We start from the raw sequence: 54,609 nt of genomic DNA, 5'->3' as shown, positions 1-54,609 counted from the left end.
TGGCGATGGCGTGCTCGAACACCTCGCCCGTCCGCTTGTGCCGGTTGTTCAGGACGCCGACGCCGAGCGGTTTGGACAGGCTCAGCGGCTGCCCCGGGCGGCCGGTGGAGTTCCGCATGAGCTGGTCCGGATGGGCGATCCCGGTCACCGCGAGACCGTACGTCGGCTCGGGGGAGTCGATCGAGTGGCCGCCGGCGAGGTGGCACCCGGCCAGCCGGGCGACGTCCGCGCCGCCGCGCAGCACCTGGGCCGCGAGGCCCATCGTCAGCACGTCCCGTGGCCACCCCAGCAGGTTCAGCGCGAGCACCGGACGCCCGCCCATGGCGTAGATGTCGGACAGCGCGTTCGCCGCGGCGATCCGTCCCCAGTCGTAGGCGTCATCGACCACGGGCGTGAAGAAGTCCGTCGTGGAGAGCACCGCCAGCCCGTCGCGCAGCTCGACCGCGGCGGCGTCGTCCCCGGACTCCAGGCCGACCAGCAGCGGCAGTCCGTGCCCTGCGTCCAGGCCCGGGAGCCCGGCGACCACCTGCTCGAGCTCGCCCGGTGGGATCTTGCAGGCGCAGCCGCCACCGTGGCCGTACTGGGTGAGCCGCACGGACGTCGTCGCGTCGCTGGTCATGGGGTCGAGCCTAGGACCGGGTGCGTCTAGCGTGGCCTGGTGACTGGATTGCGGGTGCTGGTTGCGCCGGACTCGTTCAAGGGGACGATGAGCGCTCAGGTCGTCGCCGACGCCCTGGCGGCCGGACTGGCTGGAGCGGGCGCAGACGCCGTCACCTGCCCGCTCGCCGACGGTGGCGAGGGGACCACAGCGGTGCTGCACGCCGCGTGGGGTGGCGAGCTGGTGCGGCACACCGTGTCCGGGCCGTCGGGCGAGCCGGTCGTGGGTGAGCTCCTGCTGGCCGGTGACGGCCGGGCGGCGCTCGACACCGCCAGCGCGAGCGGCTTGCACCTGGTGCCCGCCGAGCGGCGGGACCCGTTGCGCGCCAGCACCTTCGGCACCGGTCAGCTGATCGCCGCGGCGGTGGCTGCGGGCGCGCGCGAGGTGCTGGTCGGCGTAGGCGGTAGCGCGACGACGGACGGCGGAGCGGGGGCCCTCGAGGCGCTTGCCCGGGCGGGCGGGATCGGCGACGCCGTGCTGCGGGTGCTCTGCGACGTCTGGACACCGTTCGAGCAGGCCGCGGAGGTCTTCGGTCCGCAGAAGGGGGCGACGGCGGACCAGGTGGCTGCGTTGACGGCACGGCTGCACGAGGTCGCCGGCCGGCTGCCGCGCGACCCCCGTGGCCGGCCGCGGACCGGTGCGGCGGGTGGCCTGTCCGGTGCGCTGTGGGCGGTCTACGGTGCGGACCTGGTGTCCGGCGCGGACGCGGTGCTCGACGCGGTGCGCTTCGACGAGCTGCTGGCCCGCACGGACCTCGTGGTCACCGGTGAGGGATGCCTGGATGCGCAGACCGGGCAGGGCAAGCTCGTCGCCGTCGTGGCGGCCCGGTCCGCGCGGCGCAGGGTGCCGGTGGTCGCGGTCGTCGGCCGACGGGCGCTCGATGACGCGGGCGTGGCGCGACTTGGGCTGCGCGCAGTGATCGAGGCAGGCGATCTCGGTGCGCTCGAGTCCGCGGGGGCCGCGCTGGCCCGAGACCTCGCCGGCTAGACGTGCGTGCTGCGGCTACCGAACAGCCAGCACGTCGAGAGCACGAAGAACGTGAGCATCAGCAGTGCCATCGGCAGCAGCGAGTCGTAGCCGAGGATGCCGGTCAGGGGCGTCACCAGTGCCCCGACCAGGAACGTCAGCCCGCCCTGCAGTGCGGCCGCCGTGCCGCCCGACCGCCGACCGGCCTGCTGCGCCAACGCCGTCGTGCCGGGGATCGACCAGCCCATGCTCGCCACCACCACGCTGAGCAGCACCCAGGGGACGGCGAGGGGTGAGTCCGGCCCCGGGTCGCCGAGAGCGACGACCACCAGGGCGGCGCTGGCGACGCACGCGGTCAGCACGCCGACGGTGCGCAGGCGCGCCGCCCCCAGCCGGACGACCAGCAGCCGGAACGCCAGGCTGGACAGTGCCATGGCTGCCGCGTTCGTCGCGAACAGCAACGCGTACTGGCTCTGGGTGATCCCGTACGTCGTCTCGAGCACGAACGACGAGCCACCGATGTAGACGAAGAAGCCACCGGTCGCCAGGGCCTGCACCACGACGTGCCGCATGAAGTGCCAGTCCCGAGCGAGGTCGGCCATACGCGCCAGGCTGTGCTGGATGCCGTGGCCCTGCCGGCGCTCAGGAGGCAGTGACTCAGGGATCGCCAGCACCACTGCGGCCACCATGGCCAGCCCGAGCAGCGTGAGGAACGCGAAGATGGTGCGCCAGCTGCCGACGGCGAGGATCACACCGCCGATGGCTGGTGCGACCACCGGCCCCAGGAACACGATCGCGGACAGGGTGCCGTATCGGGCGGCGGCGGCGTCCCCCTCGTAGTGGTCGCTGATCACTGCTCGCCCGACCGCCACCCCGCAACCCGCCACGATGCCCTGCACCAGCCGGAACGCCACCAGCGTCGGGCCGGTCGGTGCCAGCGCACAGGCGATGGAGGCGACGGTGAAGACCACGGTGCCGAGGATCAGCAGCGGACGGCGACCGTGCCCGTCGCTGAAGGGTCCGAGCACGATCTGGCCGATGCCGATGCCGATGATGAACGCCGTCAGGCTGAGCTGGGCGATCGTGGCCGAGGTGCTCAGCGAGCGCTGCAGCTCGGGGAGTCCGGCCACGTAGGTGTCCACCGCGAGGGGGCCGATTCCGGTGACCAGGACGAGTGCGGCCATCGACGGGTGGGCGCTGGGGTTGCGCCTGGCGTGCAGCATCGTCGTCCTTCGTGGCCTCGGGGTTCGTGACCAAGCCTAGGCGCCGCTCCAGTCCCGGCGACGTGTCGTCTCGCCAGACGATCCCGGAGCGCACTCTCACACCGAGATGAGTGCGTCCGTCGAATGCAGAGAACTGGGGCACTTGAGGTCGGCGCCACGCCCCACTTCCCTGATCTCGCTACCCTCGTGCCGATGATCGGAGTGACTCAGCGAACGCCAAGCTTCGCCTGTGCGCCTGAGGCGTCCTCACCGGTGAAGATCCACTGCGCGCTGTGATCGGGAAGTCGGTACACGAAGGCGGCGGCCGCCTGCTTGAACCCACTGATAGGGATCGGGGTGATGCGCACCGGTGGGTGGCCGGGCCTGGTGGCCACCACCGCAGCCACCGATGCGGAGACCGGACCGTAGGCGAACTCGTCATCCCCCGGCCCTCCGAAGACGCCGTACGTCTCGGACCTCGGGGAGGAGTCTGTGAAGCCACACCCGCCGCTGAACTCTCGCCGACCGTCCCGGCTCCTGAGTTCAAGGCACAGCTGGTCCTGGTAGCCGTGGCTCACGTCGAGCAGCCAGTCCGCACCACTCGCGACATGCTGAGCCTGCCTCGGTCCCGGGTCCGGGTCCGAACAACCGGCCACGAGCCCCGCACTGTTCGCTGCAACGGCGAGGCATCCGAGCAATAGCCATGATGACGACCTCATGCGACCTCAGCCGTCGCTGTCGTTGTCGGACAAGACAGGCGCACGCACTGCCCGAGCCGTCGGGTCATAGGCGAACCATCGGTTTGCCACCAGGCAGCCAGGTTCAGAGCCGGAACGCGAAGCCGTCCACGGCCATCCGCTTGCGTGAGCCGGCGCCGAGGTTGGTGACGAAGACCGTGTAGTCGGCGCGGGGAACGGTGATCTTGGCGAGCACGCGGCGAAACGTCGACGTGGACCCGTACGTGTCAACGGTGATGTAGCGCGTGCGACCACCACCATTGAGTTGGATGCGGACCTTGCCGCAGCTACGGCAACGCGCGCCGAGCACATAGACCACGCGGCCGTTGCCGCTGGTGTAGAGGTTGGCCCCCACCCGTGTCGTGACCGAGTAGGTGCCGTTGTACGCCGAGGTGGCCCGAGGGTGAGACCAGCCGCCTCTGTAGGAGACCTCGGCTGAGCGGTCGTCCAACGCGACCGCGGAGGACAGCCACGGGCTCCAGGTGCCCACGTGCCCGAGGTTGTCACGCGACCGGGCCGTGTACTGCTCCGTCATGGCCGGGTTGGCCAGTGACCAGATCTGCCACGACAGCACAGAGGTGCGTGTCGTCCATTGCATGGTCTCGTGGTGGTCGGCGACCGGTGACACGTTGCTGACCTGAATTCGGCCGTGGGGGTCGGTCGTCAGCTGCCGATAGCGCACGTCGTACTCGACACGGTAGCCCGCGGGAAGAGACGATTTCGGCGACCAGCGCAGGGGTACGTGCCCGCCCACCGCCGTGGCTGTGGCGTTGACGGCTGGGCCGACGAGCATGACCGCAGGCGCGCTGCGGCGGACCACAACGGTGCCGGTCAGGGACGACCCGCCGGTAGGACCCGTCATCGGCTGCCCCAGGTCGTCCTCGCCGGTCAGCCTCCACGAGTAGGTCGCGTCCGGGACGGCGTGGCCGGCACCGTCCCTGCCATCCCACGTGATGACAGCGCCGCCGGCTGACATGACGATGAGCTTGCGGACCAGGCTCCCGGAGCGGTCGATGGACAGCGTCAGGGTCGATCCGGCCGGCACCTGGCCCGTTGACAGGGCCCACGCCTCATATCGGCCGTCACCGTCGGGTGAAAACCCGAAGGGGGCCGTCACGACAGGCAGCGGGGTCGCGGCGTCCGCAGAGGCCAAGCTCGCCGGCAAGGCGCTCGTCACCAACGCGGCCGCGAGTGCGGCGCCCACCACTGCCCGGCGCATCCAGTCTCCTTCAGTCAAAACGCACACCCCACCCCTGACCGGGCCTCACCTTAAAGGAGCCCTGACCGTGGCGGCCACGAAACAGACCCAAGGGAGCCTTCGACATCACCTGCCATTCGCTTGACACTGGCACCGCTACTCGGCGGACTGGAATCGCCTTGCCAGCGACCTGCGTCACTACGCCGCGTTCCGGACGGCCGGTGAGTTACCGGATCTGCCGATGATCGGATGCACCGCGTCATCCCTTGAGGTCGTGGCACGTGGGACCGGACGCGATGGCCGAACTCATTCCGACCGGTGTGCTTCGGCCTCGGCTGCGTATCGTCGGTCACCCGCACGGGTGAGGCGTCATTTAGGGTGGAAGCAGTCTGCGACGGGTGCCGTCGCCTCGTGAGGGGGTTCGCGATGAGCTCAGTGCAGGTGGATGCGCGACGGGTGCCGGTGGAGCACCGCTGGCTTGGATTGGATCGGCGGTCGATTCCATACGCCGTGGTTGCGTTCGCCGTGATCGCTTTGTGGGCGTGGGTGATGCCGTGGGGCGACGCAAGGGTTGCGTGGGACGACACGACCCGCGCCGGTGAGGCGTTTCAGGTCACCGAGGACGTAACCATGACGGTCCCGCCGGGTTGGGGGGTGGTCGCTGGCCTGCGGACCACGGACGACCCCCGGATGGGCGACCAGGCTGCCGAGCAGACCGTGCTGGTGAAGGACGGCGTCGCGTTCTCGATCCTGCAAGGCCCGTTCGATGAGAGCGCGACTCGTCTCCTCGACCAGGCCGAGCGGATCACCGGTGCACAGAACGATGGGTACCACGTCTCAGGCGAGGCCCGGGACATCACCTCGGCGGCTGGCCTGCGCGGACTGACCCAGCCCTTCACCACCCCGGTCGGTGCCGGCGCCACGACGGTCTTCGTCGTCAACGGTCGAGGCATCGAGATCCAGGTCGCCGGCCAAGAGGGCCAGCTGACCCAGTTGCAACCGGAGATCGATGACATGATCGATTCCCTCGCTCAGGACGAAGGCGGGTCCTGATGAGCACCACGACGGCTGTGTCGGGCAATGCCGCCGCTTCCGACGGCCAGGAGCTCCTCGCGCGTCGCGAGGCCGCGATCCAGGAGTCGGGGTGGGGCGCCCGATTCCACCTGTTCCAGCCTCGCAACCTGTGCCTGTGGGTCTACCTCCTGTTGCTCGCGATGGGAGCTCGCCAGCTCTACGAGGTCGCGGCACCCACGGCGGCGGTGTTCGCCGACGCGAACCTCGCCGCGGTCGCCTCGACCGGCTCCTTCTGCCTGGTGTTCTTGCTGTGTCTCAACCACTTCGATCGGTACGAGCGCACGCCGGCCCTGTTGGCCGTGACTGCGTTCGTCGGCGGCGGCGTTGGAGCCCCGTGGGCGATGGCGCTACCCGGCAACGCTGCGCTGATGGACCTGTACGCGAAGTTCTTCGGGCAAGCGTGGGCGACAGACTGGAAGGCAGGTCTGACCGCGCCGTTCGTGGAGGAGAGCGCCAAGGGCGCGGTGTTCCTGCTGATGCTCGGCCTCGCGCCGTTCGTGATCCGCACCGTCTACGACGGCCTCATCGTGGGCGCCTACATCGGGCTGGGGTTCCAAGTCCTCGAAGACATGCTCTACGGCCAGAACGCCGCCTACGAGAACTTCGGGGTCAACCAGGTCGGCGCCGTGCTGGAGACCTTCGTCATTCGTTCGATCTCCGGGATCGCGTCACACGCCATGTACACCGCGATCTTCGCCGCCGGCATCATCTACCTCGTCGGCACCCCGGCCCAGCCACGTCGAGTAGGCCGTGGTCTCCTGCTGATGCTCTCGGCCATGCTCATCCACGGTCTCTGGGACTCGATGCTCGCCCTCGCCAACGCCAACAGCTTCGGCGTGAGCGCCCTGATGATCGGCATCACCGCGGCCAGCGTTGCCGTGCTCATTGCAGCGCTGCGGTGGGGTGCGCACCGCGAGCGCGACTGGCTGCACGACGTCCTGGCCCCGGAGGTCGCCAACGGCACCATCACCGAGCTCGAGCTCACAGCAATGGCCGGCGAGCGCTCTCGGCGGCGCAAGGACCGCAAGGCGGCTCTGAGAGGGCGTCCCGACGCTGTGAGCAAACGGCAGGAAAAGCACGTCCTCGCCGCATGCCTCGACCTCGCTCACGACTTGAGCGAGAGCAACGGGGTAGACACCGCAGCTGTGCAGCACTCTCGCGCTGAGATCCAACGACTCCGAAGCCACTGAGACGCGCCGCACGAGCGGGCGGAGAGTGTGCGCCTCGGAAGTCATAGCACGCGCCCGGATCTGCCGCGGTGAGGGCGGCTACGCTCGCCCGGATCTGCCGCGGTGAGGGCGTCACGTGACGAGGGGATGGGCCGGGTCAGGCTGGTACTCCTGCCAGCACTGGTCGCCGCCGTCCCAGATGTACCTGCGGGCCCTGAAGCTGAGGTTCCAGGCATGGACCATCGTCGTCAGTGAAGGCTCGACGACTTGATCCCAGCCGGTGCCGTGAGGGAACGCCCGATGCACCCGCGTGGGCTCGCCCACGCGCATGTCCACGACCAGGCTCAGGCTCTCGTTCCCGACCAGCGGCAGCCAGTAGGGCTGGTAGGTGATCGACTCATACGTCTTGCCAGGTCCAGCGAGGTCGAGCAGCTCGTCCCGGACTTCGAGCGCAGCGTGCAGCGGGTAAAGGTGAGTGCCGTTGGGCAACCACGTCTCGGGCCGGGGGCCTCCTGGGAGCGCGAACCACTCTTCGGTCGCGCCGTCGTGCCAGCCGAACCAGGTGACCACCTCCTCGGGGACATGGTCGAACTGGTCACCGAGGTACGCGTGCACTTCGCCGCGCGACAGTGCTGGGCGTAGCAACCCGCCGATCGCTGCGCCGCTGGAGCGAAGGTGCGACTCCAGTTCCTGCAGTTCGCTCGCCAGGTTCACGCCCAGGATCGTGTCACGCCACCTAAAACAGTTCACGAACATGCCGCGTTGAGGGCGGCTACGCTCGCCCGGATCTGCCGCGTTCAGGGCCGGACATCATCGCGCTGCTGGGATGGACAGGCGGCAACCTGGAGCTTCTGTCGCCCGCTGGTCGTGCTCGAACTCGTACGCGCACTCCCCGCACATGCCTCGCCTGTCGTTGCCGGAGCCACGGTGCTCCGACCAAGGGTGCCCACAGCCTGAGCAATCTCCCGGCGGGAGATGCCGGTCGGCCGTTGAGGCCCGGCGACGGCGCGCTTTGCTGGTGATCGACGCTCCGGCAACCACTGCCAGGCCGGCCAACATGACCGGCAATCCGGGCCCTGGAAGCGGCACGAGCAGTATCCCCACGATGATCGCCAGCCAGCCGCCCACGAGTACAGGGTTCCTGCGGAGCCATGCCCGCCGCGCCGCCCGGCGCTCGGACCGCACTTGCGCCCAGGGCAGGAGGCGGCCCGGCCCGACGATCTCAGAGAGCACGGATAGCTGTTCGTCATTGAGTGCAACGTAGGTGACCTCGCCATCGTGCAACCCCACGATCTGACGTCCATCGCCATTCCAGACGTCGCCGTCGTACGACCAGGGCATGAACGTGACCATGGCCTCCCACAGGGCCGGATCCGTGGCGTCCAACCAACCTGAGGTCGCGTAGGCACGGTCCTTCTCGGAGGTCTTGCCCGCCGCGACACGGAGTACCTCGCCGGCGTTCAACATGTCCTCAGGATCGCCGGGCCGCGCCCCAGGGATGTCGATCTGAAATCGAGCAGCGACCGGTGCCATCGCCCCAAGCACCGCTCGCCCGATCGCGTCCTGCTGGTCGTTGTCCAGACCATCGAGGTCGATCAGATACTCCACCAACTCCTGCACCACACCAGTCTGCTGCACCCCACTGGCGGCGCCCTACATCACCACTACCGGTCACTCCGTCGTTTCAGTCGCCGCAGCGTCCGCATCTGCCGCGTTGAGGGTGACCGCTCGCCCGGATCTGCGTGTCGCGCGCTCGTGCTGATGAGCGGGTGGTCCTAGTGCGCCCCAGCGACGAGTTCGACCATGTGGTCCGGAGGCCAGCCCCAATTGAACTGGCCGGCGCTCTCGGATGGGTGCTCGGGTCTTCGTCCCACGAACTTGATCGTTGCGGTGCGCGGAATCACCGCATGGATCCGCAGCGCCTGGTCTCCCGACGCCGTCGTCAGGACTACAACGTCACCAACCTGCAAGTTGTCCGCACGTACCCGAGCCGCCATGGCCCAGCTCCTAGGGACTGACCGCCGGAGCGCTTCCGCTCATGCCGCGTTGAGGGCGACCCGCTCGCCCGGATCTGCCGCTGATCGCGGCAGTGCCGTGGATGCCCTGACGATCCGGCACAATCGGTGCCGTGACCGAGATAACCCGTGCGGAAGTCTTCGATCAGCTCCGCCGTGTCATTGCCTGGGAGATTGAGGCACAGGTTGGAGTACGGCGCGCCGTCGATGAGATGCCGCCCCTAATCGCTGACTCCTTGCTGGACTTCTTCGACATCACCATGAAGCCCGGCGTCGACCTATCAGGGCTCGACTGAACATCCGGATCTGCCGCTGATGGCGCGACAGCATGGGTCGCGCGATGATTGCCTGGTGCCTGACAACACCATCTTCAACTTCTCGATCAGCAACCCATCGGGCGACGGCCAGGGCTTCGTTCCTGCCCTCCTTCGGCGTCTGGCTGATGCGATCGAGGTCGAAGGTGACGTCGACGTTCAAGACATCACGTTTCAGTCAGCAGTGACTGGTGGCGAAGACGACCTCACGATGACTGTCTACTTCCATCGCCAGCCCCGCCGTCGCTAGTCAGCTCGGCCGCAGACATCCGGGTCTGCCGCCTTTAGGGCGGGGCCCGCTCGTCCGGATCTGCCGCGTTGAGGGCGGTCATGCCGATGAGCGGACGTTACGAGGGCCTCGTCAAGTCGCGCACGACGACGTGGGCCGAGGGCGTCAGCGGCGACGGCAGCTCACCGAGGGACCACCACCCTACCGACGAGATCTCGTCGGGCACGTTCGTCGCGAGCTCGCCCCAATACCGGTCACAGACGAAGACGTGCGCGCCGTAGCTGCTGTCGGTTCCGGGGTACACCAGGTCGTAGGTCCGCAGGAACGCCACGGTATCGGCCGTCAACCCGGTCTCCTCGAAGAGCTCACGAACGGCGGCCGCCTGGGGCTCCTCGCCCGCCTCGACTCTTCCGCCCGGCAGGCCGAAGAAGCGATGTCCGTAATCCTGCCGGACGAACAGCAGCTCATCGGCGGCGCTCCGGACCAGGACCACGCTCGTCTCCCATTCCCACATCTGTCCATTCTCACCAAGTCATCCGGATCTGCCGCGTTGAGGGCGGCTACGCTCGCCCGGATCTGCCGCTGATCGAGTGCGGTTGTGCCGATGTTCGGATGCCCGCTCCGGCCGTATCGCGACGTGCGATCCTCTTCGTGTGCAAGTACTGACGGTCGCTATCTACGCCGTGGCAATCGGCTTTGGGATAGCTGCGTGCGTGGCCGCTGCGGCCGGTCGTGAGCTCTTCCCTGAACGGTGGAGCTGGCACGATGCTCCGCTCTTTCTCTTGGTGTTGATCTGGCTCGGCGACGGCTTCGTGGGCGATCCGAGTCGGTCCAAAATGGACCGGCTGCTTCATGGCGCCGTTGGTGTTACCTGGGGACTCGCGATTCTCATAACTCTTCTTTGGCGCCTGGCGCGCAGACGAGGACGAATCGAGCCTGACGCCACGCCCTGAACGCCTGAACAAGTCCAACGGCCGACCCGGCAAGGTTCACCACGTTCGACGCGCCGTGCCGGAAGTGCACGCACCGAATCCGTCTACGTCCGGGTCTGCCGCGGTGAAGGCGGCTTCGCTCGCCCGGATGTGCCGCGATCCGCGCGGTTGTGCCGATCTTCGGACGTCACGCTTGGTCGCGCCTGAATCGCAGCCACGAGCCGAGAGAGGCGAGTCCCCCAGCGACGGCGAGAACTGCAGCAACGCCAGCGCAGGCCGTCAGGACGTAGAAGATGCGCGGCGGTTCAAGCGAGTCACCGGGTCCAGGGTCCCCCATGTTCGACATGCCAGCGGCACTGATCAGGCCGAAAGCAAGGACGCCAAGGCCGACGGCGAGGTATCCAAACGTCGTCGTCAGTCTCGGGTGATGAGTCATACCGTCAGTATCGGCGTGCTGACCCTCATGCGAGGCGTGTACGACCCAGACGTAAGTCAAACCGCCGGTTCGTCCACCGAATCTGCCGTTGTCCGTCGGCCTGCGCCGTGCGGGTTTGGTACGCCTCAGCCCGATCGGCGACGTCGATCAGTCGATGCTCGGATCCTCGCTTCCCTCGAACTCGGAGACGATGATCTGATCCCAGGCACGTACGATACGAGCCGCTTGCTGCTCACTGGTCGCGAGTCCCGTCAGCAAGACGTTGTTCTGGTAGTCGAGCACGGCAAACCGCCATCGGCCCTTTGGCTCTGTGCGCTCGAGCTGCGCCCAATAGTGCCCTGCCAGGTCTTCCGGGAACCCAACCGAGGCGCCGTCATCGGTCATGCCAGCAGGGTAGGGGGATGGATTCGCGAGTGCCTGCCAGGCGTACAACCCCAGGGCAGAGCACGGAGGACGCCCGGCTCTACCGCTGAGCCTTCGCGGTCGTGCCGATGTTCGGATGGCTTGGCACAAACTCTTGCTCGGCAACTGGCATGCTGCCGCCGTGACTCTCGAATGCCAGCGATGCCATCGACCCGTCCGCGAGAGCGCCGCCCAGTATGAGGTGTTCGAGCGGATGCACTATGTCTGCTTTCACTATGAGTTCGAGCATGGCGATACTGACGTCGACACCGAGTGCGGAGCTGGCGGGTGCCCGTCGGCATCTCTGGCCGGCGGGCGGGACAGGGTCATCGCGACCGCACGAGCACTGGCTATCGATGCCGCCGGTGGTGCCCCTTGGACGAATGTTGCCTTGCACGAGTACCTGGAGGCGTTCGCCGCGTGGCTCGCCGATTCGGGGGGCTACTACGACAACCGCGACCGGGTCCCTCCGGGCAACGGATGGGAGGTTGTCAACGACGCCTTACAGGCGGCCACCATCTACGAGTGACCGGATCCGCCGCGTTGAGGGCGGCTACGCTCGCCCGAATCTGCCGCGTTGAGGGCGGTCGTGCTTGTGCGGCCGCGATTGAGTTCATCCCAAGACGTGGCCTGCCCTGGATCGCGCGTCGTAGGTTGCCATCGTGACCAGCGATGCGTTGCAGCGAGAGTGGCGGCTGCTGTCAAACACAGACCCAGCGGCACGGGCAGCGCTTGCCGCAACGGACCCCGAGGCCGCCTACCAGGCAATCACCCGGTCGCGGATGCAAGACCTTCTCGATGATCCCGAACTTCCCCACGCAGGTGAGCTCTACTGCGCCTGGGCCGAGCTCGAAGACCTCTTCGAGATTGGCCGTTCAACCCCTGAGCAGTTCAAGGCTCTAGTTCGGGTCGCAGCGCAGAGCTGGTTGGCACGGCCGGCGACGCAGTCCAGTGAGTGGCTCGAACGATGGACAAGAGAGACGCGCGAAGCCGTGACTTCTTGCTTCAAGACAGACGGAACGATCCTTGACGGGAAGCCCTTCCAATGACCGCACCCGGCAGCGGTGCAGCGCGCGCCGGGGGCCATACTCCTCTGCCGCTGACCGCGCTCAGTCGTGTCGTTGTTGGAAGCATGAACGCTGACGTCGCGCACCGGCAGGATGTGCGCATGGCTGCTCCCCACGACGCTGACCTCAACCGGCTATTCGAGGCTGCCCTTGAGTTCGGCTCGAACTGGCGCCGGCCCGTAGCCGAGCTGGCCGCCGAACTCTTTCCGAGCCAGCCGCAAGATGGTCGGGATGCGCTCGTGGCTGCCGTGGAGCTGGCCCGTTCAACGATCGAGGCCCATATCGAAGAAGTTCACATCCGTCTGGGAGGCCAGTGGCCCAGCGGTGAGGAACAGCAGGCAGAGGCGTGGATCGCCGACCGGTACCCGTGGATGACCAAGAAGAGCCGCCGCCGCGCCCGAAGCCAGGGGCAGTACTACGCCTGGCACGACCACGGCTGAACCGCACTCTCATGCCGCGTTGAGTGCACTGCCGCGCCCATCCTGGCCAGCGTGGCCCGCGGATGACGGCGACCGGGTTAGCCTGCGGGAGTGGACGGACGTGAGGGGTGGCTTGAGGCTGCCCGCCAAGTGACCCAGACAGGGATGGTCGATCTGACTTGTCCCGAGCTTGGCGATGCCGTGTTGCGGGCGGACTGGATCCCCGCCGGCGAGCAAGAGCCCAACCATGGCGAGTACCGCCTCTGGTGCCCAACTTGCGGTGCACAGAACCTTGTCCTCGTCCGGAATCGAGGCACGAGCTGAACATCCGGATCTGCAGCCGACCGCGACCGTAGCGTGCCCGCTGGCTCGGCAGTCACACCTTGGTCTGCCCCGACATCGTGTCCTCGAGGTACCTCAGGATGGACGGCGCGACCCAGGTCCTGCTGTCGTTCTCGTGGTTCCAGACGTAGACCTCCCGGTTGGCTCGCATGGCGACCCCGAACTGGTCCCCGTTGCCGGCGTCTGCGAAGAAGACGAGCGCGTCGAACGGCGTGTACAGATCGGCGAAGTCAGGGCTGGACGTTGTCAGCCGCGATGCGCACTTGGTCGCTTCGGTGGATCGACACGACGACTTAAGCAGCCTCACGACCCTACGCAATCCCGGGTCTCGCGCGGATCTGCCGCGTTGAGGGCGGCTACGCTCGCCCGGATCTACCGCTGATCGCAGGTTCGATTCATGACTGCGGCCGGTCAGCCAGTGGATGGCGCCTCAGCGGTCTTCACCGCTTCGATCACCACCGCGAGCGTGACATCAGCCAAGTGCCAGGCCACCCTGTCCGCGTCCTTCGGGCCAAGCGGATGCGGCCCGTACTCGGCCAGCTCGCGAGCGAGCAACCGCTGAAGTTCTTGTTGCTCGGCCCTGAAGTCTTTGCGCTTGCTCACTTGCGTCACCCTTCCTGACAGACTCGGCGCACACCCCTGTGGCACATCCGATCATGCCGCTGATCGCGCGCGGCCGTGCCGATGAGCGGATTGGCCGGAGCGTGCCTCTCATTCCGTGACGTGCGAGTCAGCCTGCGCTGAGGAAACCGGTGAGCCAGTTGCGAAGGGCGACGGTCTGGTTCGGCCCGAGACTGATGACTGCGGGCTCTTGCCCGGGCTTGGTGAGGTGGAGCTCGACCACGTGCCCGTTGTCCCAGAAGACCAGCAACTCGGGTGGCTCGTGCCCGGCGACCGACTCACCCTCAAGCTTCAGCGGCGATGGCAGCATGCCTGCTCCTCAGGTCAGTAACTGCGGGTATCGAGGCCAACGCTGCCGCACTTCGCTTGAAGGGGGCAATCCCGAGCTCTCGACACCACCGTGCCCGACTGGTGGTCGGAATTTCCGTATCTGCCGCTGACCGTGCGCGGTCCTGCCGATGAGCGCGCTTTGTCGGACGACGATTCGTCTGGCGGGGTGGCTCTGGATGACGGTTGGATCACGACGTCACATCCACCCCATGACGGCCTTTATGGTGCGTCCGGGAGGTGAGCATGTCGCGTCGCGTTCGCGCTGCGCTCGTGGCCGTGGGCTTCTGCGTCATCGTCGTGCCGGTGATGGTCCTAAGCGCCCGACAGGGTTGGCGCCTTGGCATCGGACACGCGCCAGACCTCGGCGGCTGCGGATGTTTCGACCCGGCCCAGGGGCTTGCCACCCTCGTGGCTGGGTCGGTCGGAGCGCTTGCCGGGACAGTACTGGCGGCGAGCCTGCTGAGCCTCGTTGCACTCGGTATTTACGTCCACCATCATGGCTTCGTAACGCGGGGACTGGATGAAGAGGGGAGGAGGCGAGTTCTGCCACCTCTTCCCCGAGATGCTAAAGGTCGTCGGATCAGGCGCTGGCTGATCCCGTGGTAGAACCGAAAGGCCCGGATCTGCCGCTGATCGGGCGCGGTCGTGCCGATGGGCGGATGCCATCCGCGGTGCCCTCAAGCCATCATGCTTGACTGCTGACGTGACGGCGGTGCCCAAGCAAGTGAGTCGCGCATCTACGCCCATGGTCTACGCGGCTCTCGTGGCTGCCATCACCGTTCTTGCCGGGTGCAATCACTCCGGCCAAGCCGCGCCCGTCCAAAGCCGACCCTCAACCACCACGAAGGCGCCGATACCCGGGGGACAGCTGCCCAAGGCCGCGCCGGCCTTCACGGCGCACTTCTCCGACCCCGTTTACGAGGACCCTGCGGGTGAGTTCGCGCCATTCGGGACTGATGAGGGCTCCGACATGCTCTCCGAGTGGGACGAGCGCCGTGAAGAACTCGGTCCTGACACCACAGTCACCGACCTGCTGGAAGACGCTGGACTCTCAGACGTGTCCGCCGACTTGGACAACCCAGAGGACGTCGACGCCGCAACGATCACTGTCGCCGCCGGCTTCACGCTGCTCCGCCTCTCTGGGCGGATCGACGACGCGGGTAAGAAGCTGACCCTCAAGGCCCTCGACGTCTTGATTCGCTACTACGACTCACCGTCCGAGGTGCTACGGCAGCGAGCAGACTTGAAGTCCTGGCGCGGCTGACGGAACTCGAGCAGACTCCCGGATCAGCGCCGACCGGGCCGCGGTGAGGGCGGCTCCGGTCGCCCGAAATTGCCGCTGATCGTGCGCGTCGTGCCGATGTGAGTGCACTTCGATCCGCCTTCGGACACCATGTCCTGCATGGAGGAGATGGCCCTCGACGAAGCGGCACTTGATCGGCTCCTGCGACTGTCCGAGGCGGCAGACCCGCCCCCGTGGACGTCGATCGTCGAGGGGCGCGATCCGTTGTCCGGCGACACCTTCATCCGGGTCGGCGAGGGGTCAGCTCGCCTGGGTGACCTGTACCTCGCCCGTGACAACGGTCCAGCGGACACTTCTACCTGCGACTTGGTTGCCGCGGCACGAAACGCACTGCCCGCCTTGGTGGCGGAGGTCAGGCGTCTTCGATCTCAGGTAAACGAGTAGCGACCGGTCATGCCGCGTTGAGGGCGACTGCTCGCCCGGAACTGCCACGGAGCGCCTGCGGTCGTGCCTGTGGGTCGCTGACGTCGCCGGCGCGACGGTGTGCGCTGGGGTGGACCGCTGACAGCACGCCTCCATTCGGGCGCACCATGCGGGAGCTCGATCCACCGCCTCCTGGAGGGATGTGGTGGGTGCAAGTCCGCGCGCAAGGAGAAGAGTTCATCTGGAAACCGTCGAGCCTCGATCGCTGGCTCGAGGAACTGCGGGTCCTCGCCGATGGACTCGAGGATTGGGGCTGCGAGACTCACTTCGCATGGGGCCAGCAGCGCCGCGCCTTGCTCCCGGCTCGCCCGGATCTGCCGCGGTGAGGGCCCAAGTGTTGGCGGTCAGTTGCCTTCGATTGCTGTTCGATGCTGCGTCGCAATGCGTCGGCCGCCCTCGTCCTTCCAGGTCAGGGTGAGCCGTACTTCGTCGCTCGGCACGGTGATGATCAAATACGTCCCCGAACCCAGTTCCTGCGGCATCGGTTGAGCGGGCAGGGTTGTCTTGGTGCCCTGCATACGGACGCCGAGGTCAGTCGCGCCCATCGGGCCGTCGGCGATGGCGACCCAGCCGGCCGGCGTTGCTGTCGACTCCAGGAAGGCCGGGTTCTCCGACTCGTGCGGGCAGCCACGCGAGCCCCCCTTCGGGTAGCGACTTCGACACACATGGCCATCCCTGACAGATGCGAGGCGCGCAACGAGTACCCGGGGTGAGCCTTGCCGGGCTGCGTCAGGGTCACGTGCTCGACTTCCGGCTCTCCGGCGGGGAACGACATAGCCCCAACGATGGTGGCGCCGACCGCCACTCGCACCTGCCCCTTCCGACGTAGGACGTCTGTCTGCAACGGAGACAGTCAGGTTTCTGGGCAGTTCCCCTGTCCGGTCGGCCGCTGCAGTTGGCGCAAGACCTGGCGGAGCTCGGGCAGCGAATCCGCCAACCCTCTTCGCTTTGCGTACCGCTCAGCTTCGTCCAAGGCGTCAGCCACCAGGTTGACAAGCACCGTTCGTCGGTCGCCGTCGACTGGAGCATGATTGCCCATCGCGACTTGCACCACCAGGACGTGGGTGTGGCGGTCGTACCGGCCAGTCCGGACCCCCGTGAATTCGTTCGGCACGATGCGCCCGTCCACGTGGAGGACAGCGTTCACCAAGATCGGGCTGTTGACCTCGGCACACAGCGCGCTGGCTTCCATCGAAACCTCCCTGATCGCTCGACCCCAGTCCCGGCTCTCCGAGTCCGAGTCGCCCAGCACGGCCCCGATCGCGAGGCAAGGCATGTCGGTCATCGTGCTGTCCCCGCTCGTCGCTCGTGGTGCATCGACTTGGAGTCTTGCCGTCGGTGTTGGCGGCCGTCCAGAACTGACACGCAGCCGCGTGAGGTCAACGCGCCCGCTCGCCTTCGTCTGCGCCGGGTGTCACCAGTCCAGGTCTTCGCCGAGGTACAGGGTGTGGGGCGACAAGGTGCCCGCCCGTTCGATGGCAGCGGGCAGCATGCCGCGTACGCACCTGCACCAATCGGCGGCGTCCGCTTCGCTGCGGAACCGCATCCAGAAGCGCCGGCCCAGTTCGTCCGCTTCGGTGAAGGGCCGGAGGTACTCGTCGCGTAGGGACTCCGGGACGTGAGCCAGGTGCTCTTCAGGTGGCTGTTCGAGCCGCGCTGCCATCGTGTTGCGCATCTGCAGGAACTCCGCCCGGCTGGTTGGCGTCGAGGAGTTGGTCCAGCCGCACCCGGCCAGCGAGCTTCCTCTCGAAGTGCCCGACTGAGGACAGCTCGAACTCGAGGGTGAACGCGCCGCCGCGGTAAGGGTCCCCGGCCTTCGAGTCGACGAGCACGCGTACCTGAAGAGGTGCACGCGTCCAGGCCCGTCCCCCGTCCGCATGAGGCCCAGGTCGACCAACGCCGGCCCAAGCGATTGGCGCGCCGTTGCAGCTGCCAGCACGGCATACCGGGCCATGTTCAATCGCCTGCGATCTGATCGACGGCGATAGGGCACTTGTGTCATCCTGCCCGACCAGGTGGCCCGCGGTGACGTGCCGCACCCGCCGACCATGTCGCCGTTGACAGCCGAAGCTGCGCCCACGGCGCACATGCCAAGGCCCAGCTCGCTCGACCTACCCGGTGGTCGGGCCGGGCAGCTCGGAGGTCACGTCGTAGCTGCTCTTCTCCAACCGGCTTGAGTGGTCGGGGCACCTCCGTTGCAGCAGGACGTGCCCGCCGCCGTCCAGGGCGTCCTGCACGTTCGCCTGATCGGCGCCGTCGGTCGCAAACGACAGGTGGACCACGCGCTGACTGCCCGGGTCGGACTCGAAGGTCACCGCGTCGTCTGCTCGTTGCACCACCTGCTGACCCGGCACCGGGAGTACGTTCAGCAGCTTCCACTCGCCAGCGGGAGCGCCGACCACAACGCGGACCGGGCAGTCGTCGCCGACTCGCAACGGGGCGGTCCAGGTCACGATGATGGTCGCCACGACCGCGTCATCTTGTTGTAGCCCGATGGCAGACCAGGTGTCCTCGCTGAGGCCGAACCCGGTCGCGGGGCGCAGCAGCATGTCCGCGCGGGTGATGCGCTCATGGCTGTACAGCGCCGGACCTGGCCAGATCGCGGCGCCGAGTAGAACCAGCACGAAGACGACCGCGCCGATGACGAACCTCCGCCCGCGCCGCACCGGCGGCGGAGCTGGCTCCACTGCGGTCTGCGCCATCTCAGTCCTCCACCTTGAACCGCCTCGCACTCCCCGTTGTGACGGTGAGGGTATCCGCCTCCGTTCCATCGCAGAGACAGTTCTCAGAAGCAGCCAACGTGACCGCGCGGAGCGTCCAGATCTGCCGCGCTGAGGGCGGCTACCCTCGCCCGGATCTGCCGCGTTGAGGGCGACCGCTCGCCCGGATCTGCCGCGAGTCGTGCGCCGGGTGCGCGGTCATACTTGGGTCATGACCGAGGAGCGCCAACCCATTGAGCAAGTCCTGCCCGGGCAGACCCTTCATCCGCTGGACGAGGGCGAGGTTCCGCTGTTCACGTTCGCCTTGATCAAGTGCCTAGACCGCGACGGGGACGTGACGTGGTCGTTCCGCACGTCTGAGTCGGCCAACCTTGAGGAGCTGCTCGGCGCGATGACAGTCCAAGTGGACTTGTTGCGTCGCCGGCTTACGGCTGAGTGGGGCGACGAATAGTTCCGGTACTTCGTGCGTCCGGTTCGGGACTGGGCGACAACTCTTCGTCGGGATCTGCCGCGTTGAAGGTGGCGCGGTCATGCGAGGTGAATGTGTCTCGAAGGATTGGATGGTGAGGATGCCTGATCGAGAGTTCGAGCAGTTGGCTGCGAACTGGTGGGAGTTCCAGCGACGCACGGTCGGGTCCCGCCAAGAGCGCAGGGCTCTCGAGCAGGGACAGCCGGCAGAGGTGCAAGCAGCCGACGATGCAGTGCGCGCGATGGTCGATGCTGGCGGCGACGCCGGGGTGGCGTTCCTTCGTCGCCTCAACGACGCGTCGCCGCCCCACGACGACGGTGAGACCGTGGGCGCCGGGCCCCTCGAGGATCTTCTGCATGAGCATGGGGACTCGGTCGTAGACGCGATCGAGCTGAACGCGCGTCAATCCCCGTCCTTCGCCCGGGCCCTGTCTCACGCTTGGCTCGAGAAGGGGCACAACACACCCGCTGTCGAGGCTCGCCTCGCACGATGGACGAGGTCGCGAAACCCGGGCTCCTGAACATCCGAGTCTGCCGCGGTGAGGGCAGCTACGCTCGCCCGGATCTGCCACCGAGCGTGCGCGGTCGTGCCGATGTTCGGATGGTGCGTCGGGCCCGTTCCAACTCCTGAGACGATGGTGCAGACAGCGATGCGCTGCGGAGGGGACTTAGCTCGTGATGACCAACAACGAGTTCGTGGCGCGACTTCAGGTTGCCCTTTCCCGGCTTGACGAGATCGTATTAACGGCCGTTCCTAACGCGGCGCTCCCTCCGGGGGCCTCGGAGGACGAAGTGCGCCAACGTGGTGAGGACCTTGGCCTGACTTTCACCGACGAGATCGTCGCCTACTACGGCTGGCACAACGGGTGGGGGAGTTGGTCCCTGGACCTGGAGTTTAGGTCTGGCGGTTTCGAAGAGGACCTCGCGAATACTCAGTTTCGTCGCAGGGAGGCCGCCGACTTGGCCGCCGACTTTGGAGTTACGGCTGACTTCCTGTTCGGACGCACCTGGCACACACCCACGACCAATCGCACGCGTGGCCCAGTTCTTGACTGTTCAGGACCCGCTGCAGCACCAACGCCGGTGCTCAATCTGGAGCTTGAACTGATGATCGACCGCTACTCAGAGCGGGTGTTTGGCAGCCTCGCTGAGTACATGGAGGGGCTGGTTGAACTCTTCGAGGCCGGAGCATTCGCGTTCAACTCATCTGGACGCGCCCGCGAGACGCGGGTGATCGTGCAGCGCCTGTTCGCCAAGGGCGTGTACAACTAACGGCTACGCCGGAGTGGGCGTGCAGATGGAACCCCATCACAGTTGGCGATTCATGGCTGAGCCGGACTGCTGGCCGGCTAGGCGCGCGGCCACGCCGGCGACCTCATCTGCCGCGGAGGGTGGCCTGTCGTCCCGGATGAGCGGATCTTCCATGGCCAGGTCCTCGGCCCATCAGGTCGTGAACCCGGTGGCCGATGGGACGCTAAACGATCCGGGAGAATCGACGCTTACGCCGAGGCACGCACATGGACGATGAATGATCACCGCAGGCCCAGCGCTGTGTGCGCTCATCTCTTGGGGCCTCGCGGTCTGGGCGGCTTGCCATCGTTGGCACGGCCACGAGCGTCGCATCGCTCTGGCAGCGATGTTCGCCTTCGTCCTCGTCTGTTGCAGCGGCCTGGCAGCATCGGCCACCACTGTGAACGAGGCGCTCGCCATCATGGCGGGCGTGGGCCTAGCCGCGATCCTCGTCGTGCGCAGCAGGGTCGAGCTCACGGCGTTTGGCGGCCGGGAGCGCCCTGAAGGTTGGACTGACGGGGATGAGAAGTTCGAGAACTGGTTCGTCCCGCTCTGCGGCGGCATCCTGCTGGCTGTGATCGTCGTGCTATGGACTTGGTAGGTGCTCTCGGGATTTGGATTCCGGATCTGCTGCGGTGAGGGTGGAGATGTCCTGAGGCCCGGCGCTTCCTGGTGCCCGTTACCGGCCGAAGACCCAACCCACGCGGGTACGCCGCTCAGGGCGATCCTGAAGGCAACGGGCACGGGGTGGCATCCGGTCCGATCAACTGCGCTCTTCCGCGATGCTGTTGCCGCCGTCAACGACGAGACACTGACCGGTGACGTAGGAGGCGCCAGGGCTGCACAAGAAGGCGATGGCCGAGGCGACCTCGTCCGGGGTGGCACTTCTCCCGACCGGAGTGTGACGCGCTTGGATCGCCTCGTCGGCGGTCTGGCTACCGGTGCGGACCCAGCCGGGCGCCACGGCATTGGAAGTGACGCCGTCCCGGGCGTAGTCCACTGCGATGGAGCGGGCCAAGCCCACCATGCCGGCCTTGGCGGCGGCGTAGGCCGCCTCCCCCCGCATCGCCATGACCGGCCCGGTCACCGAGGCCACCATGACGACTCGACCCCAGCCCGCTTGCTGCATCCCCGGAAGCACCGCCCGCGTCGTCAGGAACGCCGTGTCAAGGTTGCGAGCGAGCGACCGGCGCCACAGGTCGTAGGTCATACCGGTTGCAGTCCCGGACTCCTCGCCACCAGAGGACGCAACGTCGATCGCAGGTGCGCTGAGGCTCGTCATCCCCGCGCAATTCACCAGGATCGTGGGCCGACCGAGCTCCCGCTCGACTGCAGCGAGTGCCTGCCGCACCTGGTCGTCCTGGGTGAGGTCAGCCACCACCCCCATGGAGTCGACACCCGATACTTGCAGCTCGGCGGCGCGTTCCACCACGCGGTCGGTGGTCGCCGACACTGCCACTCGGGCACCAAGAGCACCCAGCAGTCGGGCCGCCGACAGGCCGATGCCGTCCGGCGCGCCCGCACCAGTGACCAACGCGACGCGATCGGCGAGGCGAAACGCATCAGGAAGCATCCGCAGATGCTTACCTGCCCAGAGGTCGCGGTCAAGCGAGCCCGGCCCCGCAAGATCGGTGCTGAGGCGACCACCACCGAAGACGGTCTCTCAGCGGCCATCACCTCAAAGGTGACCGGCCACTTTTGCGGAGTTGACGGCGCCATTGGAACAGGCCACAGCGAGGACGGTCATGCCTCCCTGTGGTCAAGGCCGATGAGCGGACGGGTGCCTCACAGCCGCAGATGCATCGGAAATCCGGTCCACTGGAGTTCGGTCGGTAGGTGAGCGATGTCGTTGGCGACGACGACCGACGGAGGGCCGTCGACCTCGTACCTGATGACCGTCAGTCCGGCGTGGCATTGGTTCGGGGGGAACCAGCGCCAGGCCGGGGCGTCCAACGCGTGGCGCACCAACCACCCGATAGTGAAAGCGTGGGTAACGACGACATCGACAGGTTCCCGCCCATCCACCGCAGGGCCGGCCAGCAGATCGACGGCCCGGGCACCGAGAGTGGCGCCGTGGGCCACCTCGTCCTGGGAGACGTCTCCCATGAAGGACAGCACGGCGTCCGCCCAGGCATCGGGCAGTTCGTCACGACCCGGCACATGTGGGACGTAGTCGCCTGCGGCGTCGAGTTCAGAGAGTGAGGGCATCTGATCGAACTGCTCCGCCATCACTCGTGCCGTCTCGGCCGCACGGGGGAGCGGCCCATGCGTGATTCGGCCCACCGCCAGAGGTGCGAGTCGCCGGCCCAAGTACTCAGCCTGCCGTGCACCGTTCGACGTCAGTCCCGAGCTGTCGCCGCCTTCTGGCTCGGCGTGACGCGCAAGGTAGAGCAACCGTGTGGTCTCCAAAGCCATGCCCCACATCAAAGCACCACGCTTGTCGTGCACTGTCATGCCGCGTTGGGGGCGATCGCCCGGTCCTGCCGCAGAGCGTGCGCCCCTGCCGATGTTCAGGTGATTGGCCCTGTCAATGTGCCGGCCATACCTTGCGCCGTCGCCAACCACTGCGCGGCATCTCGCCACCGCTTGCAGGACGGCCGTTCCGGAACCACCCGAGCAGGTAGTCCTCGACCAATCCCTGCTCAACGATGGCCGCGATCAGATCCAAGGCAGCGCGCTGATTGTCGAGCAAGTCCTCGGTGCGATCACCCGCCATGACATGGAGGCTGCCCCCATCCTCGACGACCTTGATCGTCGCGCCGGAGCCATCAACGGGGCGCAGTTCAAGAAGTTCCGTCGACAAGGAGGCTGTGGGCTCGCGCATTGACAGCCGCGTCTGCGTCCAGGCCCGCTCCTCAAGGGCAACCTGAAGCTGACGGATCATCCCTGTCACGCGCATCAGACTGGTGGAAAGGCGACCTCCGGGCAACGCCCGGATCTGCCGCGATCCGTACCCGCGTCACTTCGCCGCCTGCCTGCGGCCCGGCGCCGATCGACTCTCAGGCCGAGAGGAGTGCAGGCCGCGGTACTCGTGCGGCACACTGAAGCGCTTGTCGTCACCGTTGAGGGGGCTGCCGTGCTGGCAACCAGCGATGTGGTCGCATTCGCGCCCGCAACCGATTTGGCCCGGGCGCGCACCTTCTACGAGCGAGTCCTCGGGCTTCGCGTCATCGATGAGAACGCCTACGCGGTCGTGTTTGACGCTCACCGCACCATGCTGCGCGTCACTGCCGTGGCGAAGGTAGCCCACCCCGGTTACACCGTTCTCGGCTGGCGCGTGGCTGACCTGAGCAAGTCCGTCAGCGGGCTCGTTTCGCTCGGCGTTGTCTTCGCCCGATACGACGGCATGGAGCAGGACGCGCAAGGTGTGTGGACGACTCCAAACGGCGATCACGTCGCGTGGTTCAGCGATCCTGACGGAAACGTGCTGTCCCTCACCGAGTTCAGATAGACGTCCGCATCTGCCGCGGACAGGGCGTCGCCGAAACTCCTGCACGGACTGAATCCAGACCTTCTCCGCCGGAGGGGTCAACGGCAGGCTGTGGTCCTTGCGGAGCCGTCCGAGGCCCAGCGAGCGCAGGTACCGCGGGACGTCGCCCAGCGCGCAGCGAACGTCTCCTCGGGGATTTCGATCTTGACGGCGTCTCCAGTATCCCCACTCAGTGCCGTCATCTTCGGCCGGTCTGCCGCGTTGAGGGCGGCCGACCGGTCATGCCACGGTGGGAGGGCTAGACGGTGAGCTTTGCGCCGTTGGTCCTGCCAGACTGCGAAGGTGAGCCTGTTCAGGACCCCCCAGGTCGTGTTGTTCAGTAGGGACTTGCCTCGGACGGTGAGCTTCTATGAAGCGCTCGGTTTTGAGGAGGTCTTCAGAACTCCCACGGAGGGTTCCCCCATCCACGTCGACCTGGTGCTCGACGGGTACCGAATCGGTCTGGCCAGCGAGGGGTCCACTCGCGACGACCATGGCCTCGAGCCCGTTGCGCATGGCCAGCGTGCTGCCGTGATTCTGTGGACGGACGACGCCGCGGCTTCATACGCACGCCTCCAAGAGGTCGGGGCCACGCCGGTGAAGGAGCCGCAGCCGTGGCTTGGGCGGCTCCTCATCGCGTGGGTCGAGGATCCGGACGGTCACCTGATCCAGGTCGCGGAAGCCGTCTGAAGACGTGCAGCTCGTGGCGCCCGGATCTGCCGCGTGGAGGGACGAGGAGCTCCGCGCGTCGCCACGCACCAGGCGCGCGGCCTCCGTACCGTGCACGACATGACGGCAAAGGAACTCGCAGAGCAGGCGACGAAGTTGGCGGAGAAGCTGAAGCCCGGTACCTGGGAGGCGGTCCAGGCCCTAGCCCTGGCGTCGATAGCGCAAAGCCTCGCGACGATGAGCGAGCCTCGCGACCACGCATAGGGGCGCGGCCGGGCGTCGAGCCGACGCGTGCGATCATCCAGCGGGCGCCGCCGTCCGGGAACCGAGGGCCGGCATCAGCACGTGCACGGATGGAGAGGAGGCACCCTCGCGTGGCCGTCAGTCGTCGCCACCCGCGTCGGTCATTGCCGCACGTCGACCGAACCGTCGCGAAGCCGCCGCCGGCGGCCTCGGCCAAGGCAAGGCCGGAATGGCGCAGACCGATGCGGATCATTCAACGCTCGTTCTCGATCGTCATGTGCGCTGGCCTGATCGCGTGGGGCGTGTCGCTCTTGGCGGCCGAGCTTGCCGTGTCCCGCGACGGGGTAACGGCTCAGGCGCAGGTAGTCAGCGTCGAGGCGCGCGACCGGTGGCCGGACACCTTCACCGTCCGCTTCACCACCTCATCCGGGCGCGACGTCACCACAACCCTGGAGGACGAGTCCCTTCATACGGGCGACACCGTCACGATCCGCTACGCGGCATCGAACCCCACACAGGCCCACCTGGCGGGGAGCCCGACGCAGATCCTGGCTGGACTCCTGCTTATCGTGCTCGGACTGGTGTTCGCCTACGCCGCGATCGATCCGGCCCGGGCGTTCGCCCGACCTCGCAAGAGGCCGTGAGGAGTCTGCCGGCACGTGCGGTCGCCCCTGATCGAGGTGTGAATCGAGGGAGGCGAACGGACCTTGGGGTGCACTCGTGACCACTGAGGTTTCGCAGCTCGCTCTGCAGGCTGTCGTGTTGCGGCGGACGTTCCACGACGGGAACGTGACGAGGTACCCCGAGTCGCACTTCCTCGACATCGTGGTCGACGGACGGGCCTTGTCGGACTCCCTTCCCGGTAGCCGCGGCCTTGTCACACCACTGAACCGTGCCTGGCTCCCAGGCGTCGAGCGCGCCATCGACGAGCTGCTCGGCGTACGTCCGGCGGACGGGCTCGACATCGGACGGATCTTCCTCTTCGTGTGCGGCGCGTGCGGTGATCTCGCGTGTGGAGCAGTCACGGCCAGGCTTCAGGTAGGCACCGAGCTGACCACCTGGAGTCAGTTCGCCTGGGAGAACGGCTACGAGCCGCCTGAGCCCATCGAGAATGCGCCCGCCTCTCTCGCGTTCGAGACCGCTCAGTACGAGGACGCGCTCGCCGGCGCGATCGGACGCCTGCGCCTCCTCCCCTATGACGAGCTCGCTCACCACGGCAGGAGGTTCCTGTGGCCGTGGCAGTGGGGGTGGCGACTGCCCAAGAACGGCGATTGACCGGATCGGGTGAGCTGCGCCCCTTCGCGGCTGCCGCCGCCCGGTCAGGACGTCGACGTCCGGGCTGGCGGGTGTTCGATCGCGTCGAGGTCACGGAGGGCGAATCGCAGGTGCTCCCAACCCTCGCCGAGGATCACGTGCAGGCAGTGGCGCACCGTCTCGGTCTTCGCCGGGTTGTGCGGGTTGCGGCGCTCTTCGTCGAGCACCTCGTCGGTGACGGTGGCCAGGAAGTCGCGCACCATCGCGGCCCGGTTCGCGCGGGCGGCCACGATGTCGCCATAAGGCACAGCCTCGGAGGCCTTGCTGCCGTACCCGAGACCGAGGGGATGGAAGTCAGCCTCCTCCCGGCCCAGCACGGCCTTGCCCAGCCAGAGGTCGATGCCGTGCACTAGGTGGCGCAGCGTCTCCGCGAAGGACCACTCGTCATCGATCCTTGCGTCGACGGACCCGGCGGGTAGCGTCGTCGCGCGCTCGATCGCCGTGGCCCACGCCTGGTCCACGCTGGTCCAGGCCGCACGCAGACCAGCCGAGCTCTCCGCCCGCCGCTCGCTGCGGCCAGGAAAGCGGCGATCAAGCTCCTGTTCGACCAGCGGCGCCACGTCGACCCCGTTCACCCGAAGTCCCGGGCCTACGTGCAGCCAGGGAGCATCGATGTCCATCCCAGCGATGTCGACGCCGCGCATCACCACGTCCGACAGGTCGCACTCGATGAACCGCGCGCCACGCAGGTCCCGGTCGACGAACTCGCCCTCAGCCACGCGCTCAGCATACGAAGGCCCACCGACAGCGGGTCCGCGTCCGGAGCGTTCGCCGGGCTGGTCGGTGGCGCCCTGCAGTGCGCAGATGAGGCTCGGGACGCTGCCCGGGTGGGCAGTCTTCAGGTCTTCGAGTTCGCCGGGTCGGAACCAGCGAAGGTCGTCGTGCTCCTCGGGTGCGGCGTTGACGGGTTCCCCCTCCCACCGCGTCACGAGGAAGGCGTGCATGTCCAGGGTGGGGTCGCTGAACGTCAGCGGGAGGGGTCGAGGGTCCTCGACGTAGACACCGAGCTCCTCGAGGCATTCCCGGGTCACGGCCTGGCGTGGCGACTCGCCGGGCTCGATGTGTCCGCCGACGAGGTCCCAGCAATCCGGGTACCACCGCCGCAGCGGATGGCGATGCACCAGGAGCACGAGGCCGTCGCGCACCAGTGCAGCGACGGCGATCGGAGTCCTGGCGACCATCGCCGCAGGCTATCGACGACGTCCACCTCGGGGTCCAGGTGCGCGCAGATATGGGGTGACGTCGGGCGGCCGAGCCCGCGATCATGGCCAACGTGGAGGAGGTCTCGGTCGTCGTCGCTCATCGCGAGCGGGCGACCCTACGCGTCGGCGACGTGTTCCTGAAGGTCGATGCCGATCCGTTCCGCACCGACGTCGAGATCCAGGTGATGGAGATGGCGCCGCTCCCGACCCCGACGATCCTTTGGCGGAACCCGCCCGTGCTCGCGTTGGCCGCGGTTCCCGGGACGGCGCTCGGCCACCTCGGCGAGCCGTCCGCCGCAACCTCGGCGGCGTGGGTCGCGGCCGGCGCTGCCGTCCGAGCTCTGCACAACGCGCCGCCGCCACCGTGGCCCGGACGGAGCCTCGACGAGCTCGCCTCGGGCCTCGCCCGTGAGTGCGAGTGGCTCGTCGCGAACGGCGTCCTTCCGGCGGAGGTGGTCACCCGCAACCGCCGACTCGCTGAGCGGGCGCTGCGGCCGTGGGCAGAGGTCTTTGTGCACGGCGACCTGCAGGTGGACCACGTCTTCGTCACCGGTGACGAGGTCACCGGCGTCATCGACTGGTCCGAGGGATCCCGGGGTGACGCGCTGTTCGACCTTGCCACCCTCACGCTCGGACACCCGGAGCACCTCGACGACGTCATCGTCGGCTACGGCACGGACGTCGACCGCGAGCTCATCCGCGCCTGGTGGTCGTTGCGATGCCTGAGCAACGTGCGTTGGCTGGTCGAGCACGGATACGGACCGCCGGAGGAGTACCCCGAGGTCGCCGTGCTGCGATCTCGCACGTGAGGTGGAATGCCTGGCGCGACTGTGGATCTCGATCAGTCCGGGGACCCGGGCTCGGCTAGGTCCCGGCGTCCCGGGCCGTGAGTGCGGCACGGGCCCGCGCCAGGACGTCGTGCCCGGCGCCCGCGGTGGCCAGCGCGGAGAGCAGTGCGCCGGCGACGGGAGGGACGTCGAGCACCCGAGGCAGGGCGCGCGGCACCTGATGGGCGAGCTGGGCGGTGATGTGGTCCAGGAGCAAGGTCGGACCGTGCTGCAGCGTGCCGCCGCCGAGCACCACCGGGACGTCGATGTCGTTCAGCCCCAACCGGTTCACGGCTGCCCGGACGAACTCGACGACCTCGTCGCCGAGCCGGTGCACGATGGCGGCGGCGACGTCGTCCCCGTCGACCGCCGCCCGGAAGACCACCGGTGCCGCCGTGATCACGTCGTGCTGGCGGATCGTGCCGTCGGCGACGTCGATCGCGACCTGCTCCACGCTGGTCCGGTCGAAGTGCTTCGCCAGCCGGTCACCGAGCAGGGTCGCCGCCCCCCGCCCATCACCCGCTCGCACTGCCGCGCCGATCCCGCTGACGGACACCGCCCAGCCGCCGCCCCAGTCGCCCGTGGCCTCACCGAGCGCCAGGAACCGGGCGACCGTCCCGGCCGGGTCCACCCCGATCGCGTTGATCCCGGCACCGGACACGACGGCGACGCCCCACCCGTCCGGCGCCCCGGCGTGCAGCACCGCCACCGTGTCGTTGCCGACGACCACCCGGGAGGCCAGTCCGCGGGCCGCGATCGCCTGCTGCGCTTCGCGTTCGGCCTCCGGCAGGTCGAGGTTCGCGATGTAGAACGCGCCGACGGCGACCGGCTGGGAGGGCGCGATGCCGGCACCCGCCCGGACCTCGTCCACCAGGACGGCGAGACCGTCGACCATGGTCGCGATGCCGTCGACGTGCGAGCGCGTGCCCGGCCCGCGTCGGCGCGCGAGCACCCGCCCCGTCGAGTCGGCGAGGACGACGTCGGTCTTGCTGTTGCCGCCGTCCAGGCCCAGCACCAGGTCAGGCATGCGGTCAGGCACGCGGTCAGGCACCCTGATCCCCATCGAACGCCGGCAGGTGGTGCGCGTTGGCGGCGAGCAGGTCGTCCAGCAGGTCGACCGCGAGGTCCCACTGGCGGACCAGCGGGTGAGCCACGAGAGCGCGCAGCGCGACGTCCCGGTCACCGGTCCGGGCGGCCTGCCCGGCCAGCACCTCGTACGCGGTGACGGCCTGCACGAGCCCCAGCATCTCGGGCGGCAAGGGCGGTACCGGCACCGGGTGCGCGCCGTGGCGGTCGACGACCGCCGGCACCTCCACGACCGCCTCGTCCGGCAGCCCCTCGATCGTCCCCTCGTTGCGGATGTCGACGTAGTGGTGCGCGCCGTCACCGGTGAGCAGGCTCGTCACCAGCGCCGCGGCCGCCTCGCTGTAGTAGGCGCCGCCGCGCTGCTCCAGCAGGGCCGGCTTGTGGTCGAGCGTGGGGTCGGCGTACATGGTGAGGAGCTCGCGCTCGATGTCGGCCACCCGGGAGGCCCGGTGCTCGCCGGTCTGCTGCTCCTCGAGCTCGTGGTCGGTGCAGTAGAAGTAGTGCAGGTAGTACGACGGGATCGCGCCCAGCACTGACAGCGCCTCGACCGGCACGCCGACCTCCGCGGCGAGCTCCTGCGCACCCTCGCCCTGCAGCAGCTCGGGCAGCCGCTCCACGCCGTCCACCTCGACGCTGCGGATCCACGACAGGTGGTTGAGCCCGGCGTGGCCGAGTCGCACCCGGTCGGCGTCGACGCCGAAGCGGCCCGCGAGCCGCCGCTGGAAGCCGATGGCCACGTTGCACAGACCCATGGCGCGGTGCCCGTCGTCCAGCAGGGCGCGGGTCACGATCCCCACCGGGTTGGTGAAGTCCACGATCCAGGCGTCCGGCAGCGCTCGGCGTCGCACCTCGTCGGCGATGTCCAGCACGACCGGCACGGTGCGCAGCGCCTTGGCGAAACCGCCCGGGCCCGTGGTCTCCTGCCCGATCACGCCCCGCTTGTTGGGCAGCGTCTCGTCGACCAGCCGTGCCCCCTGGCCGCCGATCCGCAGCTGTACCAGCACGGCCGAGGCGCCGTCGATCGCCGCGGTGCGGTCGGACGTCGTCACCAGCCGTCCCGGGAACCCGGCGCGATGCAGGATGCGCTGGGCCAGCCCGCCGACGACCTCCAGGCGGGACTCGTCGACGTCGTGCAGCACCAGCTCGTCCACGCCCAGGACGTCCGCGCGGCGGGCGAAGCCCTCGACGAGCTCCGGCGTGTAGGTGCTGCCGCCGCCGATCACGGCGATCTTCATCGGGCCATCATCTCGTCTACCCCTTGCTCCCGCTCATGGCGATTCCCTCGATGAACACCTTCTGCGCGCTCATGAACAGCAGCAGCACGGGCAGCAGGAACATCAGCGAGGCCGCCATCTGCAGCTGGTACGCCGACTGGTGCGCGCTCTTGGCCAGCCCGGCCAGGCCGACGGCCAGGGTCTGCCCGCTCGCGCTGTTCCCGCTGTACAGCAAGGGGTTGTAGAAGTCGTTCCAAGCGAACATGAACGCGAACAGGCCGACCGCCGCCAGCGCGGGCCGGGCCATCGGCACCACGATCTGCCGCAGGATCCGGTACTCGCTCGCGCCGTCCACCCGTGCGGCCTCGATGGTCTCCTCGGGGATCGTCAGGAAGAACTGGCGCAGCAGGAAGATGCTGAACGCGTCGCCGAAGAACGCCGGCACGATGAGCGGCTTCAACGTGCCGATCCAGCCCAGGTGGGCGTACATCACGTAGAGCGGCAGGCTGGTCACCTGCGCCGGGATCATCATGGTCGCCAGCACCACGACGAAGAACGCGTTGCGCCCGCGCCAGCGCATCCGCGAGACGGCGTACGCGACCGGCACGGACGACACGACGATGCCGACGGCGCTCAACCCCGCGTACAGCAACGTGTTCCACAGGTCGCGCGCGAACGGCATGACCTCGAAGACCTCGCGAAAGTTCCCCCAGTGCAGGGGCTGCGGGACCAGCTCGCCGGTGCCGGCCTGCTGCTGGGTCATGACCGAGGTGACGACGCAGACCAGCAGCGGCAGCACGAAGGCCGCGGACAGGGCGACGGCGAGTGCGTGCTCGGCGACACCCTCCAGCACCCGACGTCCGAACGGACGACGGTCCCGCTCGCGCGCGGCGGCGGCCGGCAGGCGCGGGCTGACGGCGGTGGCCATCAGGGCCGCCCGCTGTCGTGCACCAGCGAGCGGGACATGCGCAGCATGACCACGGTCGCGCCGAAGATGACGAGGAACAGCATCCACGCCATCGCTGAGGCGTAACCGGTCTTGAAGTACACGAAGCCCTGTTGGTAGAGGTCCGTCGTGTAGAAGAGCAGGGACTGTCCGGGGTAGCCGAGGAGCTGCGAGGAGTCCTGCACGGCACTAGCCGAGCCGGACGCCACGAACGCCTCCGTGAAGTACTGGAACGTGTAGATCATCCCGGTGACCACGCTGAACAGGATCACCGGCGACAGGAACGGCAACGTGATGTGCCGGTACCGCTGCCAGCGCCCGACGCCGTCCAGGTCGGCCGCCTCGTAGAGCTCGCGCGGCACGTCCAGCATCGCGGCCGAGAAGATGACGATGGTGTCGCCGCACGCCCACAGGGCCATCAGCACCAGGCTGGGCTTGGACCACTGCGGGTCACCGAACCAGGCCGGCCCCTCGATGCCGACCTTGGCCAGCAACGCATTCACCGGCCCGGTCGGGCTGAGCATCACGATGAACGCCAGCGAGGCGCCGACCACCGGCACGATCGCCGGGACGAAGAACAGCGTTCGGTACACCCTGGCTCCGCGGCGCACCGAGCCGACGACCCACGCCGCGAACATCGCGTACAGGGTGCGCAGCGGCACCATGATCAGCACCATCCACAGCGTGTTCCGGACGCCGACCCAGAACGTGTCCGAGCTGGTGAACAGCCGCTCGTAGTTGCGCAGGCCGACGAACTCGGTGGGCCGGATCGAACCGAGCTGGAAGTTCGTGAACGAGTAGTACAGCGTCGTGACGACCGGGTACAGCGTGAACACCGCCAGGCCCACCAGGAAGGGCGAGACCATCACCAGCACCGCGCTCCACGGGGAGCGGCTCGGGCTGCCCCGCCGCGACCGGCGCCGGGAGCTGCCCGGTCGCCGGTCCGCGGTGGTCGACGCGGTGGTCGAGGTCATTCGACCGCGTCCTGGTTGAGCTTGTCGATCTTGCCGGCGGTCTCGTCGAGCAGCTTGCCCAGGTCGGTCGCGTGCCCGGTCTCGAACTGCTGGCGGGCCGTGCCCCACACGGTGGCGTCCTCGCTGCCGACCGGCGTGAGCTGCTTGTAGTACGAGCCCTTGTTGGCGAAGATCTCGACCAGCGGACCCCAGTGCTCGTCGTCCTTCTTGTCCCAGGCCTTCAGTGAGTCGAAGGTGCTCGGGATGTTGTAGACGGTGTCCGCCAGGCCGGTCAGGAACGCGGTGTCGGTGGTGAGCTGCTGCAGGGCGAAGAACGCCTCCTGCTTGTGCTTGGAGCCCGCCGGCAGGTAGGCCACGGTGCCGACCGCGCTGCCCGCGCCGTAGGTCTGCTTCACCTCGTCCAGCACCGGCACGGGCACCACGCCGTAGTCCAGGTCGGTCTTGGCGTCCGCGATCTCACCGACGTGCCACTCGCCGTCGACCTCCATCGCGACGTCCCCGGTGATCAGCGGGTTCTTCGCGTCGTCGGTGTGCGGCTGGAACTTCGCGACGAACTTCGACACCTGGCCGTTGCCGTACCAGTCGTTCAGGTCCTTGTCCCACTGCATGAGCTGGGCCCAGCGCGGGTCGGCGCCGAACGTCGCCTTGCCGCGCGCGTCGTAGTACTGGGTGCCCGCCTGCACGCCGTCGTACAGCGCGGAGTTGTTGTTGTAGTCCGAGCGCGAGATGAACCCGAACCGCTTGATCGAGCCGTCCTTGTTCTTGACGGTCAGCTTCTTGGCCGCGGCGGTCAGCTCGGACAGCGTCTTGGGCGGGTTCACCCCGGCGTCCGCGAGCATCTTCTTGTTGTAGAACAGGCCGTACGCGTCGACCAGCAGCGGCAGTGCGCACTGCTTGTCCTGGAACTTCGTGTACACCAGCGCGGACGGCGGGAAGGTCGCGGCGACGTCCACCTTCGCGGCCTTCAGGTACTCGTCCAGCGGGGCGACGGTGCCGTTGTAGCAGAACTTCGCGACGTTGTCGGGGGACGGCGAGACGAACACGTCGGGCGCCTGACCCGCGGCGACGGCCTTGCCGAAGGCGGCGTCGTCCTTGTTGGGCACGAACTTCACGGTGAGCCACGGGTACGTGGTGTGCAGCCGGGCCAGCGCGCCCTCGAACGCCTTCACCTCTTGCGGCAGGTGGTTGAACGTCCACACGGTGATGGTGGTGGGCTCGTGCTTGTCGGTGGTCGCGATGGCCGTCTGCGGACCGGATGCGTCTGCACCGGACGACGTGCAGGCGGCCAGGGCGAGGGCGCCGGCCGCCGAGGCGGCGACCAGCAGGAGGGACGTGGATCGGCGGGCGGTGCTGGGCATCAGGACTCCTGGGCGACGAGGTGCTGCGGGGCGGGCTGGTTCTGCGGGACGGCGTGCTCGATGGGGGCACCCGTGAACGCGGCGAAGGCGGACTCGCGCGCCAGGCCGGCCGCCATGGCCAGGGAGCCGTGGAGCACCGCTTGGACGCCGACCGACGACGCGACCACGGGCACGCGCAAGGTCGTGAATGCGGACAGATGCTGACGCACCGGGTCCAGCAGCAGGTCGGCGTTGCTGCCGACCGAGCCCCCGATGACGACGCGCGAGGGGTTCAGCACGGCGACCAGGCAGGCGACGACGTACGCGATCCCCCGGGCGGTGGCGTCGACCGCGGCGCGCGCGACAGGGTCGCCGCTGCGGGCCAGCTCGAAGACGGCGCGGGCGCCAGGGTCGCCAGGGATGCCGGCCTCGCGGGCGAGCCGGGAGACCACCTCGCCGCCCACCTCGTGCTCGATCATCTGGGGGGAGTGCCGGACGTCGGACGCGCAGCCGGGCAGGAAGCCGACCTCGCCGGCCGCCCCGCCGACGCCGCGGTGCACCCGGCCGCCGATCACCAGGCCCGCTCCGATGCCCGCACCGACGCTGACCAGCACGAAGTCCTCGACGTCGGGCTGCGCGGCGAGCTCGGCGAGGGCCGCCAGGTTGACGTCGTTGTCGAAGGTCACCGGGACGGGCAGCTGAGCCCGCAGTGCCGCAACCAGCCCCTCGCCGTCCTGGGGGAGCGCGTCCGCGAACGCCAGGGTGCCGTCCGACCCGACGGCGCCGGGGACGCCGACGACGACGTGGTGCACCTCGCCCAGCGTGATGCCGGCGGTGCCCGCCAGGCGCTCGCACACCTCGCGCACCTGCCGGGTCAGGGCGGCCCGGCGTCGGCGCACCGGGACGTCCACGTGCCCGCGTTCCGTGCCCGCCGCGTCCACCAGGGCGCCGCGCAGCCGGTCGTGTCCGATGTCCAGCCCGATCGCCCAGACCGCCTGTGGCGCAAGGCGGTACAGCGTCGCCGCCGGGCCCTTGCGGCCGCTGACCGCGCCGTCCTCCTGGACCGCACCGCGCTCGACCAGCGAGGCCAGGCAGGCCGCAACGGTCGGCTTGGAGAGCTGCGTCGCCGCGGCGACGTCCGCGCGGGTGGTCGGCCCCAGGGTCGCCACGGTCTCCAGGACGGCTCGGGCGTTCAGGGCGCGCAGCAGGCCAGGAGGCCCGGCGGCGAAGGAGGCGGTCACGCGGTTCCTATCTAGTAGGAAACTTTCTTGGCAGTAGCGCAAGGTAGGCCCCCGTCCGGCGACACGTCAAGGGTGGTCATGGCACCTTTCGGGAAACGTGACCCCGGGGAGGAGCAGGATGGGGCGGGTGAGCGACGACACCGCACCGGCCCCACCCACCTCCGCCGAGCTCGACGCCGAGGGCAAGCGACTGCTCGCCTTCTACACCGGGGCGGTGGACCCCCGCGGCGGCTTCGGCTGGATGGACGACGACGGCGTCCCGGATCCGAGCCAGCCGCTGCACCTGTGGATCAACGCGCGCATGACGCACGTCTACGGCCTCGCGCACCTGCTGGGCGTGGACGGCGCCGACGCCCTGTGCGACCGCGGGTTCGCCGCCCTCGACGGGCTGCTGCGCGACACCGAGCACGGGGGGTGGTGGCCGCAGGTCGACGGGTCCGGTGAGTCCGTCCTCGACGAGAAGCACGCCTACGACCACGTGTTCGTCCTGCTCGCGGCCTCGACCGCCGTCCAGGCCCAACGGCCCGGAGCGCAGCAGCTGCTCGCCGATGCCATCGAGGTCGTCGAGCGGTACTTCTGGGACGAGGAAGCCGGCGTCGTCGTCGACGTCTGGGACGGCGCGTGGCAGACCCTCGACCCCTACCGCGGGGCCAATGCCAACATGCACGCCGTCGAGGCCTTCACCGCAGCGGCGGACGCGACCGGTGACGACGTCTGGCTGCACCGCGCCGCCCGGATCGCCGACCGGCTGATCAACGGGGAGGCCCGCAACCACGGCTGGCGGCTGCCCGAGCACTTCGACACCGCCTGGGCGCCCGACCTGGACTACGCCAAGGACAACCCGGGCGACCAGTTCCGCCCCTACGGCGCGACCATCGGCCACAGCCTGGAGTGGGCCCGGCTGCTGCTGCAGCTGGACGCCGCGCTCGCCGCCGGCCCGGACGGCGAGCCGGGCTGGATGGTGCAGGCCGCCCAGGCGCTCTTCGAGCGGGCGGTCGCCGACGGCTGGTCGGTGGACGGCGCCCCCGGGCTGGTCTACACCGTCGACTGGGACGGCGCCCCCGTGGTCCGCGAGCGCATGCACTGGGTGGTGGCCGAGGGGATCGGTGCGGCAGCCGCGTTGTACCAGGCCACCGGTGACCCGTCGTACCAGCAGTGGTTCGGCCGCTGGTGGGCGTACGTGCAGGAGTTCCTGATCAGCGCCGCGGGCAGCTGGCAGCACGAGCTGGACGCGCAGAACCGACCCGCGGCGACGGTCTGGCCGGGCAAGCCAGACGCCTACCACGCCGTCCAGGCCACCCTGGTCCCGCGGCTGCCGCTCGCCCCCGCCATGGCCGCCGCCCTCGCGCGGGGGTGGCGGACGTGAGGAATCTTCAGGCTCGGCGCCGACCTGCCGATATCGAAGGCGGTCGACGCGCCGCGTCATCGGTGTCCAGGAGGGACGTCCGTGCACAGTTCCACCGGTCAAGCCGGCTCGGTGTCCCCGAGCTCGACCGTTGGTGACCGCGTGGGCGACGAGCGTGAGCGCGCCAGACTCGCCGCCCTCGAGGGGTACGGGCTGCTCAGCGACGTCCCGCTGGCTGCCGGCAGCTGGCCCGAGCTGGACGCCGTCCTGCGCCTCGCCGTCCAGGTCAGCGGACTGCCGAACGCGACCCTGAACCTGATCGACGCCGACCACCAGCGACAGCTGGCCACCGTCGGCTTCGTCGGTTGCGACAGCGCGCGCGAGCACTCCATGTGCGGCCAGCACTTCCTGTCCGGCCGACCGGTCGTCGTCCCAGACGCGACGCGGGACCCCGCGTACGCCGCGAACCCCTGGGTCACCGGGGAGCTCGGCGACGTCCGGCTCTACGTCTCCATCCCGCTCGTCACCGCCGACCAGCACGTGCTCGGCACCCTGTGCGCGTTCGACAGCGAGCCCGGCCACCCCGACGAGCACCTGGTCGCCAGCCTGCGGGACGTCGCGACCGTCGTCCTCGGGCTCTTCGAGCAGCGTCGGGCCGCCCGGCACAGCGCCGACCTGGCCCGGCAGGCGCAGGACCAGCAGGTCCTCGCCCAGCTGGCAGCCCGCGAGCTGGAGACCCGGCAGGAGCTGCTCGACGCGGTCCTGGGCAGCGTCGCGGTCGGCATCGTCGCGTGCGACCAGGACGGCCGCCTGACCGTGTTCAACGAAGCCGCCCGCGAGTGGCACGGCACCGAGGTCCTGGACGACGTCCCCCCGCACGAGTGGCCCCGGCGCTACGACCTGTTCGACGTGGACGGCCGGACGCCGCTCAGGCTGGACCAGGTGCCGCTGATGCGTGCCCTGGAGGACGGCCACGTCGAGAACATCGAGATCGTGATCGCGCCCGTGGGTGGCAAGGCGACCCGCGCGCTGTGCTTCGGTCGCGCCCTGACCGCCCCGGACGGGACGGCGCTGGGTGCGGTCGTGGCCATGGCCGACGTGACCGAGGAGCGAGCGCAGCAGGCCGCGCTGAGCCGCACCCAGGAGCGGCTCGCGCTGTCCGAGGCCCGGTTCCGGAGCATGTTCGAGGACTCGCCGGTGGGCATCGGGCTGTCCGACGAGCACGGGCTGTTCGTGGCGGCCAACGACGCGCTCTGCCGGCTGCTGGGCCGCTCCGAGTCGCAGATCCGCGGCTCGTCGTCCCTGCCCTTCACGCACCCGGACGACGCCGGCGCCCACCGCAGCGCGCGGACCATGCTGGCCGATGCGAACGGCGCGCCCGTGCACGTGGAGAAGCGCTACGTCCGGCCGAGCGGCGAGATCCGCTGGGTCTGGCTCAGCGTGACCAGGGTCGACGGCCCCGAGGGCCAGGACTGGACCCTCGCGCACATCCAGGACGTGACCGAGCGCAAGCAGAGCGAGCTGGAGCTGCGCGACTCCCGCGAGACCCTGACCGCCGTCGCGCAGGTCGCCCGCTGCGCCCAGGCCGGCACCGATCCGCGGCCCGTGGTGGTCTCTGCCGTGCGCGACCTCGTCGGCGCCGGCTCGGTGGCGCTGGTCGAGCCGGACGGCGACGAGCTCGTCGTCACCGCCTGCGAGGGCATCGACACGATGGGCGTCCGCACCCCGACGGGTCAGGGCACGCTGACCGGACTCGTCTTCGGCACCGGTGAGTCGGCCTTCATCGGGGACGCCCGAGCCTTCTCGCCCGCCAGCAAGGCGCTGTCCGAGCTGTCCAACACGCGCGCCGTCCTGTGCGAGCCGGTGATCGCCAACGGCAAGACGGTGGCCATCCTGCTCATCGGCTGGCTCGAGCCGGCGGAGTCACTGGACCCGCGGATCGCGTCCCTGGTCGCCACCCTCGCCGCCGAGACCGGCGCTGCACTGACCGGTGCCATGCTGCGCCAGCAGCTGCAGGCGCTCGCCACCACGGACCCGCTGACCGGGCTGGTGAACCGGCGGGGCTGGTACGAGCGACTCGACGCACTCACCGCGCGGGTCCGGCGGACCGGGGAGTCGTTGACCCTCGCGGTCGCCGACCTGGACCACTTCAAGAAGTACAACGACACCCATGGCCACGACGCCGGGGACGAGCTGCTGCGCGAGTTCGCCGAGCGCACCACGTCGTCGCTGCGCGAGATCGACCTGGTCGCCCGCTGGGGCGGCGAGGAGTTCGCGATCGCGCTGCCCGGCAGCAACTCCGACGAGGCCCGGATCGCCCTGGACCGCCTGCGCCGCAACGTCCCAGGCGGCCAGACCTGCTCGTTCGGTCTGGCCACCTGGGACGGGGTCGAGCCGTTGGCGGGCTGCCTGGCCCGGGCGGACGAGGCGCTCTACCGGGCCAAGGTCTCCGGTCGGAACCGGATCTCCGCCTGATCGATCAGCCCAGGCCGAGGGCCCGGCGCATGGTGAAGAACAGCTCGGTCTGGTCGGTGACCCCGAGCACGTTCGCCGCCTGCGGTCCGCCTGCCGCGATCCGCACCTCGGTGCCGGTGTGCTGCTGCGAACCGGTGATCGGTGCCGTGGCGTAGCTGATCGTCAGGTCGCCGCCCTCGTTGGTGCGCAGCGTCGCGGTGACGCCCTCGGTCGGGCCCTCCACGATCTGGCTGGTGTGGCCGTGGTCGGCGGTGACCACGACGAGCGTGTCGCGGTGCGAGCGCTGGTAGTCCAGGGCCTTCTTGACCGCGGCGTCGAACGCGATGGTCTCGCCGATCTGACCGCACGGGTTGGCGGCGTGGTCCTGCTTGTCGATCGAGGCGCCCTCGATCTGCAGGAAGAAGCCCTTGCGGCTGGTGCGGGTCTGCCGGTCCAGCACCTGCAACGCCTTGCTCGCCATGTCCACCAGGTGCGGCTGGCTGGCGGTGCGAGCGGCGTTCACCTCGCAGCGCGAGGGGGCGGTCCCGGTCTTCGTCGGCGTCGGGCCGACCCACTCCAGGTCCATGTTGTTCTTCGCGAAGGTGCCCAGGATCGGCGCGTTCGGCTTGGCGGCGGCCAGCCCGGCGGCGTCCGTGACCACCTGGTAGCCGCCGACCTGAGCCTGCTGCAGGACGCTCAGCCCGGCGAAGCGGCCGGCCTGAACGGTCTGGTCGAAGTACTGCTTGCCGCCACCCAGCAAGACGTCGGGGGCGGTCCGGACCAGCTGCTCGGCGATCGACCCGGCGCCACCGTTCTCGGTCGCGTTCGTGGGGCAGGCGGTCATCGACTGCGGACCCTTGCAGTCCCGGCTCACCACGTGCGAGCCCAGCACCGCCGGGGTGGCGTCCTGCAGCTCGGCGGTCGTCACGTCACCGGTGCGGAACCCGGCCTTCTTGGCCAGCTCGAGGATCGTCGGGACCGGCTTGCCGTCCGGCGTCACCGAGATCGCGCCGTTGTAGGACTTGTGGCCGGTCGACCAGCCGGTGCCGGACGCGGCGGAGTCCGTGACGTAGTCGGGGATCGTCGGGTTGTCCTTGCGCACCGCGTACGTCGTGTAGGCGCCGCTCAGCGGCAGCGTGTCCAGGGCGAGGCGGCCGGCCGCTCCGACCTGGTAGTTGCGGGCGCTGGTGATCTCGCTGTCGCCCATGCCGTCGCCGATCAGCAGGATCACGTTGCGGGCCTTGCCGCCTTGGATGGCCTGGCGCGCGGCCTGGGTGTGGTCGCTGTGGGCGCCGGCGGCGAGGGCCACCAGCGGGGTGCCGACGAGGGCAGCCGTCGCCAGTCCGATGACAGCGTGGCGGCGGTGGGATCGAGGTGAGCGCATGTCCGTCCAATTCTTCGCGGGAGCGTGAACGGGCTCAGCCGACCAGTCGGGGGAAGCATCCAGCCGCCGTCCAGGTGAAGGGCCGGTGACCACCCGGCGAACTCCTCCGCCCCACCTACCCGCCCCCAACCCCGCGGTTCCGCCGCTCAGGCCGGTTTCCGCCGCCCAAGCCGAGTTTCGGCCAGCAGAACCGGTCTCAGTGGCGGAAGCGTGCGCGAGAGGGGAGGGGCGGCGGGCCGCGCGCCTCACCCGTTGGGGGTGAGGCGGCCGCAGTGGCCACGGGAGAACGATGCTGTCGGGCCCGAAGAGCCCATGAGTCCGTTCGAGCACACGGAGGAAGCATGAGCAACACCCGGTCAACATCGAGCCCCTGGGCCAGCGGCGCAAGCGTCTTCGCGGGCTGCCTGCTGCTGACGGTCGGCGTGTTCGGGTTCTTCCAGGGCCTGATCGCCATCGTGAACGGCAAGGACTTCTTCGTCACGACGCCGAACTACTTCGTGTCCTTCGACGCCAGCCAGTGGGGTTGGATCCACCTGATCCTGGGCATCCTCGTCGCCGGGACGGGGCTGCTGATCTTCACCGGAAACGTCCTCGCGCGGTCGGTCGGCATCTTCCTCGCGTCGCTGCAGGCGCTCGCGAACTTCCTGTGGCTGCCGTACTACCCGATCTGGGGCATCATCATCATCGCGCTCGACGTCTTCATCATCTGGGGCCTGGCGACCACGCGCCTGGACCAGGAGTGAGGTGACCGCGCGCCAGCCCACGCGCATCGAGCGGTTCGTCCCAGCGCTGGGTTGGTTGCGCGAGTACCAGCGGGAGTGGCTTCGCCCGGACGTCGTCGCCGGCCTCACGGCCGGCGGCGTCGTCATCCCGCAGGCCATGGCCTACGCCACGGTGGCCGGCCTACCGGTTCAGGTAGGCTTGCAGACCTGCATCGTGCCGATGGCGGTGTACGCCTTGCTCGGCGGGGCCCGCCGGATGAGCTTCAGCACCTCGTCCACGATCGTGGCGCTGACCGCGGCCGCGCTGACCGGCATTGGGGTGTCCGGCGCGCAGGCCCTGACCGCCACCGCGACGCTCACGCTGATGGTGGGGCTTCTGCTGTGGCTCGCCGTCGTGCTCCGGCTCGGCTTCATTGTGGAGTGCGTGTCCGAGCTCGTGCTGTTCGGCATCAAGGTCGCGGTAGGGCTGACCATCGCCGCCGCCCAGCTGCCCAAGCTGCTGGGTCTGAGCACGTCCGGCGACTCGTTCCTGAGCAACATCCGCAACGTCCTGCAGCACTTGGACGACGTCAGCGTGGTGACCGCGCTCCTGGGGTTCGGGACCGTCGCGGTCGTCCTGGTGCTGCGTCGGGTCGCGCCGCGGGTGCCCGGGCCCCTGGTGGCCCTCGTGATCGGCATCGGGCTGGTCCTGGTGGCGAACCTGGACGAGCACGGGGTGGCCCTGATCCCGGAGGTGCCGACCGGCCTCGTCGCGCCGTCGCTGCCCGGGCTCGACCACGTCGCGGGACTGCTTCCCTACGCGGCCGGGATCGCGCTGATGGCGTTGCTGGAGAGCGTGTCCGTGGCGCGCAGCACGCGTCAGCCGGACGACCCGCAGCTCGTCAACGACCAGGAGTTCATCGCCACGGGCGCCGGGTCGGTCGCCGGCTCGTTCTTCGGCACGGTCCCGGTGGCGGGCGGGTTCTCGCAGACGCTGGTCAACGTGAGCGCCGGGGCGCGCACCCAGGTGAGCCAGCTGGCCACGGTTGCGCTCGCAGTCCTGACGTCCCTGTTCCTGGCGCCCCTGCTCAGCGAGATGCCCCAGGCCACCCTCGGTGCTGTCGTGCTGGTGGCCGTGACCGGTCTGATCCAGACCACCGACCTGCGCCGGGCCTGGCGGATCGACCGCACCGAGTTCGGTCTGGCCCTGGCCGCGGGTGTGATCGCGTTGCTCACCAACCTGCTGGTCGGCGTCCTGGCCGGCGTGGTGATCACCTACCTGCTGGTGCTGAGGTCGCTGTCGCACATGCACATCAGTGAGCTGCACCGGCGCCCGGACGGCACGCTGCACGCGGGTGGGGAGGGCGACGAGGCGGTGCACGGGGTGCTGGTCCTGCGGGTCGAGAACGTGATGTTCACGGGCAACATCCGGGCCCTGCAATCCGAGCTCAACCTCCGGGTCGAGGGGGCCGAGCCGAAGCCGCAGGTGCTGGTGGTCGACGTCAGCCGGACGTTCACCACCACGCTGTACGTGATGGACGTGTTCCTCGAGCTGGACCGCGAGCTGCGACGCGAGGACGTCGACCTCTGGATCGCCGGCATGCCACCGCGGGCGAAGGAGAAGGCGCAGCGCACCCCGCTCTGGCAGGAGTGGGTGGCGGCCGGCAAGCTCCAGCCGGACGTGCAGACGGCCGTCGCAGCGTTCCAGCGCCGGGCGGCGCAGTGAGCCGCCCCCTGGCGCTGGTGGGGCGCTGGTGGTCGGGCGTGCGCCCGCGACGCGCGGACCTCAAGGCCGACGTCCTGGCCGGCCTACCGAACGCGATCAGCTCGGTGCCCGACGGCATGGCCAGCGCGACCTTGGTCGGGGTGAGCCCGGCGTACGGGCTGTACGCGACCTTCGCCGGACCGACGTTCGGTGGGCTGTCCGCCAGCACCCGGATGATGGTGGTGACGACGACCACGGCGGCGTCACTGGCCGCCGGGTCGGCGCTGGCGTCGGTGCCCGACGACGACCGCGCGGGCGCGCTCGTCGTCCTGACCATGGCTGCCGGGATCGTCATGCTCGTCGCCGGGCTGCTGCGCCTCGGGCGGTACGTACGGTTCGTCTCCCGCTCCGTGATGCTCGGCTTCCTCAGCGGGGTCGCCGTCAACATCTCGCTCGGACAGGTGCCGGACCTGCTCGGGGCCAGTACGGACCAGAGCATCAACCTCACCAAGGCCATCGACGTCCTGCTGCACCCCAGCGGCATCGACTGGCCCACCGCCACGGTCGGCCTGAGCGCGCTCGCGATCCTCGTGCTGCTGAACCGCACCCGCTTCGCGCTGTGGTCATCACTGGCCGCCGTCACGATCCCCACCGTCGCCGCGCTCCTGCTCAACGCGGACAGCGTCCAGCTCATCGCCGACTCGGGTGCAATCCCGTCCGGGCTGCCGCCACTGGCGTTCCCGCGTCTGAGCGACGTGACGCCGCAGGTGCTGTCCGGGGCGCTGGCCGTGGCGGTCATCGTCCTGGTGCAGGGCGCCGGCGTCGCCGAGGCCGCGCCGAACAAGGGTGACGTGCCGGCCGACACCAATGCCGACTTCGTGGCCCAGGGCGTGGCCAACGTGGCGAGCTCGCTCGTGCACGGCATCCCGGTAGGCGGGTCGGTGAGCGGCACCGCGCTGAACGTCTCGCTGAAGGCGCGCAGCCGCTGGGCCTCGGTCTTCGCCGGGCTCTGGATGCTGCTGATCCTCGTCGCGCTGTCGGGTGTCGTCTCGCAGGTCGCCTCGGCGACGCTCGCCGCCGTGCTCATCGTCGTCGGGCTCGGCACCCTGGCGCCGGCCGAGATCGCGACGGTCTGGCGCACCGGCAGCACGGCAAAGATCGCCATGACGGTGACGTTCGTCGCCACCCTGCTGCTCCCGGTCGCCGCGGCGGTCGCGATCGGGCTGATCACCTCGCTGGTGCTGCAGCTGAACCGCGAGGCGATGGACCTGTCGGTGGTCGAGCTGCGGGTGGAGCACGGCGGGCGGTTCGTGCAGGCTACGGCGCCCGGGACGCTGCCCTCGCACGCTGTCACGGTCCTCGACGTGTACGGCAGCCTGCTGTACGCCGGGGCGCGCACCTTGCAGGCACGTCTGCCCAGCGCGGTCGGGTCGGTGTCGCCGGTGGTCGTGCTGCGGCTGCGGGGGCGGACGACGTTGGGGGCGACGTTCTTCGCGGTGGTGACGACGTACAGCAACCAGCTCGCCGAGCGGAACGGCACGCTGTACCTGAGCGGGGTCGATCCCGAGATGCTGCAACGGTTCCAGCGCTCGTACTCCCAGGACGCGCGGGGGAACCTGCACGTGTTCGAGGCCACCGAGGTGGTCGGCGACTCGACCCTGCGGGCCGTGAGCGAGGCCCGCGCGTGGCTCGTGCAGCACCGGGACCCGCCCGTCGGCGACGAGGACGGATCCTGAGACCGAGACCCGTTTGTCGTTGTGCTTCGGTGGGACGTCGGGCACGCTGGGCACCGTCGTCCAACCGGGGAGGGGTGGTCGGCTTGCCTTCAGGGGTGGAGGGCGGCGCCATCGCCGCGCATCCCATCTTCGCGCGCGATCTTCCGGGCAACTGGGTGCCACGGCCACGGCTCGACGAGCTGCTGGACGAGGCGACCACCCGCCCGCTGACCGTGGTCGTCGCCCCTGCCGGGTCCGGCAAGAGCGCGATGCTGCGCGGGTGGGCGGCGCAGCAGTCCGCGCGCAAGCGCCGGGTGCTGTGGCTGGACTGCCGACGCGCGCGGCCACGCGTCGCGTCCGGTGTCGTGGACGCCCTGGCCCGCGCCAGCGAGGCCAAGGGTCGCACCGTGGTCGTGCTCGACGACGCGCACCTGCTGGCGGCGGCCGACCTGCGGGCGGTCGGCGAGCTGCTGGCGGACGGCGACGGCCGCGTCCGCATCGTGCTGGCCAGCCGTCGCGACCTGATGCTGCCCCTCGTCCGGCTGGAGCTGGCCGGCCAGGTCACCACGATCCGCGCCACCCACCTGCGGTTCACCGACCGCGAGGCGTCCCGGTTGATCACGGCGCACGCGAACGGTGCCGCTGCGGCCGACGTCCAGATCATCCGCGACCGCGGCCAGGGCTGGGCGGCCGCACTCGTCCTCGGCGCCCGGGCGCTGGCGGCCGCTACCGACCCGGTGACCGCCCGAGAGGCGTTGTCCACCACCGAGCAACCGGTGCTGGACTACCTGCTCGGGGAGGTCTTCGAGACCCTCGACGCCCGCACCCGGCACGTGCTGCTGTGCACGTGCAGCAACGACCTGGTGACGGCGAGCGAGGCGGTGGTCATGTCGGCCGACGCCGGTGCCGCCACGCTGATCGCTCGGATGGCGGCGGAGGGCCTGCTGGTCACGGCGGCGCGGGACGCGTCGGGCGAGACGGCCTGGCACTACCACCCGTTGCTGCAGGAGCTGCTGCGGCGTCGCGTCGTGAGTGATGGCCCCGAGCACGAGCTGCACGAAGCCGCCGAGGCGCGCATCGTGCAGGTGAGTGGCCAGCACGGAGACATGGCGACGGCGCTGCGGCACGCCACCCACCTCGACGACGCCGGGCAGCTGGTGGAGCTCCTTCGAACCCACGGGCTCGGGCTGATCGCGAACGGCGAGCGGGAGCTGGTGGGGATGGCACTGGACGCCGTGCCCGACGACCTGGGCGACGGGGACGCCGGGCTCGCGGTGCTGCGCGCTCTCGAGCGGCGCGCGGCCGGCGACCTCAAGCGGGCCACCCAACTGGCCGGCCAGGCGCTCGCCCTCGGCGTCGGCCCGCAGGCTCACCCCAGTACGGCCTGGGGGGTCGGCGAGCCGATCCTGCTCTGCTGGTTGGCGCGGACCGGACTGCTGCCGGCGACGGACGCCATCGGGGCGGCCCGGCGCCGGCTCGAGCGGGGGGCCGTCGATGGTGAGTCCCACGGGCCCGACGCCGGGCGGGCGGCCGACGGCGCGCGGGCCTGGCTGCTCATCGAGCTGGCGGTGGTGGAGTGCTGGGCGGGCCAGCTGGACGCCGCTCACGAGCACCTGGACGCTGCGCTCGTCGTTGCTCGCGCCCAGGGCGCCGACCTCCCTGTCATCGAGGCGATGGCCTACGCCAGCCTGGTGGACCTGGCTCGAGGCTCGTACTCGTCCGCCGACCGGCGCGCCCGCGAGGTGATCGCTCGCGTGCAGGAGACGGCCCAGCAGCAGGCGACCTTCGTCGCCTCAGCCCACGTGGTGCACGCCTGGGTCGCGCTGAACGACCTCGACCTGGAGCTCAGCGAGCAGCATGTCCGGCTGGTGCGCCGGGAGGCCGCCGGTGAGCTGGACGTCGTGGTCGACGTGCTGGTGCACCTGATCGAGTGCCACCTGCTCGCGCACGCCGGCCAGGTGCAGGAGGCCCGCAGCTACCTGGACTCGCCGCCGCCGGTGCCCGGCGTCGTGCCGCGCTTCCTGCGCCGCTGGTACGCCGAGCTGCGGGGCTGGCTCGCGCTGCTGGCCGCGGACGTCGACGACGCGGTGGAGGCGGCCGCCGAGCTGCGCGCTCTGGGGAAGTCCGCGGACGCCTCGCTGGTGGACGCCGTGGTGCTGGACCTGCGGGGCGACCCGTCCGCCAGTGCGGCCGCCCTCGACGAGTTGCTCGAGGCGTGCCGGCCGGGCGCCCGGCGGCAGAGCGTCGGCGCCGCAGCGGCGGTTCACCGGACGTGGATGTCGTTGCGGGACGGTGAGATCGAGGACGCGGAGCACCAGCTGCGCGGTCTGCTGTCACGGGTCGGGCCGCATCGACGGTTGGTGCTCGCCGACGTCGGCCGGGCCCCGGAGTTCGTGCACCTGCTGGCGGGAGAAGCGGCCCGCGACGATGCGCACCCCGCCGCCGCGGACCTGCTCGACACCCTGACCCGGTTGGGCGGTGGGCGATCCATCCCCGCGCAGGCGACGGCCCGAGCGGCCCGCGAGCGGCCGGCGCCGCCGCTGGTCGTGGACCTCACGTCGGCCGCCGGGACGACGTCCGGCATGGTCATCGACCTGACCTCCCGGGAGCTGGACGTCCTGCGGGAGCTGTCGCTCGGCGGCTCCTACACCGACATCGCGGCCACGTTGTACATCACCGAGAACACGGTGAAGACGCACCTGGCCTCGCTCTACCGCAAGCTCGGTGCCACCCGGCGGGCCGAGGCGCTGCGGTCGGCGCGTGAGGCCGGGATGCTGCCCGGCTGAGCCGCGGATCAGGTCAGGCCGGGTGCTCGGCCTGCTCGTTCGACCGGTCCGGCAGCTGGTTGACCTCGAGGATCTCCACCCCGAGCTCGTCGAGGGAGTCCAGGACGCCTTGCAGCGCAGCCTGGTCCGGCAGGTCTCCCCACAGCAGCGTCTGCACGGGCAGCGGCTGCTGGTGCAACGTCGGGAAGGCGCTGAGCAGGGCGTCGGACAGTCGCCCCGAGACGCGGATCGCATACTCTCCCACGAGGCCTCCCATCCCGGCGGCTGACGAACTGGCGCTGCCCGTGGGCGGCCCAGCCTGCTCAGCATGAGTCCGTGGTGGCGACGCCGCCTCACCCACAACGGGGGAGGCGGGTGATCGGTACCGGTCCCTAGCGTGCGCAGTGGTTCACTGCGGCAGAAAGGGACCGGCATGGCTGTCGACTCGCAGGTGGGTGCCCCGGACTCCGGGCCGGGACTGTCCCGGGCACTGGTGGTCCTGTTGGGCACTGCGGCTGCGGTGGTGATCGGTGCCGGGCTCAAGGGCGCCCAGGGCATCGTGACCCCGATCATGCTGTCCCTCGTGCTGACGATCGCCGTCGGCCCCATCCCGCGGTGGGCCCGACGCAAGGGCTGGCCCGGCTGGGCGGCGACCCTGCTCGGGATGATCGCGGCGTACCTCCTGGTGCTCGTCCTCGCCGGCGGCGTGGCCATCTCCGCCGTCCAGCTGGCCTCGACGCTGCCCGAGTACGCACAGAAGGCCCAGGACATGGTCCACCAGCTGTCGCAGCAGCTCGACCAGGCGGGGCTCAGCACCAGCGGGACGCAGAAGGCGTTGTCCCAGATCGACTTCGGCAAGGTCCTCGGCCTGGTCGGGGACCTGCTGTCCGGCGTGCTCGGTGCGGCCAGCAACCTGTTCTTCCTCGTCACGCTGCTGTTCTTCCTGGCCTTCGAGTCGACGGCGATGCCGGCTCGGGGTGAGCTCCTGCGGAAGGTGCGACCGGAGCTGGCCGACGCGCTGACCCGCTTCATCAACGGGACGCAGAGCTACCTGATCGTCACCACCGTGTTCGGCCTGATCGTGGCGACGCTGGACACGTTGGCGCTGTGGGCTCTTGGTGTGCCCCTGCCTCTGGTCTGGGGCCTGCTGTCGTTCCTGACGAACTTCATCCCCAACATCGGCTTCATCATCGGGCTGATCCCGCCGGCGCTGCTGGGCCTGCTGAGCGGCGGCTGGGGGACGTTCTTCGCCGTCATCGCCGTCTACTGCGTCATCAACGTGGTGCTGCAGACGTTCATCCAGCCTCGCTTCGTGGGCGACGCCGTCGGGTTCAGCACCACGATGACGTTCCTGTCCATGGTGTTGTGGACCTTCTTGCTGGGACCGGTCGGTGCGCTGCTGGCCGTCCCGATGAGCCTGCTGGTGCGGGCGTTCCTGATCGATGCCGACCCCAAGGTGGCCTGGGCCGAGATGTTCATCGGGCCCACGCCATCCGACCAACCAGCCGACCCGGCCACCCCGCCAGCCAGCCCGCCGACCCCGCCACAGGAGCCCGCTCCCGCCTAGCGGGATGATTCCGGGCCTCCTGACGTTGTGCTGCATGACATGGCACGATGCGACCTCGAGGTCGAAGGAGGCGAGATGGGCAAGGCGTTGGTGACCGAGACGGCGCTGCGCGACCACGTGCACCGTCTCGGTGAGCTGCACCCGCCGATCAGTCTGGACAGCGTGGACCGCACCGTCCGGCGCCCCCACCTGGTCCTGAGCGAGTACGGCCACGTCATCGACTACCTGGCCCGGGTCGAGCTCGAGGTCGACCGCAACGTCCTGGAGCTGCTGACCCTGCTGCCGGACGCCAACCAGACCGACCGGACGTTCTACCGCGACGTCTGGCAGCCGCAGGAGACCCAGCACGGCTTGATCCTGGACCGCCTGCAGCAGGACCTGGGTCGCCCGGCCGCGGCGCCGGACACCGAGACGGTCAGCGCCAAGATCCGGGTCCTGGGCGCGCTCTCCCACCTGCGCCCGGTGCACGAGGTCACGCGACTGCTGTACTACCTGACCGGTGCGGCCACGGAGAAGTCCGCGGTGCTGGCCTACGGGCGGCTGTCCGGCGGGATGCGCCGGCTCGGTGAGCACGCCATCGCCCGCACGGTGATCGACCAGATCAAGCGGCAGGAGCCGGGCCACTTCGCCTACTACGCGCTGTCCGCGCGGTGGATGATCCAGCACCGCGTGCTGGCCCCCTGGCAAGTGCACCTGGCCCGCGTGCTGCGCCGTCGGTCGTTCGGGCTGGTCGGGGCCAACAACGAGGTGCAGCGGGCCCAGTTCGGCGAGCTCGTGCAGAGCCTGGACCTGACGGACGGCCTGCCCGCCTACGCGCACCAGATCTCCGTGGTGGAGCGCGAGCTGCTGTGGGCGGGTCAGCAGGGCATGTACGTGCCGCCGTACGTGCTCAAGGCCCTGGACGACGCGCTCGAGCTGGCCCGGTCCGGCCAGTACGCCGACCCGATCCGCACCTGACCAGTCAGGGCCAGACGCCGTCCCCGGGCGTGCGGTCCAGGGTGCCGTCGGCCCGGCACTCGCCGTCCACGTAGTCGCCGGACAGGCGCGGGTAGATCGTCGTCAGGTACGACCGGGTCTGCGCCCGGGCGGTGGCGGCGTCCGCGCCGAGAGCCACCATCACCCGCGCGTCGGCCTGGATGGCCGAGCACTCGGCGACGGCCTCGCTGCGTTGCCCGGCCAGGTGCTCCGCCTCGTGCGTCACGGTGTGTACCGCCACCACGTCGGCCATTGAGGCGGACCGCGGATCGTGCTGGTACGCCTTGACTCCCGCGCAGGTGTCCATCGACAGGAAGGCCTCGCGAGCCGGCACACCGTTCGCGTCGAACCACACGTGCCCGGACCGGCCCTGGCTGCTGAAGAAGTCGTGCATCAGGCGCTCGCAGCCGAAACCGGAGTCGTGGCCGGCCAGGACGGGTCGGACCGCGTCCGCCAGGCCGTGCTCGAAGTGCCACCAGCGCACCTCGTTGAGGGTGAAGGCGAGGGCGGGCAACGCCACCAGTGCCGGGAGCACCCGCCACGTCCGGGGCGTGCGGAACCGGCCGGCCACGAGCCAGCCGACGCTGAGCGCGACGACGGCCGCGCCGACCAGGATCCGCACCCCATCGATGTCGGCACCCCGCGGTCGTGACCTGAGCCGGTCGCGACCGGGGCCGCTGGCCGGCAGGACCTACGAGGGTAGGAAGAGCATCGAGTCCCCGAACTCGTGCCACAGGTACGACGACCGGACGGCGCTGTCGTAGGCGCGGGCGACGAGCGCCTGGCCGGCCACGGCTTCGAGCATCAGCAGGTGGCTGGCCTGCGGTGCGTGCAGCCCGGTGAGCAGCCCGGTGACGGCGCGCGGCAGGTGGTCCGGGCCGATCACGAGGTCCGTCCACCCGCTGGCGCCGCGGACCCGCCCGTCCGCCGCGACCGCGGACTCCAGCGCTCGGACGACGGTGGTGCCGACCGCGACCACCCGCCGCCCGGCACCCGTCGCGCTGCGGACCAGCCGGGCGGTGTCCGGCGGTACCTCGAAGCGTTCGGGCAGTGGCGGTTCGTGCGCCTCCTGGCTGGACACCCCGCAGTGCAGGACGATCGGGGCGATGCTCACCCCGCGAGCCATCAGCCGGACCAGCAGGTCGGCGGTGAACGGGCGCCCGGCACTGGGCATCTCCGCGCTGCCGGGCTCGCTCGCGTAGACCGTCTGGTGGTCGGCCAGGTCGTACGCCGCATCCAGGTAGCCGTACTCGATGGGGCGCCCGTGCCGGGCCAGGAACGGGCCCACGTCGAGCCCGGCGGACGGGGCCGCCCGCCACAGCCGGGACGTCGTCCGCGCCGGTTCGGGGTAGCCGTCGAGCAGCCGCAGTCGAGCGCCGCCGGGCAGACGGAGCAGGTCGCCAGCCCGTAGCGAGAGGTCCGGGCCGCTCCCGTCGGGCAACCGCGGTTCGACCACCCAGGTGCCGTCGTCCAGCGTGGTGGAGACGTGCACCCGGGCGGGTGGCCCCTCGCGTCGACGCGCGGGCAACGACGCCGGGACCGTGGCGGACGTGTTCACGACCAGCAGGTCGCCGGGCTGCAGGAGGTCAGGCAGGTCGCGGAACAGCCGGTGCCGTAGCGCGTCTGGGCGGACGTCGAGCAGGCGCACCCCGTCTCGGGCCAGGCCGCGGTGCTCTGCCGGGCTCGTGGCGTCGCTGCCCGGGCGGGGGTCGAATCGGGTCTGCGCGAGCGGGATCGCCGCCGGCGCGGGCGTGGCGCTCATGCGCTGACCTGTCGGCCGGTCTCGAGGGCGAGGTCGGCGGCGCGGTAGCGCCCACTGGGCCGGCCGGAGGTGACCAGGTCGACGAGCGTGGGGGCGACCGTGCTCGGCAGTGGTCGGTCGCTGATGTCCTGGCCGGGGAAGGCGTCCTGGTGCATCTGGGTCCGCAGGTCGCCCGGGTCGACCGCGTACACGGTCAGGTCGGGGTGCTCCACGGCCAGGACCTGGGCCACGTGGTCCAGCGCCGCCTTCGACGCGCCGTACCCGCCCCACCCCTCGTACGCCTCGACGGCGGCGTCCGAGCTGATGGCCAGGACGACGGGACGGCGGCCGTCCGGCGAAGCGGCGGTGAGCAGGCGGATCGCCTGGGCGGTCAGGGCGACCGGCGCCACGACGTTGGTTGCGAAGACCTCGTGCAGGGTGTCCGCCGGGTACACCGTCAAGGTCGGCAGGGGGCTGGCGCCGAGCGCGCTCGCGTTGTGCACCAGCAGGTCCAGGCCGCCGGCACCGGCCGCGGCGGCCACGAGCTCGGCCCGGTGCGCCGCATCGGTGACGTCCCCGGGGACGGCGGTGACGGCGTCCCCCAGGCCGGTGACGGCGGCCCGCAGCCGCTCGCCGTTGCGGGCGTCGGTGACGACGTGCCAGCCGCGGCTCACGAGCTCGCGGGTCAGCGCGAGGCCGAGGCCCTGCGACCCGCCGGTCACCAGGGCCACCCGGGAGGGAGAGGTGTTCGCTGTCTTCTCGGTCATGTTGTCGATGATGTAAGTTCAAGTGAACTTGAGGTCAAGGGGAGCGGAGGTGGCGCTGCGATGAGCTCGACGCACGACCTCCTGGTCATCGGCGAGGTGTCCCGGCGCAGTGGTCTGGCCAGCTCGGCGATCCGGTACTACGAGAGCCAGGGTCTGGTCGAGTCCGACCGGACCACCGGTGGGCAGCGCCGCTTCCACCGCTCGGTGCTGCGCCGGCTCGCGTTCGTCCGGGCGGCACAGAACGTCGGGCTCTCACTGGACGAGATCCGGGACGCGCTGGCGACGTTGCCGAGTGCCCGCACCCCGACGAAGGCGGACTGGGCGCGGCTGAGCCGTTCCTGGCAGGACCGGCTGGACGAGCAGATCGCCGCGCTGGAGCGGCTGCGTGACGGGCTGACCTCGTGCATCGGCTGCGGCTGCCTGTCGTTGCAGCGCTGCCGCCTGTCGAACCCGGACGACGTGATGCGCGAGACCGGCTCCGGGGCCCGGTACCTGCCCCCCGCGCTGCGCGGCACGAGCCTGCGGGCGACGGCGCCGCGGCAACAGCGCTAGCCGGGTCGGCCAGGATCGGCGAGGATCGCGGCATGAGCAACGAGCGCACGGCCGACGTGATCGTGATCGGGCTCGGCCCAGGTGGTGAGGACGTCGCTGGCCGGCTGGCTGAGGCCGGCCTGGACGTCGTCGGGGTCGACGAGCGACTGGTGGGCGGGGAGTGCCCCTACTGGGGCTGCATCCCGTCCAAGATGATGATCCGCGCCGCCGGGTTGCTCGCCGAAGCCCGGCGGGTCCCGAAGCTGGCCGGAGAGATCGGCTACGTCGACCCGCGGTGGGAGCTGGTGGCGGATCGGATCCGCGACGAGGCGACGGACGACTGGGACGACCAGGTGGCGGTGGACCGGCTGACCGGCAAGGGCGCCCGTTTCGTCCGCGGCCACGGCTCCATCGAGGGCCGCACCGAGGACGGTGTGCAGGTCAGCATCGACGGCGAGTCCTGGACGGCCACCAAGGGCGTCGTGGTCAACACGGGGACCACGCCGGCGATCCCCCCGGTGGAGGGCATCGGCGACGTCGACTACTGGACGAACCACGGCTTCGTGCAGGCGCGGGAGCTGCCGGACTCGCTCATCGTGCTGGGCGGCGGTGCGATCGGCTGTGAGCTGTCCCAGGTGGCGGCCCGGTTCGGCGTCCAGGTGACGGTGGTCGAGAAGGCGCCCCGCCTGCTCGCGCTCGAGGACCCTCGAGCGGGCGAGCTGGTGGCCACGGCCTTCGCCGAGGACGGGATCGACGTCCGGGTCGGGGTCGGGGCGACGCACGCCGAGCCGCACGGCGCCGGCGGGGCCGTGAAGGTGCGGCTGGACGACGGCACCGAGCTGACCGCGGACCGGCTGCTGGTTGCCAGCGGTCGGGCGGTCAACGTCCACGCGGTCGGCCTGGACACCGTGGGCATCGACCCCGACGCGCGCACCGTCCCGGTGGACGAGTGGTGCCGGGTCACCGACCGGGTCTGGGCGCTCGGCGACATCGTCGGGCACGGCGCGTTCACCCACATGTCGATGTACGAGGCCGACGTCGTCGTCCGGGACGTCCTCGGTCAGGGCGGCGCGCCGGCGCGCTACGACGCGGTCCCGCGGGTCACGTTCACCGACCCGGAGGTCGGCGCCGTCGGCCTCACTGAACGGGCCGCCCGCGAGCAGTTCGCCAACGTGCGGGTGGCGACGGTGGACCTGGGTGACACCACCCGGGGCTGGATCCACGGCCCCGGCGGCGCTGGCTTCATCACCGTCGTCGAGGACGCGGACCGCGGGGTGCTGGTCGGTGCCACCTCGGCCGGACCGACCGGTGGGGAGGTGCTCGGGTTCCTCGCGCTCGCGGTGAGCGCGCAGGTCCCGGTGCAGTCGATGATCGACATGCCCTACGCCTACCCGACGATCCACCGGGGCATCCAGGCGGCGCTGCAGCAGCTCAGCTCTGCTTCGTGACCTGAGCCCGGTAGCCGGCCAGCAACGGCAGGAAGTGCTCGTCCCAGCCAGGCCGCGGGGCGCCGTCCAGCGCGGCGCCCAGCGCGTCCAGGTAGTAGTGCCAGCCGGCCGCGTAGTCCGGTGCCGAGCGCTGGGTCAGCGCGGTGTGCTCCACGACGAGCCGGGTGCAGTCGGGGGCGAGCGGGGTGAGCCGGGCCGTGACGAGGGAGTGGCTGGATGCGTGCAGCCAGCGGGTGGCCAGAACCGTCGGCGGCTCGCAGGTGACGACCTCGAAGTCCGCGGGTCCGTCGTCGAAGTGCACGGTGACCCGGCCGCCCGGGCGCAGGTCGCCGGACACCCGGTCGAACCAGCGAGCGACGCGCTCCGGCTCGGTGATCGCGGCCCACAGGTCGTGGACGCCGGTCGGGTAGTCGCGCTGGAACCGGACCGCGGCTCCATCGCCCTCGGCCTGCAGGACACCGTCCAGGGTCTGCGACATCAGCTCGTCCTCTCGTCGTCGGCGGCCCGGCGTCCCCGGGCGACCTCGGTGCCGAGCGCGTCGAGTCGCTGGTCCCAGAACCGGCGGACGCCGCTCAGCCAGGCGTCGAGCTCGTCGAACCACTGCGGGGTCAGGGCGTACAGCCGCTGCGTGCCGCGGGCCTCGACGTGCACCAGGCCGGCCTCGCGCAGGACCC

The 54,609-nt window shown here is 69.9% G+C and carries 61 protein-coding genes (2 of these 61 only partly in view); 29 read left to right on the top strand and 32 right to left on the bottom strand.

The window, feature by feature from the left end:
• Window positions 1-619, bottom strand: partial view of a selenide, water dikinase SelD gene (gene selD, locus ABEB17_RS19710; protein ID WP_345718451.1) — the 5' portion only. Its footprint begins 392 nt before the window's first position; only the first 619 of its 1,011 coding nucleotides appear in the window; the start codon lies at window positions 617-619; the stop codon falls past the left edge of the window.
• 39 nt (window positions 620-658) lie between these two features.
• On the opposite strand from selD, the gene ABEB17_RS19705 reads away from it, so the two are divergent.
• The gene (locus ABEB17_RS19705) at window positions 659-1,645 is read left to right on the top strand and encodes a glycerate kinase (protein WP_345718450.1); all 987 of its coding nucleotides are present in this window, start codon (window positions 659-661) and stop codon (window positions 1,643-1,645) included.
• Here the strand turns inward: ABEB17_RS19705 and ABEB17_RS19700 are convergent.
• The 3 genes from ABEB17_RS19700 to ABEB17_RS19690 all read right to left on the bottom strand — a co-directional run bounded on the left by ABEB17_RS19700 (window position 1,642) and on the right by ABEB17_RS19690 (window position 4,782).
• Window positions 1,642-2,847 carry a multidrug effflux MFS transporter gene (locus tag ABEB17_RS19700; protein ID WP_345718449.1) on the bottom strand — a complete coding sequence of 402 codons (1,206 nt, stop codon included), beginning with the start codon at window positions 2,845-2,847 and terminating at the stop codon, window positions 1,642-1,644. The genes ABEB17_RS19705 and ABEB17_RS19700 overlap by 4 nt on opposite strands.
• Window positions 2,848-3,053: 206 nt before the next feature.
• Window positions 3,054-3,404: a hypothetical protein gene (locus ABEB17_RS19695; protein WP_345718448.1), complete on the bottom strand. Its 351-nt coding sequence runs from the start codon at window positions 3,402-3,404 to the stop codon at window positions 3,054-3,056.
• A gap of 244 nt (window positions 3,405-3,648) precedes the next feature.
• Window positions 3,649-4,782: a hypothetical protein gene (locus ABEB17_RS19690; protein WP_345718447.1), complete on the bottom strand. Its 1,134-nt coding sequence runs from the start codon at window positions 4,780-4,782 to the stop codon at window positions 3,649-3,651.
• A gap of 405 nt (window positions 4,783-5,187) precedes the next feature.
• On the opposite strand from ABEB17_RS19690, the gene ABEB17_RS19685 reads away from it, so the two are divergent.
• Together ABEB17_RS19685 and ABEB17_RS19680 are read left to right on the top strand one after the other, a co-directional pair.
• Window positions 5,188-5,814 carry a hypothetical protein gene (locus ABEB17_RS19685; protein WP_345718446.1) on the top strand — a complete coding sequence of 209 codons (627 nt, stop codon included), beginning with the start codon at window positions 5,188-5,190 and terminating at the stop codon, window positions 5,812-5,814.
• Window positions 5,814-7,025 carry a PrsW family intramembrane metalloprotease gene (locus tag ABEB17_RS19680; protein WP_345718445.1) on the top strand — a complete coding sequence of 404 codons (1,212 nt, stop codon included), beginning with the start codon at window positions 5,814-5,816 and terminating at the stop codon, window positions 7,023-7,025. Before ABEB17_RS19685 ends, ABEB17_RS19680 begins: the two co-directional genes overlap by 1 nt.
• A 111-nt stretch (window positions 7,026-7,136) precedes the next feature.
• Here the strand turns inward: ABEB17_RS19680 and ABEB17_RS19675 are convergent, their stop codons facing one another.
• Both ABEB17_RS19675 and ABEB17_RS19670 read right to left on the bottom strand, forming a co-directional pair.
• Window positions 7,137-7,718 (bottom strand): SMI1/KNR4 family protein, encoded by a 582-nt coding sequence (locus ABEB17_RS19675; protein ID WP_345718444.1) that lies wholly within the window; start codon window positions 7,716-7,718, stop codon window positions 7,137-7,139.
• Between the two features lie 96 nt (window positions 7,719-7,814).
• Window positions 7,815-8,624 carry a PGPGW domain-containing protein gene (locus ABEB17_RS19670; protein WP_345718443.1) on the bottom strand — a complete coding sequence of 270 codons (810 nt, stop codon included), beginning with the start codon at window positions 8,622-8,624 and terminating at the stop codon, window positions 7,815-7,817.
• A gap of 508 nt (window positions 8,625-9,132) precedes the next feature.
• On the opposite strand from ABEB17_RS19670, the gene ABEB17_RS19665 reads away from it, so the two are divergent.
• Both ABEB17_RS19665 and ABEB17_RS19660 read left to right on the top strand, forming a co-directional pair.
• Window positions 9,133-9,315, top strand: a complete 183-nt coding sequence (locus ABEB17_RS19665; RefSeq protein ID WP_345718442.1) for a hypothetical protein — start codon at window positions 9,133-9,135, stop codon at window positions 9,313-9,315.
• A gap of 55 nt (window positions 9,316-9,370) precedes the next feature.
• Window positions 9,371-9,583 (top strand): hypothetical protein, encoded by a 213-nt coding sequence (locus ABEB17_RS19660; protein ID WP_345718441.1) that lies wholly within the window; start codon window positions 9,371-9,373, stop codon window positions 9,581-9,583.
• A gap of 97 nt (window positions 9,584-9,680) precedes the next feature.
• On the opposite strand, the gene ABEB17_RS19655 is transcribed toward ABEB17_RS19660, so the two are convergent.
• Both ABEB17_RS19655 and ABEB17_RS19650 read right to left on the bottom strand, forming a co-directional pair.
• On the bottom strand, window positions 9,681-10,076 hold the full coding sequence (locus tag ABEB17_RS19655) for an NUDIX hydrolase (protein WP_345718440.1): 396 nt from the start codon (window positions 10,074-10,076) through the stop codon (window positions 9,681-9,683).
• Window positions 10,077-11,077: 1,001 nt separating this feature from the next.
• Window positions 11,078-11,314, bottom strand: coding sequence for a hypothetical protein (locus ABEB17_RS19650; protein WP_345718439.1), 237 nt, complete (start codon window positions 11,312-11,314; stop codon window positions 11,078-11,080).
• Window positions 11,315-11,474: 160 nt separating this feature from the next.
• Between ABEB17_RS19650 and ABEB17_RS19645 the strand changes: the two genes are divergently transcribed.
• The 3 genes from ABEB17_RS19645 to ABEB17_RS19635 all read left to right on the top strand — a co-directional run bounded on the left by ABEB17_RS19645 (window position 11,475) and on the right by ABEB17_RS19635 (window position 12,839).
• Window positions 11,475-11,861: a DUF7660 family protein gene (locus ABEB17_RS19645; RefSeq protein ID WP_345718438.1), complete on the top strand. Its 387-nt coding sequence runs from the start codon at window positions 11,475-11,477 to the stop codon at window positions 11,859-11,861.
• Window positions 11,862-11,994: 133 nt separating this feature from the next.
• Window positions 11,995-12,381 carry a hypothetical protein gene (locus tag ABEB17_RS19640; protein ID WP_345718437.1) on the top strand — a complete coding sequence of 129 codons (387 nt, stop codon included), beginning with the start codon at window positions 11,995-11,997 and terminating at the stop codon, window positions 12,379-12,381.
• Between the two features lie 83 nt (window positions 12,382-12,464).
• Window positions 12,465-12,839 (top strand): hypothetical protein, encoded by a 375-nt coding sequence (locus ABEB17_RS19635; RefSeq protein WP_345718436.1) that lies wholly within the window; start codon window positions 12,465-12,467, stop codon window positions 12,837-12,839.
• Between the two features lie 355 nt (window positions 12,840-13,194).
• On the opposite strand, the gene ABEB17_RS19630 is transcribed toward ABEB17_RS19635, so the two are convergent.
• From ABEB17_RS19630 to ABEB17_RS19620, 3 genes are all read right to left on the bottom strand, one after another.
• Window positions 13,195-13,467, bottom strand: coding sequence for an SMI1/KNR4 family protein (locus ABEB17_RS19630; RefSeq protein ID WP_345718435.1), 273 nt, complete (start codon window positions 13,465-13,467; stop codon window positions 13,195-13,197).
• Window positions 13,468-13,571: 104 nt separating this feature from the next.
• A complete protein-coding gene (locus ABEB17_RS19625) occupies window positions 13,572-13,763 on the bottom strand; it encodes a hypothetical protein (RefSeq protein ID WP_345718434.1) in 192 nt (63 codons plus the stop codon).
• A gap of 127 nt (window positions 13,764-13,890) precedes the next feature.
• On the bottom strand, window positions 13,891-14,091 hold the full coding sequence (locus ABEB17_RS19620; protein ID WP_345718433.1) for a hypothetical protein: 201 nt from the start codon (window positions 14,089-14,091) through the stop codon (window positions 13,891-13,893).
• Between the two features lie 783 nt (window positions 14,092-14,874).
• On the opposite strand from ABEB17_RS19620, the gene ABEB17_RS19615 reads away from it, so the two are divergent.
• Window positions 14,875-15,375, top strand: a complete 501-nt coding sequence (locus tag ABEB17_RS19615; RefSeq protein ID WP_345718432.1) for a hypothetical protein — start codon at window positions 14,875-14,877, stop codon at window positions 15,373-15,375.
• 138 nt (window positions 15,376-15,513) lie between these two features.
• Complete coding sequence (locus ABEB17_RS19610) at window positions 15,514-15,798, top strand: hypothetical protein (RefSeq protein ID WP_345718431.1); 285 nt, start codon at window positions 15,514-15,516, stop codon at window positions 15,796-15,798.
• Window positions 15,799-16,181: 383 nt separating this feature from the next.
• Here the strand turns inward: ABEB17_RS19610 and ABEB17_RS19605 are convergent, their stop codons facing one another.
• The 4 genes from ABEB17_RS19605 to ABEB17_RS19590 all read right to left on the bottom strand — a co-directional run bounded on the left by ABEB17_RS19605 (window position 16,182) and on the right by ABEB17_RS19590 (window position 18,539).
• Window positions 16,182-16,382 (bottom strand): hypothetical protein, encoded by a 201-nt coding sequence (locus ABEB17_RS19605; protein WP_345718430.1) that lies wholly within the window; start codon window positions 16,380-16,382, stop codon window positions 16,182-16,184.
• Between the two features lie 308 nt (window positions 16,383-16,690).
• Window positions 16,691-17,122 (bottom strand): hypothetical protein, encoded by a 432-nt coding sequence (locus tag ABEB17_RS19600; protein WP_345718429.1) that lies wholly within the window; start codon window positions 17,120-17,122, stop codon window positions 16,691-16,693.
• A 129-nt stretch (window positions 17,123-17,251) separates the two neighbouring features.
• The gene (locus ABEB17_RS19595) at window positions 17,252-17,512 is read right to left on the bottom strand and encodes a hypothetical protein (protein ID WP_345718428.1); all 261 of its coding nucleotides are present in this window, start codon (window positions 17,510-17,512) and stop codon (window positions 17,252-17,254) included.
• A gap of 436 nt (window positions 17,513-17,948) precedes the next feature.
• Window positions 17,949-18,539 (bottom strand): hypothetical protein, encoded by a 591-nt coding sequence (locus tag ABEB17_RS19590; protein ID WP_345718427.1) that lies wholly within the window; start codon window positions 18,537-18,539, stop codon window positions 17,949-17,951.
• A 229-nt stretch (window positions 18,540-18,768) separates the two neighbouring features.
• Between ABEB17_RS19590 and ABEB17_RS19585 the strand changes: the two genes are divergently transcribed.
• The 4 genes from ABEB17_RS19585 to ABEB17_RS19575 all read left to right on the top strand — a co-directional run bounded on the left by ABEB17_RS19585 (window position 18,769) and on the right by ABEB17_RS19575 (window position 20,916).
• Window positions 18,769-19,008 (top strand): hypothetical protein, encoded by a 240-nt coding sequence (locus ABEB17_RS19585; protein ID WP_345718426.1) that lies wholly within the window; start codon window positions 18,769-18,771, stop codon window positions 19,006-19,008.
• A 79-nt stretch (window positions 19,009-19,087) separates the two neighbouring features.
• On the top strand, window positions 19,088-19,546 hold the full coding sequence (locus ABEB17_RS20055; protein ID WP_378226999.1) for a DUF6869 domain-containing protein: 459 nt from the start codon (window positions 19,088-19,090) through the stop codon (window positions 19,544-19,546).
• A gap of 154 nt (window positions 19,547-19,700) precedes the next feature.
• Entirely contained in the window at window positions 19,701-20,297 is a 597-nt protein-coding gene (locus ABEB17_RS19580; protein ID WP_345718425.1) for an SMI1/KNR4 family protein, read from the top strand.
• A gap of 256 nt (window positions 20,298-20,553) precedes the next feature.
• A complete protein-coding gene (locus ABEB17_RS19575) occupies window positions 20,554-20,916 on the top strand; it encodes a hypothetical protein (protein ID WP_345718424.1) in 363 nt (120 codons plus the stop codon).
• Between the two features lie 162 nt (window positions 20,917-21,078).
• On the opposite strand, the gene ABEB17_RS19570 is transcribed toward ABEB17_RS19575, so the two are convergent.
• The 3 genes from ABEB17_RS19570 to ABEB17_RS19560 all read right to left on the bottom strand — a co-directional run bounded on the left by ABEB17_RS19570 (window position 21,079) and on the right by ABEB17_RS19560 (window position 23,208).
• Window positions 21,079-21,888: an SDR family NAD(P)-dependent oxidoreductase gene (locus ABEB17_RS19570; RefSeq protein WP_345718423.1), complete on the bottom strand. Its 810-nt coding sequence runs from the start codon at window positions 21,886-21,888 to the stop codon at window positions 21,079-21,081.
• 212 nt (window positions 21,889-22,100) lie between these two features.
• Window positions 22,101-22,730 (bottom strand): histidine phosphatase family protein, encoded by a 630-nt coding sequence (locus ABEB17_RS19565; RefSeq protein ID WP_345718511.1) that lies wholly within the window; start codon window positions 22,728-22,730, stop codon window positions 22,101-22,103.
• 112 nt (window positions 22,731-22,842) lie between these two features.
• A complete protein-coding gene (locus ABEB17_RS19560) occupies window positions 22,843-23,208 on the bottom strand; it encodes a hypothetical protein (protein WP_345718422.1) in 366 nt (121 codons plus the stop codon).
• A gap of 183 nt (window positions 23,209-23,391) precedes the next feature.
• Between ABEB17_RS19560 and ABEB17_RS19555 the strand changes: the two genes are divergently transcribed.
• From ABEB17_RS19555 to ABEB17_RS19540, 4 genes are all read left to right on the top strand, one after another.
• Complete coding sequence (locus tag ABEB17_RS19555; RefSeq protein ID WP_345718421.1) at window positions 23,392-23,766, top strand: VOC family protein; 375 nt, start codon at window positions 23,392-23,394, stop codon at window positions 23,764-23,766.
• Window positions 23,767-24,087: 321 nt separating this feature from the next.
• Entirely contained in the window at window positions 24,088-24,474 is a 387-nt protein-coding gene (locus ABEB17_RS19550; RefSeq protein ID WP_345718420.1) for a VOC family protein, read from the top strand.
• A gap of 353 nt (window positions 24,475-24,827) precedes the next feature.
• Window positions 24,828-25,340, top strand: a complete 513-nt coding sequence (locus ABEB17_RS19545; RefSeq protein ID WP_345718419.1) for a DUF3592 domain-containing protein — start codon at window positions 24,828-24,830, stop codon at window positions 25,338-25,340.
• 118 nt (window positions 25,341-25,458) lie between these two features.
• Entirely contained in the window at window positions 25,459-25,971 is a 513-nt protein-coding gene (locus ABEB17_RS19540; protein WP_345718418.1) for a hypothetical protein, read from the top strand.
• Window positions 25,972-26,015: 44 nt separating this feature from the next.
• Here the strand turns inward: ABEB17_RS19540 and ABEB17_RS19535 are convergent, their stop codons facing one another.
• Window positions 26,016-27,191: an NUDIX domain-containing protein gene (locus tag ABEB17_RS19535; RefSeq protein WP_345718417.1), complete on the bottom strand. Its 1,176-nt coding sequence runs from the start codon at window positions 27,189-27,191 to the stop codon at window positions 26,016-26,018.
• An 83-nt stretch (window positions 27,192-27,274) separates the two neighbouring features.
• On the opposite strand from ABEB17_RS19535, the gene ABEB17_RS19530 reads away from it, so the two are divergent.
• Window positions 27,275-28,021, top strand: coding sequence for a phosphotransferase family protein (locus ABEB17_RS19530; protein ID WP_345718416.1), 747 nt, complete (start codon window positions 27,275-27,277; stop codon window positions 28,019-28,021).
• A gap of 55 nt (window positions 28,022-28,076) precedes the next feature.
• On the opposite strand, the gene ABEB17_RS19525 is transcribed toward ABEB17_RS19530, so the two are convergent.
• Genes ABEB17_RS19525 through ABEB17_RS19500 form a run of 6 tightly spaced genes read right to left on the bottom strand, consistent with a single transcriptional unit; the run spans window position 28,077 to window position 34,837 of the window.
• Window positions 28,077-29,078: an N-acetylglucosamine kinase gene (locus ABEB17_RS19525; RefSeq protein ID WP_345718415.1), complete on the bottom strand. Its 1,002-nt coding sequence runs from the start codon at window positions 29,076-29,078 to the stop codon at window positions 28,077-28,079.
• Between the two features lie 4 nt (window positions 29,079-29,082).
• Complete coding sequence (locus ABEB17_RS19520; protein ID WP_345718414.1) at window positions 29,083-30,360, bottom strand: family 4 glycosyl hydrolase; 1,278 nt, start codon at window positions 30,358-30,360, stop codon at window positions 29,083-29,085.
• 16 nt (window positions 30,361-30,376) lie between these two features.
• Entirely contained in the window at window positions 30,377-31,267 is an 891-nt protein-coding gene (locus tag ABEB17_RS19515) for a carbohydrate ABC transporter permease (protein ID WP_345718413.1), read from the bottom strand.
• Window positions 31,267-32,259, bottom strand: a complete 993-nt coding sequence (locus tag ABEB17_RS19510; protein ID WP_345718412.1) for a carbohydrate ABC transporter permease — start codon at window positions 32,257-32,259, stop codon at window positions 31,267-31,269. Before ABEB17_RS19510 ends, ABEB17_RS19515 begins: the two co-directional genes overlap by 1 nt.
• Window positions 32,256-33,617, bottom strand: a complete 1,362-nt coding sequence (locus ABEB17_RS19505) for an ABC transporter substrate-binding protein (protein ID WP_345718411.1) — start codon at window positions 33,615-33,617, stop codon at window positions 32,256-32,258. Before ABEB17_RS19505 ends, ABEB17_RS19510 begins: the two co-directional genes overlap by 4 nt.
• Window positions 33,617-34,837, bottom strand: coding sequence for an ROK family transcriptional regulator (locus ABEB17_RS19500; RefSeq protein WP_345718410.1), 1,221 nt, complete (start codon window positions 34,835-34,837; stop codon window positions 33,617-33,619). Before ABEB17_RS19500 ends, ABEB17_RS19505 begins: the two co-directional genes overlap by 1 nt.
• A gap of 118 nt (window positions 34,838-34,955) precedes the next feature.
• Between ABEB17_RS19500 and ABEB17_RS19495 the strand changes: the two genes are divergently transcribed.
• A complete protein-coding gene (locus ABEB17_RS19495) occupies window positions 34,956-36,203 on the top strand; it encodes an AGE family epimerase/isomerase (protein ID WP_378226995.1) in 1,248 nt (415 codons plus the stop codon).
• A gap of 141 nt (window positions 36,204-36,344) precedes the next feature.
• Window positions 36,345-38,657 carry a diguanylate cyclase gene (locus ABEB17_RS19490; protein WP_345718408.1) on the top strand — a complete coding sequence of 771 codons (2,313 nt, stop codon included), beginning with the start codon at window positions 36,345-36,347 and terminating at the stop codon, window positions 38,655-38,657.
• Between the two features lie 4 nt (window positions 38,658-38,661).
• On the opposite strand, the gene phoA is transcribed toward ABEB17_RS19490, so the two are convergent.
• On the bottom strand, window positions 38,662-40,020 hold the full coding sequence (phoA, locus tag ABEB17_RS19485; RefSeq protein WP_345718407.1) for an alkaline phosphatase: 1,359 nt from the start codon (window positions 40,018-40,020) through the stop codon (window positions 38,662-38,664).
• 341 nt (window positions 40,021-40,361) lie between these two features.
• On the opposite strand from phoA, the gene ABEB17_RS19480 reads away from it, so the two are divergent.
• From ABEB17_RS19480 to ABEB17_RS19465, 4 genes are all read left to right on the top strand, one after another.
• Window positions 40,362-40,763, top strand: a complete 402-nt coding sequence (locus ABEB17_RS19480) for a DUF7144 family membrane protein (protein WP_345718406.1) — start codon at window positions 40,362-40,364, stop codon at window positions 40,761-40,763.
• 1 nt (window position 40,764) lies between these two features.
• Entirely contained in the window at window positions 40,765-42,447 is a 1,683-nt protein-coding gene (locus ABEB17_RS19475) for a SulP family inorganic anion transporter (protein WP_345718405.1), read from the top strand.
• Window positions 42,444-44,162 (top strand): SulP family inorganic anion transporter, encoded by a 1,719-nt coding sequence (locus ABEB17_RS19470; RefSeq protein WP_345718404.1) that lies wholly within the window; start codon window positions 42,444-42,446, stop codon window positions 44,160-44,162. Before ABEB17_RS19475 ends, ABEB17_RS19470 begins: the two co-directional genes overlap by 4 nt.
• A gap of 83 nt (window positions 44,163-44,245) precedes the next feature.
• Entirely contained in the window at window positions 44,246-46,927 is a 2,682-nt protein-coding gene (locus ABEB17_RS19465; protein ID WP_345718403.1) for a LuxR C-terminal-related transcriptional regulator, read from the top strand.
• Between the two features lie 13 nt (window positions 46,928-46,940).
• Here ABEB17_RS19465 and ABEB17_RS19460 read toward each other — a convergent pair whose 3' ends face one another.
• Window positions 46,941-47,171: a hypothetical protein gene (locus tag ABEB17_RS19460; protein ID WP_345718402.1), complete on the bottom strand. Its 231-nt coding sequence runs from the start codon at window positions 47,169-47,171 to the stop codon at window positions 46,941-46,943.
• 168 nt (window positions 47,172-47,339) lie between these two features.
• Between ABEB17_RS19460 and ABEB17_RS19455 the strand changes: the two genes are divergently transcribed.
• Both ABEB17_RS19455 and ABEB17_RS19450 read left to right on the top strand, forming a co-directional pair.
• The gene (locus ABEB17_RS19455; RefSeq protein ID WP_345718401.1) at window positions 47,340-48,473 is read left to right on the top strand and encodes an AI-2E family transporter; all 1,134 of its coding nucleotides are present in this window, start codon (window positions 47,340-47,342) and stop codon (window positions 48,471-48,473) included.
• Between the two features lie 75 nt (window positions 48,474-48,548).
• On the top strand, window positions 48,549-49,430 hold the full coding sequence (locus tag ABEB17_RS19450; RefSeq protein ID WP_345718400.1) for a GTP-binding protein LepA: 882 nt from the start codon (window positions 48,549-48,551) through the stop codon (window positions 49,428-49,430).
• 4 nt (window positions 49,431-49,434) lie between these two features.
• Here the strand turns inward: ABEB17_RS19450 and ABEB17_RS19445 are convergent, their stop codons facing one another.
• The 3 genes from ABEB17_RS19445 to ABEB17_RS19435 all read right to left on the bottom strand — a co-directional run bounded on the left by ABEB17_RS19445 (window position 49,435) and on the right by ABEB17_RS19435 (window position 51,956).
• Window positions 49,435-50,070 (bottom strand): hypothetical protein, encoded by a 636-nt coding sequence (locus ABEB17_RS19445; RefSeq protein ID WP_345718399.1) that lies wholly within the window; start codon window positions 50,068-50,070, stop codon window positions 49,435-49,437.
• Between the two features lie 69 nt (window positions 50,071-50,139).
• Window positions 50,140-51,210 (bottom strand): S-adenosylmethionine:tRNA ribosyltransferase-isomerase, encoded by a 1,071-nt coding sequence (locus ABEB17_RS19440; protein ID WP_345718398.1) that lies wholly within the window; start codon window positions 51,208-51,210, stop codon window positions 50,140-50,142.
• Complete coding sequence (locus ABEB17_RS19435; protein ID WP_345718397.1) at window positions 51,207-51,956, bottom strand: SDR family NAD(P)-dependent oxidoreductase; 750 nt, start codon at window positions 51,954-51,956, stop codon at window positions 51,207-51,209. The genes ABEB17_RS19440 and ABEB17_RS19435 overlap by 4 nt, the downstream gene beginning before the upstream one ends.
• A 60-nt stretch (window positions 51,957-52,016) precedes the next feature.
• Between ABEB17_RS19435 and soxR the strand changes: the two genes are divergently transcribed.
• Together soxR and ABEB17_RS19425 are read left to right on the top strand one after the other, a co-directional pair.
• Window positions 52,017-52,508 (top strand): redox-sensitive transcriptional activator SoxR, encoded by a 492-nt coding sequence (soxR, locus tag ABEB17_RS19430; RefSeq protein WP_345718396.1) that lies wholly within the window; start codon window positions 52,017-52,019, stop codon window positions 52,506-52,508.
• Between the two features lie 32 nt (window positions 52,509-52,540).
• Window positions 52,541-53,935, top strand: a complete 1,395-nt coding sequence (locus ABEB17_RS19425; RefSeq protein ID WP_345718395.1) for a dihydrolipoyl dehydrogenase family protein — start codon at window positions 52,541-52,543, stop codon at window positions 53,933-53,935.
• Here ABEB17_RS19425 and ABEB17_RS19420 read toward each other — a convergent pair.
• Window positions 53,919-54,413 (bottom strand): SRPBCC family protein, encoded by a 495-nt coding sequence (locus ABEB17_RS19420; protein WP_345718394.1) that lies wholly within the window; start codon window positions 54,411-54,413, stop codon window positions 53,919-53,921. The two genes, ABEB17_RS19425 and ABEB17_RS19420, sit on opposite strands and share 17 nt — an antisense overlap.
• Window positions 54,413-54,609, bottom strand: partial view of an ArsR/SmtB family transcription factor gene (locus tag ABEB17_RS19415; protein WP_345718393.1) — the 3' portion only. 133 nt of this gene lie beyond the right edge of the window; the window shows 197 of its 330 coding nt (coding positions 134-330); its start codon lies off the right edge, out of view; its stop codon occupies window positions 54,413-54,415. The genes ABEB17_RS19420 and ABEB17_RS19415 overlap by 1 nt, the downstream gene beginning before the upstream one ends.

The sequence above is a fragment of the Angustibacter luteus genome (assembly GCF_039541115.1).
Classification (GTDB): domain Bacteria; phylum Actinomycetota; class Actinomycetes; order Actinomycetales; family Angustibacteraceae; genus Angustibacter; species Angustibacter luteus.
The sequence above is the reverse complement of the archived record's forward strand: the minus strand, read 5'-3'. Positions and strand labels throughout refer to the sequence as shown.

Bases quoted from the DNA above. Each gene is read 5' to 3' on its own strand.
- ABEB17_RS19655 (WP_345718440.1), bottom strand. From the start codon at position 10,076: ATGTGGGAATGGGAGACGAGCGTGGTCCTGGTCCGGAGCGCCGCCGAT.
- ABEB17_RS19605 (WP_345718430.1), bottom strand. From the start codon at position 16,382: ATGGGCGCGACTGACCTCGGCGTCCGTATGCAGGGCACCAAGACAACC.
- ABEB17_RS19700 (WP_345718449.1), bottom strand. From the start codon at position 2,847: ATGCTGCACGCCAGGCGCAACCCCAGCGCCCACCCGTCGATGGCCGCA.
- ABEB17_RS19635 (WP_345718436.1), top strand. From the start codon at position 12,465: ATGAACGCTGACGTCGCGCACCGGCAGGATGTGCGCATGGCTGCTCCC.
- ABEB17_RS19680 (WP_345718445.1), top strand. From the start codon at position 5,814: ATGAGCACCACGACGGCTGTGTCGGGCAATGCCGCCGCTTCCGACGGC.
- ABEB17_RS19440 (WP_345718398.1), bottom strand. From the start codon at position 51,210: ATGAGCGCCACGCCCGCGCCGGCGGCGATCCCGCTCGCGCAGACCCGA.
- ABEB17_RS19425 (WP_345718395.1), top strand. From the start codon at position 52,541: ATGAGCAACGAGCGCACGGCCGACGTGATCGTGATCGGGCTCGGCCCA.
- ABEB17_RS19685 (WP_345718446.1), top strand. From the start codon at position 5,188: ATGAGCTCAGTGCAGGTGGATGCGCGACGGGTGCCGGTGGAGCACCGC.
- ABEB17_RS19590 (WP_345718427.1), bottom strand. From the start codon at position 18,539: ATGGCGCAGACCGCAGTGGAGCCAGCTCCGCCGCCGGTGCGGCGCGGG.
- ABEB17_RS19450 (WP_345718400.1), top strand. From the start codon at position 48,549: ATGGGCAAGGCGTTGGTGACCGAGACGGCGCTGCGCGACCACGTGCAC.
- ABEB17_RS19600 (WP_345718429.1), bottom strand. From the start codon at position 17,122: ATGACCGACATGCCTTGCCTCGCGATCGGGGCCGTGCTGGGCGACTCG.
- ABEB17_RS19650 (WP_345718439.1), bottom strand. From the start codon at position 11,314: ATGACCGATGACGGCGCCTCGGTTGGGTTCCCGGAAGACCTGGCAGGG.
- ABEB17_RS19505 (WP_345718411.1), bottom strand. From the start codon at position 33,617: ATGCCCAGCACCGCCCGCCGATCCACGTCCCTCCTGCTGGTCGCCGCC.
- ABEB17_RS19610 (WP_345718431.1), top strand. From the start codon at position 15,514: ATGGAGGAGATGGCCCTCGACGAAGCGGCACTTGATCGGCTCCTGCGA.
- phoA (WP_345718407.1), bottom strand. From the start codon at position 40,020: ATGCGCTCACCTCGATCCCACCGCCGCCACGCTGTCATCGGACTGGCG.
- ABEB17_RS19535 (WP_345718417.1), bottom strand. From the start codon at position 27,191: ATGGTCGCCAGGACTCCGATCGCCGTCGCTGCACTGGTGCGCGACGGC.
- ABEB17_RS19530 (WP_345718416.1), top strand. From the start codon at position 27,275: ATGGCCAACGTGGAGGAGGTCTCGGTCGTCGTCGCTCATCGCGAGCGG.
- ABEB17_RS19480 (WP_345718406.1), top strand. From the start codon at position 40,362: ATGAGCAACACCCGGTCAACATCGAGCCCCTGGGCCAGCGGCGCAAGC.
- ABEB17_RS19565 (WP_345718511.1), bottom strand. From the start codon at position 22,730: ATGGCTTTGGAGACCACACGGTTGCTCTACCTTGCGCGTCACGCCGAG.
- soxR (WP_345718396.1), top strand. From the start codon at position 52,017: ATGAGCTCGACGCACGACCTCCTGGTCATCGGCGAGGTGTCCCGGCGC.
- ABEB17_RS19570 (WP_345718423.1), bottom strand. From the start codon at position 21,888: ATGCTTCCTGATGCGTTTCGCCTCGCCGATCGCGTCGCGTTGGTCACT.
- ABEB17_RS19455 (WP_345718401.1), top strand. From the start codon at position 47,340: ATGGCTGTCGACTCGCAGGTGGGTGCCCCGGACTCCGGGCCGGGACTG.
- ABEB17_RS19585 (WP_345718426.1), top strand. From the start codon at position 18,769: ATGACCGAGGAGCGCCAACCCATTGAGCAAGTCCTGCCCGGGCAGACC.
- ABEB17_RS19595 (WP_345718428.1), bottom strand. From the start codon at position 17,512: ATGCGCAACACGATGGCAGCGCGGCTCGAACAGCCACCTGAAGAGCAC.
- ABEB17_RS19520 (WP_345718414.1), bottom strand. From the start codon at position 30,360: ATGAAGATCGCCGTGATCGGCGGCGGCAGCACCTACACGCCGGAGCTC.
- ABEB17_RS19510 (WP_345718412.1), bottom strand. From the start codon at position 32,259: ATGACCTCGACCACCGCGTCGACCACCGCGGACCGGCGACCGGGCAGC.
- ABEB17_RS19435 (WP_345718397.1), bottom strand. From the start codon at position 51,956: ATGACCGAGAAGACAGCGAACACCTCTCCCTCCCGGGTGGCCCTGGTG.
- ABEB17_RS19420 (WP_345718394.1), bottom strand. From the start codon at position 54,413: ATGTCGCAGACCCTGGACGGTGTCCTGCAGGCCGAGGGCGATGGAGCC.
- ABEB17_RS19515 (WP_345718413.1), bottom strand. From the start codon at position 31,267: ATGGCCACCGCCGTCAGCCCGCGCCTGCCGGCCGCCGCCGCGCGCGAG.
- ABEB17_RS19690 (WP_345718447.1), bottom strand. From the start codon at position 4,782: ATGCGCCGGGCAGTGGTGGGCGCCGCACTCGCGGCCGCGTTGGTGACG.
- ABEB17_RS19575 (WP_345718424.1), top strand. From the start codon at position 20,554: ATGATCACCGCAGGCCCAGCGCTGTGTGCGCTCATCTCTTGGGGCCTC.
- ABEB17_RS19620 (WP_345718433.1), bottom strand. From the start codon at position 14,091: ATGCTGCCATCGCCGCTGAAGCTTGAGGGTGAGTCGGTCGCCGGGCAC.
- ABEB17_RS20055 (WP_378226999.1), top strand. From the start codon at position 19,088: ATGCGAGGTGAATGTGTCTCGAAGGATTGGATGGTGAGGATGCCTGAT.
- ABEB17_RS19495 (WP_378226995.1), top strand. From the start codon at position 34,956: ATGGGGCGGGTGAGCGACGACACCGCACCGGCCCCACCCACCTCCGCC.